This is a genomic window from Tropicimonas sp. S265A (assembly GCF_049800835.1).
GTDB lineage: Bacteria > Pseudomonadota > Alphaproteobacteria > Rhodobacterales > Rhodobacteraceae > Dinoroseobacter.
Window position 1 is genome coordinate 1,291,352 of record NZ_JBNAFU010000001.1, and the last position, 56,065, is coordinate 1,347,416.

The 56,065-nt window shown below is 62.7% G+C and carries 56 protein-coding genes (2 of these 56 cut by a window edge); 21 read left to right on the forward strand and 35 right to left on the reverse strand.

The window, feature by feature from the left end; all coding sequences use genetic code 11:
* The 4 genes from odhB to lpdA form a co-directional block, all read left to right on the forward strand.
* On the forward strand, positions 1-292 hold the end of the coding sequence (gene odhB, locus ACP15N_RS06430) for a 2-oxoglutarate dehydrogenase complex dihydrolipoyllysine-residue succinyltransferase (RefSeq protein ID WP_425091394.1). The gene continues 1,208 nt to the left of window position 1, outside the view; 292 of the gene's 1,500 nt are visible here — the last part of the coding sequence; its start codon lies off the left edge, out of view; its stop codon occupies positions 290-292.
* Between the two features lie 43 nt (positions 293-335).
* The gene (locus ACP15N_RS06435; protein WP_425091395.1) at positions 336-731 is read left to right on the forward strand and encodes an MAPEG family protein; all 396 of its coding nucleotides are present in this window, start codon (positions 336-338) and stop codon (positions 729-731) included.
* On the forward strand, positions 728-1,117 hold the full coding sequence (locus ACP15N_RS06440) for an MAPEG family protein (RefSeq protein ID WP_425091396.1): 390 nt from the start codon (positions 728-730) through the stop codon (positions 1,115-1,117). The genes ACP15N_RS06435 and ACP15N_RS06440 overlap by 4 nt, the downstream gene beginning before the upstream one ends.
* Positions 1,118-1,207: 90 nt before the next feature.
* Entirely contained in the window at positions 1,208-2,602 is a 1,395-nt protein-coding gene (gene lpdA, locus ACP15N_RS06445) for a dihydrolipoyl dehydrogenase (protein WP_425091397.1), read from the forward strand.
* Between the two features lie 255 nt (positions 2,603-2,857).
* Here lpdA and ACP15N_RS06450 read toward each other — a convergent pair whose 3' ends face one another.
* The 3 genes from ACP15N_RS06450 to ACP15N_RS06460 form a co-directional block, all read right to left on the reverse strand.
* Entirely contained in the window at positions 2,858-4,261 is a 1,404-nt protein-coding gene (locus ACP15N_RS06450; RefSeq protein WP_425091398.1) for a mechanosensitive ion channel family protein, read from the reverse strand.
* A 330-nt stretch (positions 4,262-4,591) separates the two neighbouring features.
* A complete protein-coding gene (locus ACP15N_RS06455; RefSeq protein WP_425091399.1) occupies positions 4,592-4,834 on the reverse strand; it encodes a hypothetical protein in 243 nt (80 codons plus the stop codon).
* A 202-nt stretch (positions 4,835-5,036) separates the two neighbouring features.
* Entirely contained in the window at positions 5,037-6,311 is a 1,275-nt protein-coding gene (locus ACP15N_RS06460) for a DUF1214 domain-containing protein (protein WP_425091400.1), read from the reverse strand.
* 238 nt (positions 6,312-6,549) lie between these two features.
* Between ACP15N_RS06460 and ACP15N_RS06465 the strand changes: the two genes are divergently transcribed.
* From ACP15N_RS06465 to ACP15N_RS06495, 7 genes are all read left to right on the forward strand, one after another.
* The gene (locus ACP15N_RS06465) at positions 6,550-7,572 is read left to right on the forward strand and encodes an AraC family transcriptional regulator ligand-binding domain-containing protein (protein ID WP_425091401.1); all 1,023 of its coding nucleotides are present in this window, start codon (positions 6,550-6,552) and stop codon (positions 7,570-7,572) included.
* 297 nt (positions 7,573-7,869) lie between these two features.
* The gene (locus ACP15N_RS06470) at positions 7,870-8,799 is read left to right on the forward strand and encodes a jacalin-like lectin (protein WP_425091402.1); all 930 of its coding nucleotides are present in this window, start codon (positions 7,870-7,872) and stop codon (positions 8,797-8,799) included.
* Positions 8,800-9,036: 237 nt separating this feature from the next.
* A complete protein-coding gene (locus ACP15N_RS06475) occupies positions 9,037-9,537 on the forward strand; it encodes an aspartate/glutamate racemase family protein (RefSeq protein ID WP_425091403.1) in 501 nt (166 codons plus the stop codon).
* Positions 9,538-9,714, forward strand: coding sequence for a hypothetical protein (locus tag ACP15N_RS06480; protein ID WP_425091404.1), 177 nt, complete (start codon positions 9,538-9,540; stop codon positions 9,712-9,714).
* An 80-nt stretch (positions 9,715-9,794) separates the two neighbouring features.
* Complete coding sequence (locus tag ACP15N_RS06485) at positions 9,795-10,523, forward strand: glucose 1-dehydrogenase (RefSeq protein ID WP_425091405.1); 729 nt, start codon at positions 9,795-9,797, stop codon at positions 10,521-10,523.
* Positions 10,520-10,834, forward strand: a complete 315-nt coding sequence (locus ACP15N_RS06490) for a hypothetical protein (RefSeq protein ID WP_425091406.1) — start codon at positions 10,520-10,522, stop codon at positions 10,832-10,834. Before ACP15N_RS06485 ends, ACP15N_RS06490 begins: the two co-directional genes overlap by 4 nt.
* Positions 10,831-11,802, forward strand: a complete 972-nt coding sequence (locus ACP15N_RS06495; protein ID WP_425091407.1) for a P1 family peptidase — start codon at positions 10,831-10,833, stop codon at positions 11,800-11,802. Before ACP15N_RS06490 ends, ACP15N_RS06495 begins: the two co-directional genes overlap by 4 nt.
* On the opposite strand, the gene ACP15N_RS06500 is transcribed toward ACP15N_RS06495, so the two are convergent.
* On the reverse strand, positions 11,799-12,572 hold the full coding sequence (locus tag ACP15N_RS06500) for an alpha/beta hydrolase (protein WP_425091408.1): 774 nt from the start codon (positions 12,570-12,572) through the stop codon (positions 11,799-11,801). The two genes, ACP15N_RS06495 and ACP15N_RS06500, sit on opposite strands and share 4 nt — an antisense overlap.
* A gap of 79 nt (positions 12,573-12,651) precedes the next feature.
* Here ACP15N_RS06500 and ACP15N_RS06505 point away from each other — a divergent pair, with 79 nt between their 5' ends.
* Positions 12,652-14,130, forward strand: a complete 1,479-nt coding sequence (locus ACP15N_RS06505; protein WP_425091409.1) for an NAD-dependent succinate-semialdehyde dehydrogenase — start codon at positions 12,652-12,654, stop codon at positions 14,128-14,130.
* Positions 14,127-14,828 carry a lipoyl protein ligase domain-containing protein gene (locus tag ACP15N_RS06510; RefSeq protein ID WP_425091410.1) on the forward strand — a complete coding sequence of 234 codons (702 nt, stop codon included), beginning with the start codon at positions 14,127-14,129 and terminating at the stop codon, positions 14,826-14,828. Before ACP15N_RS06505 ends, ACP15N_RS06510 begins: the two co-directional genes overlap by 4 nt.
* Before the next feature lie 56 nt (positions 14,829-14,884).
* On the opposite strand, the gene ACP15N_RS06515 is transcribed toward ACP15N_RS06510, so the two are convergent.
* From ACP15N_RS06515 to ACP15N_RS06545, 7 genes are all read right to left on the reverse strand, one after another.
* The gene (locus ACP15N_RS06515; protein WP_425091411.1) at positions 14,885-15,349 is read right to left on the reverse strand and encodes an Hsp20 family protein; all 465 of its coding nucleotides are present in this window, start codon (positions 15,347-15,349) and stop codon (positions 14,885-14,887) included.
* A 164-nt stretch (positions 15,350-15,513) separates the two neighbouring features.
* Positions 15,514-16,347: a trypsin-like serine peptidase gene (locus ACP15N_RS06520; RefSeq protein WP_425091412.1), complete on the reverse strand. Its 834-nt coding sequence runs from the start codon at positions 16,345-16,347 to the stop codon at positions 15,514-15,516.
* Between the two features lie 67 nt (positions 16,348-16,414).
* Positions 16,415-17,719, reverse strand: coding sequence for a glycolate oxidase subunit GlcF (glcF, locus tag ACP15N_RS06525; protein WP_425091413.1), 1,305 nt, complete (start codon positions 17,717-17,719; stop codon positions 16,415-16,417).
* A 23-nt stretch (positions 17,720-17,742) separates the two neighbouring features.
* Positions 17,743-18,864, reverse strand: a complete 1,122-nt coding sequence (locus ACP15N_RS06530) for an FAD-binding protein (RefSeq protein ID WP_425091608.1) — start codon at positions 18,862-18,864, stop codon at positions 17,743-17,745.
* A gap of 76 nt (positions 18,865-18,940) precedes the next feature.
* Entirely contained in the window at positions 18,941-20,389 is a 1,449-nt protein-coding gene (locus ACP15N_RS06535) for an FAD-linked oxidase C-terminal domain-containing protein (RefSeq protein WP_425091414.1), read from the reverse strand.
* Positions 20,390-20,540: 151 nt separating this feature from the next.
* On the reverse strand, positions 20,541-21,008 hold the full coding sequence (locus ACP15N_RS06540) for a DUF302 domain-containing protein (RefSeq protein ID WP_425091415.1): 468 nt from the start codon (positions 21,006-21,008) through the stop codon (positions 20,541-20,543).
* Between the two features lie 147 nt (positions 21,009-21,155).
* Positions 21,156-23,321, reverse strand: a complete 2,166-nt coding sequence (locus tag ACP15N_RS06545; RefSeq protein WP_425091416.1) for an esterase-like activity of phytase family protein — start codon at positions 23,319-23,321, stop codon at positions 21,156-21,158.
* Positions 23,322-23,456: 135 nt separating this feature from the next.
* On the opposite strand from ACP15N_RS06545, the gene ACP15N_RS06550 reads away from it, so the two are divergent.
* Positions 23,457-23,816 (forward strand): hypothetical protein, encoded by a 360-nt coding sequence (locus ACP15N_RS06550; RefSeq protein ID WP_425091417.1) that lies wholly within the window; start codon positions 23,457-23,459, stop codon positions 23,814-23,816.
* 107 nt (positions 23,817-23,923) lie between these two features.
* On the opposite strand, the gene ACP15N_RS06555 is transcribed toward ACP15N_RS06550, so the two are convergent.
* The 4 genes from ACP15N_RS06555 to ACP15N_RS06570 are packed head-to-tail and all read right to left on the reverse strand — an operon-like array spanning position 23,924 to position 30,694.
* Complete coding sequence (locus tag ACP15N_RS06555; RefSeq protein ID WP_425091418.1) at positions 23,924-26,005, reverse strand: hypothetical protein; 2,082 nt, start codon at positions 26,003-26,005, stop codon at positions 23,924-23,926.
* The gene (locus tag ACP15N_RS06560; protein WP_425091419.1) at positions 26,002-28,791 is read right to left on the reverse strand and encodes a DUF4159 domain-containing protein; all 2,790 of its coding nucleotides are present in this window, start codon (positions 28,789-28,791) and stop codon (positions 26,002-26,004) included. Before ACP15N_RS06560 ends, ACP15N_RS06555 begins: the two co-directional genes overlap by 4 nt.
* Positions 28,791-29,693: a DUF58 domain-containing protein gene (locus ACP15N_RS06565; RefSeq protein ID WP_425091420.1), complete on the reverse strand. Its 903-nt coding sequence runs from the start codon at positions 29,691-29,693 to the stop codon at positions 28,791-28,793. The genes ACP15N_RS06560 and ACP15N_RS06565 overlap by 1 nt, the downstream gene beginning before the upstream one ends.
* Entirely contained in the window at positions 29,690-30,694 is a 1,005-nt protein-coding gene (locus ACP15N_RS06570; protein WP_425091421.1) for an AAA family ATPase, read from the reverse strand. Before ACP15N_RS06570 ends, ACP15N_RS06565 begins: the two co-directional genes overlap by 4 nt.
* 85 nt (positions 30,695-30,779) lie before the next feature.
* Between ACP15N_RS06570 and ACP15N_RS06575 the strand changes: the two genes are divergently transcribed.
* Together ACP15N_RS06575 and ACP15N_RS06580 are read left to right on the forward strand one after the other, a co-directional pair.
* Positions 30,780-31,355 carry a DUF1285 domain-containing protein gene (locus ACP15N_RS06575; protein ID WP_425091609.1) on the forward strand — a complete coding sequence of 192 codons (576 nt, stop codon included), beginning with the start codon at positions 30,780-30,782 and terminating at the stop codon, positions 31,353-31,355.
* 116 nt (positions 31,356-31,471) lie between these two features.
* The gene (locus tag ACP15N_RS06580) at positions 31,472-31,708 is read left to right on the forward strand and encodes a DUF2798 domain-containing protein (RefSeq protein WP_425091422.1); all 237 of its coding nucleotides are present in this window, start codon (positions 31,472-31,474) and stop codon (positions 31,706-31,708) included.
* Here ACP15N_RS06580 and ACP15N_RS06585 read toward each other — a convergent pair.
* From ACP15N_RS06585 to ACP15N_RS06600, 4 genes are all read right to left on the reverse strand, one after another.
* Complete coding sequence (locus ACP15N_RS06585; RefSeq protein WP_425091423.1) at positions 31,705-32,253, reverse strand: pseudouridine synthase; 549 nt, start codon at positions 32,251-32,253, stop codon at positions 31,705-31,707. The genes ACP15N_RS06580 and ACP15N_RS06585 overlap by 4 nt on opposite strands.
* A gap of 4 nt (positions 32,254-32,257) precedes the next feature.
* Positions 32,258-35,056 carry a DNA polymerase I gene (gene polA / locus ACP15N_RS06590; RefSeq protein ID WP_425091424.1) on the reverse strand — a complete coding sequence of 933 codons (2,799 nt, stop codon included), beginning with the start codon at positions 35,054-35,056 and terminating at the stop codon, positions 32,258-32,260.
* 66 nt (positions 35,057-35,122) lie between these two features.
* Positions 35,123-35,728, reverse strand: a complete 606-nt coding sequence (trhA, locus tag ACP15N_RS06595) for a PAQR family membrane homeostasis protein TrhA (protein WP_425091425.1) — start codon at positions 35,726-35,728, stop codon at positions 35,123-35,125.
* Positions 35,729-35,859: 131 nt separating this feature from the next.
* On the reverse strand, positions 35,860-36,048 hold the full coding sequence (locus tag ACP15N_RS06600; RefSeq protein WP_425091426.1) for a zinc-finger domain-containing protein: 189 nt from the start codon (positions 36,046-36,048) through the stop codon (positions 35,860-35,862).
* Positions 36,049-36,148: 100 nt separating this feature from the next.
* Here ACP15N_RS06600 and ACP15N_RS06605 point away from each other — a divergent pair, with 100 nt between their 5' ends.
* Positions 36,149-37,090, forward strand: coding sequence for an ATP-binding cassette domain-containing protein (locus ACP15N_RS06605; RefSeq protein ID WP_425091427.1), 942 nt, complete (start codon positions 36,149-36,151; stop codon positions 37,088-37,090).
* A gap of 81 nt (positions 37,091-37,171) precedes the next feature.
* Here the strand turns inward: ACP15N_RS06605 and ACP15N_RS06610 are convergent, their stop codons facing one another.
* Positions 37,172-37,543 carry an HIT domain-containing protein gene (locus ACP15N_RS06610; protein ID WP_425091428.1) on the reverse strand — a complete coding sequence of 124 codons (372 nt, stop codon included), beginning with the start codon at positions 37,541-37,543 and terminating at the stop codon, positions 37,172-37,174.
* Between the two features lie 7 nt (positions 37,544-37,550).
* The gene (locus ACP15N_RS06615; RefSeq protein ID WP_425091429.1) at positions 37,551-39,125 is read right to left on the reverse strand and encodes a DUF5928 domain-containing protein; all 1,575 of its coding nucleotides are present in this window, start codon (positions 39,123-39,125) and stop codon (positions 37,551-37,553) included.
* Positions 39,126-39,247: 122 nt separating this feature from the next.
* Here ACP15N_RS06615 and ACP15N_RS06620 point away from each other — a divergent pair, with 122 nt between their 5' ends.
* Positions 39,248-40,063 (forward strand): sulfotransferase family protein, encoded by an 816-nt coding sequence (locus ACP15N_RS06620; RefSeq protein ID WP_425091430.1) that lies wholly within the window; start codon positions 39,248-39,250, stop codon positions 40,061-40,063.
* Between the two features lie 15 nt (positions 40,064-40,078).
* On the opposite strand, the gene ggt is transcribed toward ACP15N_RS06620, so the two are convergent.
* Together ggt and hemF are read right to left on the reverse strand one after the other, a co-directional pair.
* The gene (ggt, locus tag ACP15N_RS06625; protein ID WP_425091431.1) at positions 40,079-41,878 is read right to left on the reverse strand and encodes a gamma-glutamyltransferase; all 1,800 of its coding nucleotides are present in this window, start codon (positions 41,876-41,878) and stop codon (positions 40,079-40,081) included.
* A gap of 165 nt (positions 41,879-42,043) precedes the next feature.
* Positions 42,044-42,937, reverse strand: a complete 894-nt coding sequence (gene hemF / locus ACP15N_RS06630) for an oxygen-dependent coproporphyrinogen oxidase (RefSeq protein ID WP_425091432.1) — start codon at positions 42,935-42,937, stop codon at positions 42,044-42,046.
* Positions 42,938-42,990: 53 nt separating this feature from the next.
* Here hemF and ACP15N_RS06635 point away from each other — a divergent pair, with 53 nt between their 5' ends.
* Entirely contained in the window at positions 42,991-43,374 is a 384-nt protein-coding gene (locus ACP15N_RS06635; RefSeq protein WP_425091433.1) for a hypothetical protein, read from the forward strand.
* On the opposite strand, the gene ACP15N_RS06640 is transcribed toward ACP15N_RS06635, so the two are convergent.
* The 3 genes from ACP15N_RS06640 to clpS form a co-directional block, all read right to left on the reverse strand.
* Positions 43,355-44,164 carry an SDR family NAD(P)-dependent oxidoreductase gene (locus tag ACP15N_RS06640; protein ID WP_425091434.1) on the reverse strand — a complete coding sequence of 270 codons (810 nt, stop codon included), beginning with the start codon at positions 44,162-44,164 and terminating at the stop codon, positions 43,355-43,357. The genes ACP15N_RS06635 and ACP15N_RS06640 overlap by 20 nt on opposite strands.
* 19 nt (positions 44,165-44,183) lie before the next feature.
* Positions 44,184-44,891 (reverse strand): class I SAM-dependent methyltransferase, encoded by a 708-nt coding sequence (locus ACP15N_RS06645; RefSeq protein WP_425091435.1) that lies wholly within the window; start codon positions 44,889-44,891, stop codon positions 44,184-44,186.
* Positions 44,892-45,203: 312 nt separating this feature from the next.
* Positions 45,204-45,524, reverse strand: coding sequence for an ATP-dependent Clp protease adapter ClpS (gene clpS / locus ACP15N_RS06650; protein ID WP_425091436.1), 321 nt, complete (start codon positions 45,522-45,524; stop codon positions 45,204-45,206).
* Between the two features lie 153 nt (positions 45,525-45,677).
* On the opposite strand from clpS, the gene ACP15N_RS06655 reads away from it, so the two are divergent.
* Together ACP15N_RS06655 and ACP15N_RS06660 are read left to right on the forward strand one after the other, a co-directional pair.
* On the forward strand, positions 45,678-46,382 hold the full coding sequence (locus ACP15N_RS06655; RefSeq protein WP_425091437.1) for an HAD family hydrolase: 705 nt from the start codon (positions 45,678-45,680) through the stop codon (positions 46,380-46,382).
* Between the two features lie 282 nt (positions 46,383-46,664).
* Positions 46,665-48,203, forward strand: a complete 1,539-nt coding sequence (locus ACP15N_RS06660; protein ID WP_425091610.1) for a serine hydrolase — start codon at positions 46,665-46,667, stop codon at positions 48,201-48,203.
* A gap of 16 nt (positions 48,204-48,219) precedes the next feature.
* On the opposite strand, the gene ccoS is transcribed toward ACP15N_RS06660, so the two are convergent.
* The 9 genes from ccoS to ccoN all read right to left on the reverse strand — a co-directional run.
* Positions 48,220-48,378 (reverse strand): cbb3-type cytochrome oxidase assembly protein CcoS, encoded by a 159-nt coding sequence (gene ccoS, locus ACP15N_RS06665; protein ID WP_425091438.1) that lies wholly within the window; start codon positions 48,376-48,378, stop codon positions 48,220-48,222.
* A 7-nt stretch (positions 48,379-48,385) separates the two neighbouring features.
* Positions 48,386-50,557 carry a heavy metal translocating P-type ATPase gene (locus ACP15N_RS06670; RefSeq protein ID WP_425091439.1) on the reverse strand — a complete coding sequence of 724 codons (2,172 nt, stop codon included), beginning with the start codon at positions 50,555-50,557 and terminating at the stop codon, positions 48,386-48,388.
* A gap of 1 nt (position 50,558) precedes the next feature.
* Positions 50,559-51,026, reverse strand: coding sequence for a FixH family protein (locus tag ACP15N_RS06675; protein WP_425091440.1), 468 nt, complete (start codon positions 51,024-51,026; stop codon positions 50,559-50,561).
* The gene (ccoG, locus tag ACP15N_RS06680) at positions 51,023-52,369 is read right to left on the reverse strand and encodes a cytochrome c oxidase accessory protein CcoG (protein ID WP_425091441.1); all 1,347 of its coding nucleotides are present in this window, start codon (positions 52,367-52,369) and stop codon (positions 51,023-51,025) included. The genes ACP15N_RS06675 and ccoG overlap by 4 nt, the downstream gene beginning before the upstream one ends.
* A 264-nt stretch (positions 52,370-52,633) precedes the next feature.
* Complete coding sequence (locus tag ACP15N_RS06685) at positions 52,634-53,371, reverse strand: hypothetical protein (protein WP_425091442.1); 738 nt, start codon at positions 53,369-53,371, stop codon at positions 52,634-52,636.
* 209 nt (positions 53,372-53,580) lie between these two features.
* Positions 53,581-54,447, reverse strand: a complete 867-nt coding sequence (gene ccoP / locus ACP15N_RS06690) for a cytochrome-c oxidase, cbb3-type subunit III (protein WP_425091443.1) — start codon at positions 54,445-54,447, stop codon at positions 53,581-53,583.
* A complete protein-coding gene (locus tag ACP15N_RS06695; RefSeq protein ID WP_425091444.1) occupies positions 54,444-54,674 on the reverse strand; it encodes a cbb3-type cytochrome c oxidase subunit 3 in 231 nt (76 codons plus the stop codon). Before ACP15N_RS06695 ends, ccoP begins: the two co-directional genes overlap by 4 nt.
* A gap of 12 nt (positions 54,675-54,686) precedes the next feature.
* A complete protein-coding gene (gene ccoO / locus ACP15N_RS06700; protein ID WP_425091445.1) occupies positions 54,687-55,412 on the reverse strand; it encodes a cytochrome-c oxidase, cbb3-type subunit II in 726 nt (241 codons plus the stop codon).
* A gap of 14 nt (positions 55,413-55,426) precedes the next feature.
* Positions 55,427-56,065: the 3' end of a cytochrome-c oxidase, cbb3-type subunit I gene (gene ccoN / locus ACP15N_RS06705; protein WP_425091446.1), read on the reverse strand. It continues 963 nt past the right edge of the window; 639 of the gene's 1,602 nt are visible here — the last part of the coding sequence; its start codon lies off the right edge, out of view; the stop codon is at positions 55,427-55,429.

A 56,065-nucleotide genomic window follows, 5' to 3' on the forward strand; every position in this document is an offset into this window, starting at 1 on the left:
CAAGCTTTCGATGGCCGAGATGCAGGGCGGCACCTTCACCATCTCCAACGGGGGTGTCTACGGCTCGCTCATGTCCTCCCCGATCCTGAACCCGCCGCAATCGGGCATCCTAGGCATGCACAAGATCCAGGACCGCCCGATGGTCATCAACGGCGAGATCAAGATCCGCCCGATGATGTATCTGGCGCTGTCCTATGACCACCGGATCGTCGACGGCAAAGGCGCCGTGACCTTCCTCGTGCGCGTCAAGGAAGCGCTGGAAGATCCGCGCCGTCTGCTTATGGACCTCTGAAGGAGTTGGGCCGGGTGCACGCTCGGCCCTGCCGTCCAGACTGATGACACCTGAACTCACAGCTCTCGCCACTTTGGTTGCTTTCCAGATCGTTCTTGGCATCGCCACGACCGCGGTCGTGAGCACGCGAACCGGAACGCAATACCTATATAGCTCGCGTGAAGCCACTGACGTGGACCTGACCACCGGTCTTGTCGGGCGGATGCACCGGGCGCGCATCAATACTTTCGAGGCCCTGATCTATTTCACGCCAACCGTCGCCATCATTGCCTTGGCCGACGCCAGCAGCGCAACCACAGTGGCGGCAGCTTGGACGTTTGTTGCCGCCCGCGCGCTCTACGTTTTTTGCTATGCGTTCGATCTGGTGCCGTGGCGAACATATATCTGGACTGTTGGCATATTGGCCGTGGCCGTAATGCTGGGGAGCGCTGTGCTATGACCCCCGAACTCACCGTCCTCGCCCTCGCGGCCCTGCTGCAAGTCGTGCAGTTCGTGCTCTACTCGATCACGGCGAACCTGCAGGTCGGGCCGAAGCGGGCGATGTCGCCGCGGGATGAGCCGATCCACCTGACCGGGGCTGCAGGCCGCCTGCAACGCGCGCTGAACAACCATTTCGAGGGGCTGATCCTCTTCACCATCGCCGTGGTGCTGGTAACCCTGTCAGACCAGTCGAGCCCGGTCACGCAGCTTTGCGCCCATGCCTATCTGATCGCCCGCATCCTCTATGTCCCGGCTTACGTGCAGGGGCTCGCCCCGTGGCGGTCCGTGATCTGGATGGTCGGCTTCCTCGCCACCGTGATCATGATCCTGGCGACGCTCCTATGACTTCTTCTTTGCAAAAATACTCCGGGGGGCGGTGCGCAGCACCGCGGGGGCAGCGCCCCCTCCCCGCCCCAACGAAAGGAACAACGACCCATGGCAAGCTATGACGTCATCATCATCGGCTCCGGCCCCGGTGGCTATGTCTGCGCAATCCGCTGCGCGCAACTGGGGCTGAAAACGGCCTGCGTCGAGGGGCGCGAAACACTTGGGGGCACCTGCCTGAACGTCGGCTGCATCCCCTCCAAGGCGCTGCTGCATGCCTCCCACCAGGTGCATGAGGCCGAGCACAACTTCGCCAAGATGGGCGTCAAGGTGCCCGCGCCCAAGATCGACTGGAAACAGATGCTCGCCTACAAGGACGACGTGATCGGCCAGAACACCAAGGGCATCGAGTTCCTGTTCAAGAAGAACAAGGTCGACTGGATCAAGGGCTGGGGCTCCATTCCCGAGGCGGGCAAGGTCAAGGTCGGCGACGAGGTGCATGAGGCCAAGCACATCATCATCGCGTCCGGATCCGAGGCGTCCTCCATCCCCGGGGCCGAGGTCACGATTGACGAGAAGGTCGTCGTCACCTCCACCGGCGCGCTGGAACTGGGCAAGATCCCCAAGAAGATGGTCGTTGTCGGCGGCGGTGTGATCGGGCTGGAACTGGGTTCGGTTTACGCGCGCCTCGGCACCGAAGTCAGCGTCATCGAATTCATGGACGGGATCACCCCCGGCCAGGACGTGGAGGTTGCCCGCCAGTTCCAGAAGATCCTCAAGAAACAGGGCCTCGACTTCATCCTCGGCGCCGCCGTGCAGAAGGTCGAGGCGACCAAGACCAAGGCCAAGGTCACCTACAAGCTGCGCAAGGATGACAGCGAACACACTGTGGATGCAGATGTCGTTCTGGTCTCCACCGGGCGCAAACCCTTCACCGACGGGCTGGGGCTCGACGCGCTCGGTGTGAAGATGACCGAGCGCGGCCAGATCGCCACCGATGGCAGCTACCGCACGAATGTCGCCGGGGTCTATGCGATCGGTGACGCGATCGAGGGGCCGATGCTCGCCCACAAGGCCGAGGATGAGGGCATGGCCGTGGCGGAGATGATCGCCGGTCAGCACCCGCATGTGAACTACGACGTGATCCCGGGCGTGATCTACACCCACCCCGAGGTCGCGAGCGTCGGCAAGACCGAAGAACAGCTCAAGGCCGACGGTGTGGCCTACAAGGCGGGCAAGTTCTCGTTCATGGGCAATGGCCGCGCGAAGGCCAACTTCTCCGCCGACGGGTTCGTCAAGATCCTGGCCGACGCGAAGACCGACCGCATCCTCGGCGCACACGTCATCGGCCCGATGGCCGGCGACCTGATCCACGAGGTCTGCGTGGCGATGGAATTCGGCGCGGCCGCCGAAGACCTCGCCCGCACCTGCCACGCCCACCCGACCTATTCGGAGGCCATGCGCGAGGCTGCTCTTGCCTGCGGTGACGGTGCGATCCACGCCTGACGCAAACGTGCCTCGATCCATTCTCGACAAAAGGCCCTGCGCGTTGCGGGGCCTTTTTTGTTGGGGCTACTCCTTGGGTCCGATCGACGATGCCGCAAAACCGAACACTGCCCGACGACAAGGCCTTCGGATCTGTCGCAGCGCGAGGGCTGCGCTTTTCCCAGGTCAGACCTCTGCCGTATCAATTCGCCTGCTTGCCTGCCGTGCTGACAGAAGGAGCCTCAAGCTCGCTGAGCTTCCGGACAAGGCAGGTCTCTACCCTTGGATTCTTGCGAGGCTCCCATCCCAAGGCTGTTGCGGGATCTTGGGCTCGGGTGGGTCGGCTTCGTACGACGGTGTCATGATCTGAACGCCGTTCTCGTTGAACACGTCCACGATGTTTCGATGCAGGTCCGACAGAATGCGCGGCAAACTCGACCCGCGCGTCGTGAAGGCATTGACCTGATAATTGATCGCGTAGTCGGCCAGTTGCGCCCAGAGGACGAAAGGTTCCGGTGACTTCTTGAGATCTCTGGTGCGCCGCGCCGCTTCAATCAGCATGGCTTCGACCTTGTCTTGCGGTTCCTCGTATCCAATGCCGACGGTTGTGTGGACGAGCAGTCCGCGCCCATCGATCTTGCGCGAGTAGTTGACCACCTCTGAGTTCAACAACTGTGCGTTCGGAATGCTCACCATTTCATTCTTCACGGACTTGATGAGCGTTTCCATCATCTTGATTTCCACCACATCGCCGACTTGCTCTCCGACCTTGATACGGTCGCCGATATTGGTGCTGCGGCGATAGATAACGAATAGTCCCGCCATCATGTTGCTGACGACGGCGTTTGACCCAAGCGAGACCATGATACCGGCGAGGATCGTCAGGCCCTGAAATGCCCGACTGTCAGATCCCGGAATAAGTGGATAGATGAACACAATGGCAATGGCGATGATGATTGCCCGGGCGATGTTGAACGTAGGCCTTACCCAATGCGGCTCGAAATCCTTCCATTCAAAGGTTCCCGCCTCCACGTTCTCCATAAACAGGCGCAGGCCTTTTATGGAGTATCGTGTAATGAGCAGGATAATCCCCATTGTTATGAGGTTCGGCAAGAAACCGGCGATACCCCAGGTCACGTCTATCAAGGGCTGCGAAACATAGGTCAGCAAAAGCTGCGCGAACGGCCTCGTTTGCGCAAAAGACAACAAGACGAACGTCACGTAGTAATACAGAACGAACAGGTAAAAGACCCACAAAACGATGTTTGCGGCAAAGCCGAGCAATTTGGCGACTGCTTTACCCTTCACCAGGGCGTTGGTAACTTCTTCCACCCGTGTGAAACGTCGTATCGTCAAGCGTTCCAGAAACCCGATCACGCGCTTTCGGAGCTTCAGGAAGAGGAAGGTCAAAACGAAAAAAGCCACCGTCCACGCCATGGCAACCTGCGCGCTCTGTATCAGCGCCTCGTCGCTTCGACCTGATCTGTATCGCTCGATCGCGCCCTTTATCGCCGTCAGGTGAGTTTCGGCAAGTACCTCGAGGTCAACCTGTTCGAACTCCGCGTCCGCAGGCGTTGCCACGGACAAAAACCGCCCATTGGCCACAATAGCCAAGCCAAACTCGTTTTGCTCAACGTCGAACTCCAGCTCAATGAGTTCAGGCAATTCGGCAAGGTCCACGAGCCGGCGTTCGACATTCGACGCGCGCTCGGATGCCGGAAAAGCAGAAAGCCCCCGAAGCAGAAACAGGGTTTCACCGTCGAAAACGACCGGTGCCGTAAAAACGCCCTCCTGAGCCTGGGGTGCAGACGGCGGTTGCTCCGCAGGTGGTGTGCCTTCTTGCGCGACGGCGATCGGTGAAAGGAACAGTGCTGTGACAAGAGCAAGAAGTTTCAACGATTTCATGTCGATGTCCTGTGTCGTGATGTCTGAATTCGCGTCGCAATTTCAGGATCAATGGTCATGTCGTCCACCTTCGGGCATACCCTAAGATATTAGATGCGCATCGCATTACGGAAATGGGATCGAAATGCCCAATTCATCGAAACGCGCTTTCGCCTGTCCTCTAAGATTGCAGCAAACCACCCAATAATCTTGCGACATACACCAAAGGCGACAAAGGCTGTTCATCGGGCTTGCGCCTGGTTGACCGACGAACACCTGCGGTTCCGGCGTTTTGATGCCAGTCGGGTGCGCTGCGACGAGGTCTTTCTGGACGGAAATTGCCTCGTCCGCGCTGTCTGCGTAAGCCATGCCACAGATGCAACCGACGCGCCGCACAGGGGGAATTGCGCATCTGTCTCCTGTACGGCCTCCATGGAGTCCTCATACAGCAGAACAGCCTCAACTCGACGGTTCAGCGCGCGCTCTTCGCCGGGTGGGTTGAACACGACAGGAGTAGTTGATCCGGCCCCCAACGCGGCCTCGATATGGGCCGCGACTTGAAGGGGTTCGATCAGTTGACCTTCACCACGTCCGGCAATTGCCAACCGCTTTCAATCCACCCATCGGCAGGACCGTAAAGACGGAACAGCAAGAAGAAGTCTTCGCCCGTCGGGATCCAGTTGCTTTCCAGTCCTTCGGGGGCTGTTGGCGCGAAATACACGTTCGCAGACCCGTCTTCATTGACCTGCATATCGGGCAGATTCGGCGTGGCGAGCCCGACACGTTCATTGCCTTCGACAAACCCCTTGGTCTTCATGCTGTAGACGATGACAGACCAGAAATCGTCGGCAGGTGTGTCAGCCGGAACAGTCAACTTGTACGTATCCTCGCCGTTCAGCATCTCCCCAACATTGTCCGTCAGTCCGGTCAGGTAGAATGTGCCTCCGCCGAGCTTCTTGGGAAGGTATGTGATCCACGCATAGGAACCACCCGCGCGGTCATCGATCAGCACCATGTCTTCGGTCACGTAGGGGAAACCGGCTTGCGGTTGTCCGTCTGCAAAGGCCCAGACACCCCATTGCCTGTCTTCCCAAAGCGGAACGACAGAACGCGTGATGAAATGCTCCTGCATGGTATCATAGGCGCATTGCAGGCCCTCCAGCAGAGCGGCTTGCGTCTCTTCGTCAGGGTCGAAGGGGTCCCCTCGCACCATTCCCAGCGACGCCAGCATCGCCATCATGACCTTGTCCTGCTCCAGCACGGGTTCACGCTGAATGACCGTGTTCAGATCCGTAAAGAAGGTCATATCGTAGACAGGCAACGTGTTGATCGGGTTCTCTTTCACGTCGACAAACCGGGTCGCCGGAGGGTTTTCCGCGTCCTTCAGCGCGTAAACCTTCAGCGTTTGTGCGTAGGCGGCCTGATCCGCGCTTGTCCCCCCGTCTTTGGCGATGGGGCGAAACGCGAAGTGGACACCGTAGGTATTGGATTGAAAAACGAAGTAGCCGTCGCTCGGCACCTCGCCTTCGTATCCGGGGGGCAGGATCAGGTACTTTCCACCCTCTCCCGCGTCTTCACCGGTCGTCCCGACATCTGCCAGCGGAACCTGCCAGGCGTTCACAATCGTGCCAAAGAAAGCCGCCTTATCACCGGCCGGAGGCACATCGATGACGACCGGTTCGTCGGCCGTCATGCCACCGCCAAAAACATAAGGCGTCACATCGTTGGCGGTCAGAAAGCCATGCCGGCTGTCCATCGGTTCCGTCATGTAGGCGATTACGCCCGGCTCTGCGCCTGCATCGCGCTGGATCGCGAGCTCTATGTCATACACGCCGACAGCCGGCATGCCCCAGATCGCGGCCTCGCAAGCTCGGCGTTCGATGAGATCCCTTTGTACTTTCGATAACTCCGCTGTTGCCTGGAACGGAGCGACCGCGCAAACCGCTAACAAAGAAGCAGCACAAGCGCGCAGAAAATGTTTGCCCTTGGACATACGTGTAGTCTCCCGTGAGTGTGCAACTTGATTGCACACATCACAAACGAATGCGTATCATTTCACGACAGGTGTGTTTCCGGAGAATGATATGGCGCACCCGCCAATGATCACCGCGAAGGCACTCGGCGCGATGCCGCAGTTCGTTCGCGATGTCGCCGGAGAAAGACGTCTGGCAAAGGCCATGGCGGTTGCGGAGCTTCCGCAACACCTCATCGAAGAGCAAGCGGGATACATTTCCGAACATTCACTCGCAACATTCGTCGAGCAAGCGGCCCGGTCAACTGGCCAGCAGAACATCGGGATGCTTTGGTCGCCATACCTGAGCGTCACGGACTACGGGGCTTGGGGCGCGTACATTCTGTCCGCGCAGAAGCTTGGCAATGCGCTGCGCCGCGCAACTTCGGTCATGCGGTACCATTCGACAACCGACCGTGCGTGGCTCCAAGCCGCTGGCCTCCGGTCACAGTATTGCTACGAATTCGCAATTCCCGGGCACCCTGCCTACGCCGACGTGGCATTTTCCGCGATCGGCGTGATCCTCAGTATTTTCCGGGCCTATCTTGGACAGGCATGGAAGCCGACAGCAGTCCTCCTCGACTTTGAAAAAGTACCAAACTCGAAAGAGGTTGAGGATACTTTTGGCTGCCCCGTGGTCTGGAGCGCACCAAGGTTGGCTGTGGAATTCAAAAGCGCTTTGCTCTTGGCCGAGAGGAAATGCGGGGATGTGGCCGACGGTCTCGTGACAATTGAGGATATTGCGCGGGAACGCCTCGGCGGCCCGCCGGAAACAACAGTCGGGCAGGTCGTCGCGATTGCCCGGCATCAACTCCATCACAAAGTGATCTCGATCGACGCAACCGCCCGCGCCCTTGGGATTGGGTGTCGTACCCTTCAAAGGAAACTTGAGGATGAAGGCGCGCAATTCCGCCGCATCATTACTGATGTCAAGGTAAGCCGGGCGAAGGAGTTGCTTTCGTCACAGTCCATTCCAATCGCTGAAATCGCCTCTGCATTGGGATACGAGACGGCCAACAACTTCAGCCGGGCATTCAAGAACGCAACTGGTGTCTCGCCATCCGAGCATCGCGGATCGCGACACAAGAGGCTCTGAACTGCCGTAACGCCCTGCATTTCACCCACTGCGACAACTCGCGTTTCTGGCATGGGGGCCGGATAACGCGCGGCGCAGGGAACCGACGACCTTGTTTCGCCACGCACGCGGCAGACGCCTTTGTTGTTGGCCTTGCGCCTGCGGGCCTCGGGCCGCGGCTCGCAGACCCGTGATCCCCCAGAACGAGAAATTTCCACCTGAGCGCGAATAAACTCCGCCGCTATCGCGTAACGCCACCACAAGGCCGGACACGGACGTCATGGCCAAGCCAAACACATAGCGAAATGGAGTTGAAAGATGTCTATTGTTACCAAACCAATTGGTGGAGATGGTGGAAAATCCTTTGAGATTCAGGCTGTTCGGACCATCGGATTCCGCTCGGGCAACCGGGTCGATGCGCTTATCCTGAACGGGCAGCGTCACGGTGGCGGCGGCGGCCGCGAAAGCAATGTCCTGGAGCTTCAGGGCGATGAATACATCGAGCACATGGAAATCTGGGCCAACAAGCACAAGAACAAATCCCGCCGCATTCACAAGGTCTTCTTGCGGACAAGCCGTGGCCGGACGCTGTCGGTGGGCAAGGCCTCCGGCACCAAGACAACCCTGTCGGGGGTGCGCATCCTTGGGCTGGGTGGCAAAAGCGGCTCGGAACTCGACAAGCTGCGCGTGCGCTACATCAAGGAGTATACGCCGTCGGACGTGATCGAACAGGGCGCCTTGGCCGTGATCGGTGTGATCCCCCAAGGGCAGACCACGGAAACATTCGTGTCCAGCCGCGTGTCCAAGCTGTCTGCCACCAGCCTCTTTCTTGAGATCGTCTCGACCGTTGAGACCACGTCAGAGACCGGCGGCGCGGTCGGTGAGTTCACCGCCAAGGCCAGCACGACCTTCGGCCTGTCGGTCACAACCTCAACCGAGTTCCGCGAAGAGATCGAGACCGAAACCTTCGAGAGCGAGCGGATTACCTATGCGCCGCCCGCAGGCCATGTCGGGCTGGAGGTCATCCAGATCGACGTCTTCAAGGCAAGTGATGGCACTATCTGGCAGTTCCCTGTGTCGGAACCGTCGATCGTCTCCACGCCGGTGGCCAGCTCCCCGGCGCTGTTTGCCAATGTCTATGACATGACCGGAACGCTCAGCCTGAATTTCCCGGCGCTGGCCCAGGACCGCGTCGAGAAGAACGGCCAGGACTATTACGCGCTCCGGACCGTGAAGGCGGCAGCCTGAGCCTTGGCACCGTGGCTGAGGGGTCAAAGCGCCCCTCAGCCAGTGACAATGGGGCAGCGTTTGCCGAAAAATCCGCGCAGCCCGGGCGCGGTCGGCGGACGCCAGCTCCGAAACCCCGGTTTAGCCATGCCAAGCCTGATCCCGCATTGGCACAGCCCCACCGCTTCCCTTTTTTTGCATCGAACGGGAATTTCCTGTTCAAAGACGGGGCAAGGCACGGGCAAAGGCAGATCGTTCATGCATATCGGGTTAATCGGCGGCATCGGACCTGCCGCCACGGTCGCGTACTATTCAGCGTTGGTCACGGCATTCAGAGACGCCGACACGCCGCTGTCGCTGACAATATCCCATGCGGACATCTCGGTTCTTTCGCAGAATGCAGCACAGGACAGGCGTGACGCGCAGGCAGAGGTTTTCGCGGATCATCTGACACGCCTTGCCGCTGCCGGCTGCGAAATCGGCGTGATCACGGCTCTGACCGGGCATTTTTGCCTTGAGGAAACACGCGCACGCGCGCCGATACCCGTGCTGGACGGCACCGACGTGATCGACCGCCACTGCCAGGAAACCGGCGTAAAGGTGCTCGGCCTTCTCGGCAGCCCGACTGTTCTGAAGTCGCGGCTCTTCGGTCGGTTGACCGGGTGCAGGGTCGTGGTCCCGCAAACAGACCTCGATACCTTGGGCGCGGCCTACATGGAGGTTGCTCGCACCGGAACCTGTCTGCCGCCGCAACGCTAGATGTTCTTTCAGGCCGGGGCTTCGATGGTCGAAAACCAGAACGCCGATGCCATTTTGCTGGCAGGCACGGACCTTGGCCTCGCGTTTGACGGGCATGACCCGGGGTACCGGGTGATTGACGCGCTCGCATTGCATGTTGCGGCGCTGACCGATCTGGCCACATCCGGTCGGGGCTGACCCGCGGCTGTGCGCAGTGTAGGCCGGGCTTGCCCTCAGGCGCGACGCGCGGCACCATCTGCCCAACGGGGAGGGATACCATGCGATTAGAGGGCAAGACCGCCATCGTCACCGGCGGCGGATCGGGGTTCGGCGCGGGCATCGTGCGCAAGTTCGCGACCGAGGGCGCGCAGGTCTGGGTGGCCGATATCAATCTGGACGCTGCCGAAGCCGTCGCCGCCGAATTTGGCGGAACGCCGGTTGCCGTCGATGTGGGTGACGGCACGAGCGTTTCGGACATGGCGGCGCAGACCGGCATTCCCGATATCCTCGTGAACAACGCAGGAATCACCCATCTGCCCAAACCGATGGAGGACGTCACCGAGGAGGAGTTCGACCGCGTCCTGACCGTCAACGCCAAGTCGGTCTACCTGAGCGCGCGCGCCTTTGTCCCGGGTATGAAGGCGCGCGGGTCCGGGGCGATCCTGAACGTCGCCTCCACCGCCGGGCTCAGCCCGCGCCCCCGGCTCAACTGGTACAATGCCTCCAAGGGCTGGATGATCACCGCGACCAAGGCGATGGCGGTCGAACTCGCCCCTGCGGGCGTTCGGGTCAACGCGCTGGCCCCTGTGGCGGGCGACACGCCGCTGCTCGGGTCGTTCCTCGGCGAGGACACGCCCGAGATGCGCGCGAAGTTCCTCTCCACCATCCCGCTCGGGCGCTTCTCCACCCCCGAGGATATGGGCAACGCCGCCTGTTACCTCTGTTCGGACGAGGCCAGCATGATCACCGGCGTGGTGATGGAGGTGGACGGGGGCCGCTGCATATGACCGCCACCCGGCAGCCAGCACGGATTGCCGTGTTCGCAGGCCAGTTCGCCTCCCAACCGCTTGTCTACGCGCATTTGCTGGATGAGGCCCCCGCGCTGGAGCTTGAGCATGTGGAGGTTTGTCAGGGCACCGGCCTGCGCGCGCGGCTTGGGGCGTATTTCACGGCCGACCAAGTCACCGACATACTGGTCGGCCTGGGGGAGGTGGACACCTGCGTGCTGATCCTGCCCGGCGCTGGCACGTTCGAGGGCAGCGCGAAACTCACTGCCCTCGGCATCCACGACGGCACCCTGCTCAGGGCCGCGCCATGACCCCCGGCCCCAACAATCTGATCACGGATGTCGCCGGTCTGAAGGTCGGCAATGCGCAGGACGAACGCCTGAAATCCGGCGTCACGGTCCTGACCGCCGGTGCACCCTTCACCGCCGGCGTGCATGTGATGGGGGGCGCGCCCGGCACGCGGGAAACCGACCTGCTCGCGCCTGACAAGCTCGTGCAACAGGTCGATGCGCTGGTGCTGTCGGGCGGGTCTGCGCTCGGCCTGTCGGCAGCCTCCGGTGTGGCCGATGCGCTGCGCGCCGCCAGGCGCGGGTTCGATGTGGGCGGGCAGCGCGTGCCGATCGTGCCTGCCGCGATCCTCTTTGATCTGCTCAACGGTGGCGGCAAGGACTGGGCGGACAACCCTTATCCCGCGCTTGGGGCTGAGGCGCTCGCGGCAGCGAGCGACGTGTTTGATCTGGGCACCGCGGGCGCAGGCGCAGGCGCGACCACCGCGGATCTGAAAGGCGGGCTCGGCTCCGCCTCCACAATTCTGCCGGACGGGACCACTGTCGGCGCACTGGTCGCGGTCAACGCGGTCGGGTCCGTCTGCGTGCAAGCCAGCCGGTGTTTCTGGGCCGCCCCGTTCGAACAGGACGGCGAGTTTGGCGACCTTGGCCACACCACCCCCGACCCGCACGCGATCCCGCCCCTGAAAACCCATCAGCCGGGGCAGGCGACAACCCTCGCCATCGTCGCCACCGACGCCAAGCTCGACAAAGCCGGATGCACCCGGCTGGCCACGACCGCCCATGACGGGCTCGCCCGCGCGATTGTGCCCGCGCACACGCCCTTTGACGGGGATCTGGTTTTCGGCGTCTCGTCCGGGGACCGCAACCCTGACCCGGTGCTCCTCAGCCATGCCGCCGCGACCTGCCTCAGCCGCGCGGTTGCCCGGGGCGTCTACCACGCGACACCAGCACCCAACGACACGCACCCCTGCTGGAGCGCGCGCGCCTAACCCAGCAGCGCGTTGGTCAGTGGGCTGTCAGGATCCCGCAGACCGTCGATCACATCAAAATGGTGCCGCCCGGGAGCAACCCGGTGCCCAGCCTCCCACGCCTCCGCCAGCCAGCGCGCCTGATCGAGGAAGACCGGGCGCTCCTCCGCCCCGACCCAGATCGTGACGGGAAGATCGGGGCGCGGATGCAGTACGGGGCTTTCGGCGGCACAGACCGCGTCATCCAGATGCAGCGTCTCGCGCATGGCCGTCTGCATCAGCGGGCGCAGGTCCGACACCGGCGAGATCGGTACGACCCTCGCCAGCCGTGCGCACAGATCGGGCGGCAGAACCGACGCCATGCGCGCCACCAGATGCCCGCCTGCCGAATGGCCCGCCAACCGGAGCGGCCCTGCAACCCGCGTTGCCGCCGCCTCCACCGCGCGCGTCACGGACGCCGTGATCTGCGGCAGACCAACTTCCGGACAGAGCGGATAAGACGGCAGCGCAACCGCCCAGCCCCGCAGCAACGGCCCTTTGGCGAAATGCGACCAGAACGACCGATCAAACCGCAGCCAGTAGCCCCCATGTACGAATACCACGAGCCCTTGCGCCGCCCCCTCCGGCAGGAACAGGTCAAACGCCTCGCGCGGGTGATCGCCATAAGCGACGTTCAACTCGGCCCTTGGCCACGCCGCGCGAAAGGCCTCCGCCTCGCGGGTCCAGCGCGCGATATAGTCCTGCGCGCCGGGGATGAAGTCGGCGTTGTTATAGGCGGCGTCCCAGTCCATCGCGTTCGGCTCCTGCTTGTCCCGCCCGGACGGGCGCTATACTCAGGCACTTAAGACAAGACCAAGGGGAGGGTCCAGAATGCTCGATACCGATACCGATTTGCGTGGCCAACTGGCCGACCCGGATCTGTTGGCGACCAAGGCGTATGTCGCGGGCGAATGGGTCGACGCCGACAGCGGCAAGACCTTTGCCGTGCGCAACCCGGCCCGCGGCGACGTGATCGCCCATGTCCCTGATCTGGGGCGTGCGGACGTGGCCCGCGCCATCGCCGCCGCCGAGCCCGCGCAGAAGGAATGGGCCGCGCGCACTGCCAAGGACCGCGCAGGCGTGCTGCGCCGCTGGTTCGAACTGATGATGGAAAACCAGGACGATCTGGCCACGATCCTGACCGCCGAAATGGGCAAGCCGCTGGCCGAAGCCAAGGGCGAGATCGCCTATGGTGCGTCCTTCGTCGAGTGGTTCGCGGAAGAGGCCAAGCGCATCTATGGCGAGACGATCCCCGGCCACATGCCCGACAAGCGCATACAGGTGATCCGCCAGCCCATCGGCGTGGTGGGCGCAATCACCCCGTGGAACTTTCCCAACGCGATGATCACCCGCAAGGCCGCGCCCGCCTTTGCCGCAGGCTGCGCATTCCTGTCAAAACCGGCTGAGGACACCCCGCTCAGCGCGCTGGCACTTGGCGTTCTGGCCGACCGTGCGGGCCTACCCAAAGGGCTATTCTCCGTCCTGCCCGCCTCGGACGGGGCCGAGATCGGCAAGGAGCTGTGCGAAAACCCCATCGTGCGCAAGATCACCTTCACCGGCAGCACCGAGGTCGGGCGCATCCTGCTGCGACAGGCCGCCGATCAGGTCAAGAAATGCTCGATGGAACTGGGCGGCAACGCGCCCTTCATCGTCTTCGACGACGCCGATCTCGATGCGGCGGTCGAGGGCGCGATGGCCTGCAAGTTCCGCAACGCGGGCCAGACCTGCGTCTGCGCGAACCGCATCTACGTCCAGTCCGGCGTCTATGACACCTTCGCCGAGAAGCTCGCGAAAGCCGTCGAGGACCTGCGCGTCGGCGATGGGTTCGAGGAGGGCATCACCATCGGCCCCCTCATCAATGACCAGGCGGTCGCCAAAGTGCAGGACCATCTTGGCGACATCACCGCCAAGGGCGGCCAAATCCTGACCGGTGGTACAGAGCATCCGCTTGGCGGGACGTTCTTCACCCCGACGGTTGCCACAGGCATCACGCAAGACATGAAGGTCGCCACCGAAGAAACCTTCGGACCCGTCGCGCCGCTTTTCAAGTTCGAGACAGAGGAAGAGGCAATCGCCCACGCCAATGACACGATCTTCGGGCTGGCTGGCTATTTCTACGCCCGCGATCTGGGCCGCGTCACGCGCGTCTCCGAGGCGTTGGAATACGGCATCGTCGGCGTGAACACCGGCATCATCTCGACCGAGGTCGCCCCCTTCGGCGGGGTGAAGCAATCGGGCCTTGGGCGCGAGGGCTCCCGCCACGGGATCGAGGAATACCTCGAAATGAAATACATCTGCCTGTCGGTGTGAGCGCGCCTGCCGTTACCAAGCTGGAGGCTGAGGCGGCGCTTGCGCGCGAGTTGGAACTGCTAAACCACGTCCGCCTGTCGCCGGAGGATCGGTTCCTCTGGCTCTGGCAAAGCCCGCAAAGCCTTGTGGCGCCGCGCAAACTGTCAAAACTCCCGGGCTATGAGGCGGTGTGCGCTGATCTGGCCCGCGCGGGTTGGCCCGTGTCGCTGCGCGCAACGGGGGGTGACGTGACCCCGCAAGGCCCCGGCATCATCAATGTCAGCCATGTCTACGCGACCCGGCCCGGACAGGGCTTTGGCATTGAAGAGGGCTACAATGCGCTCTGCACGCCTATCGAGGCGGCGCTGGGGGCCGGGGCCAGCCGGGGCTGGCAACCCGGGGCATTCTGCGATGGTGCGCACAATGTGCAGTGGAATGGGCTGAAGTTCGCAGGCACCGCCATGCGCTTCAAACGCTGCGCGGTGGACAAGGGCCGTCAGGCGATCCTCGCCCATGCGCTCATGCTGATCGCGCCGCCGCCGCCAGAGGCCATTGAGGCGCTCAACCGCTTTCTCAGCACTTTGAGCGAGCCGCGCGTGATAAACCTTGCGGCCCATACCGGCCTGCCACCAAACCTAGACCAAGGCACGTTCCTGACCCGTCTGGTTGCGGCGTTCGAGGACCTTCCCGATCCGACACCGGTACAGGTTCTGGGCTAGGCGCATGAAAAAGGCGCGCCGAAACGACGCGCCTGTCGGGTCCCTCGGGGGCAGGGTCAGGCCGCTTTGGAGCCTTCGACGACCGGGGTGCCGGTCGGCCCGGCAATCTCGATCCGGCGTGGCTTCAGGGCCTCGGGCACCTCGCGCACGAGGTCGATATCGAGCATGCCGTTCACAAGGCTCGCGCCCGTCACACGCACATGGTCGGCCAGATGGAACCGGCGCTCGAACGCGCGGGTGGCGATGCCACGGTGCAGATAGGTCCGCTCCGTCTCATCCTCAGGCTTGGTTGCGGTCACGATCAGCGCGTTCTCACGCACCTCGATATTCAGGTCCTCTTCGCGGAACCCGGCTGCCGCAATAGAGATACGATAAGCATCATCCGCGGTCTTTTCGATGTTGAACGGGGGGTAGCTGGGCTGGTTTCCGGCTTCGGCGCGCAGAACCGTGTCGACAAGGTCTGCGAAGCGGTCAAAACCAACGGTTGCACGGTAGAGCGGTGCAAGATCAAAGTTTCGCATGAGTCATCCTCCAAGAAGCGATAACGATATGGAATGACCTGATTTTCAGCCCCCTATCGGGCGACCGATATCTGGTCAGCCGGACCCGTACTGGCATCCGGCACAGCTTAGGTATGAAGGCGTTTTTGGCTTTTCAAGAGGGGCGGAGCCCGTGAAATCATGGCTCAGGGGCGGACGAATTTCGCTCCGGCACCGCCCGTCATGACGCGGCCTTCGCCGAGCGTCCGGATGCGCGGGGCCCCCAGCGGGCGCGCGCCCGTGTCATCCTCAAGCCGGGGGCGCAACGCCTCCACCGCGCTTTCGACCTTGACCGCCAGCGCCACCTTTTCATCCCGCCACAGCGACTTGGCCGAGATCACCGAGACCACGCGCGGTTGCCCCGCCACCATCGAGATGACCGGGGCGCCGGAGGCCCCGAAATCCACGTCACAGGACAGAACCTGCACCACATCCTCACGGTCCAGAACCCGGCACCGCGATTGCAGCGACGGGCTTTCTTCGCGATCGCGGGCGTAGGACACAAGGGCCACCTCCTGCAGCCAGCGCGGCTGCGGATCGACACGCAACGGAGTGATGTCGGATTGCACGATGGGGCGCGCCAATTCCAGCAGCGCGATGTCCGTCGCAACCCGGCTGATCGTGTCAGGATCGCCGTACGTGTAGTCGGCGTGCACCGCTGACCGGCGCACCGACCGGAACGCTGCCGCGCGCCCGTTGCGCAGACCGGGCTTGAAGGTGATGTCCGAGGTGCGCACCCGTTCCCCGGTGCGCTTGTTGTAGAGGCAATGCGCCGCCGTCAGCACCAGATCGGAGGTGATCAGCGTCCCGGTGCAGAAGCCACGCCCGCCGATATCGATCCGGCCGACCGCCTGCCACCCGCGCACCGCATCCAGCGTATCAAGCTCCTGCAACGGCTGGTCCTGCGCCTCCACCCGGTCGTTGACCGAGGCAACCGACAGCGCAATCGTTGCAACGAAGATAGCCAGAAAAAGGCGCATACCTTGTACTCCATACCCAGTGCGCTTTTCCGTTTATACACGGGAAAAGGCTGCATTAGGGCACAAATCAGGCGGCTTTTATCTTCTGTAGCGCGCGCGGCACAGGTCCGCCCGTGGCCCAGTCGATCAACTCCACCGTGTGGACGATGGGCACGCCGGTGCCGGAGCCGATCTGCATCATGCACCCGATGTTCCCCGCCGCGATCAGATCGGGCTTGGTGGCCTCCAGCGTCTCGACCTTGCGGGCCTTGAGTTCCTTGGAAATATCAGGCTGCATCAGGTTGTAGGTGCCCGCCGACCCGCAACACAGATGCGCGTCCTGCGGCTCCACGACCTTGAACCCGACCTGTCGCAGCAGGTCCTTGGGAAAGGTCTTGATCTGCTGGCCATGCTGCAATGAACAGGCCGCGTGATAGGCCACGGTCAACCCCTGGCTGAATTTCTCGTGTTCCGGAACATCGAGCTCGATCAGCACCTCCGAGATATCCTTGGCAATGGCGGAAACAGCGGCAGCCTCCTCGGCCAGCGCCTCATTGCGGAACATGTGCCCGTAGTCTTTCACGGTGGTCCCGCAGCCCGAGGTGTTGATGACGATGGCATCCAGCCCCTCGCCCTGCATCTCGCCCCACCACGCACGGATGTTCTTGGCCGCCGTGCCGTGGGATTCCTGCGTCTTGCCCATGTGATGGGTCAGCGCCCCGCAACAGCCCTGCCCGTCCGCGATCACCACCTCGCAGCCCAGTCGCCGGAGCACCCGGATCGTCGCATCGTTGATATCAGTGTTCAGCGCGCGCTGCGCACAGCCCGTCATCAGGGCGACGCGCTTCCTGCGCTCCCCGATGGCCGGAAAAACCTGCGGGTCGTCATTGCGGCTGACGGGTGGGATGGTCTTGGGTGCCATCTCCAGCATCGCGCGCAAACGCTTGTCGGGCATGAGGCCCGCAAACGGCTTGGCAATCTTCGCGCCCAGCATCGCCACCCGAAACCGCATCGGATAGGGCAGGATCCGCGCCAGCGTCCAGCGCAGCACCCGCTCGAACAACGGGCGTTTGTAAGTGTTCTCGATATACTCGCGCGCGTGGTCGACCAGATGCATGTAGTGCACCCCCGACGGGCAGGTGGTCATGCAGGCCAGACAGGACAGGCAACGGTCGATATGCTTGACGGTCTTCTCGTCCGCCTGGCGCTCATTCTCCAGCATGTCCTTGATCAGGTAAATCCGGCCCCGCGGGCTGTCGAGCTCATCGCCCAGCACCTGATACGTCGGGCAGGTGGCGGTGCAGAACCCGCAATGGACGCAACTGCGCAGGATCTCATTGGACCGCGCGATGCCCGGATCGGTCAGCTGCTCGGGGGTGAAGGTCGTTTGCATATGTGTCGCTCCGTCGCGTCGCGTCAGGCCATGAGGCCGGGGTTCAGGATGCCCCTGGGGTCGAACCGGGCGCGCAGGCCCGCGCTGATCGCCGCCAGGGGGGCCGGTTCGGGATGAAACACCGCCTGGGCGGCGCGCGTGTCCTCGCTGGCGCGCACGAGGGTCGCGTGCCCGCCGAACGCGCCCAGCCGCGCACGCATGTCGGTGCCCTCGGGCACCAGCGCCCAGATCAGGCCCCCGCCCCAGTCCAGCATCACCTGCCCGCCCGTGCGCGCCGCGGTCCCGGGCCCGTCCGAGGGTTTGACCGAAATCCGCCAGACATCTCCCGGCACCCCGGCGAACGGGGCCACATCGCGGATCTGCATCCATGTCCTCGCGACCTGTGCTGGATCGGTCTCGACACTGATCGGCCCGTAGGAACGCAGCAGATCGGTCAGTTTTCCGGTCCGATAGCTCACCTGCGCCTCCAGCCCCTCGACCCGCACAAGGGTGCGCGCTTCACCGTCCGTCGCCGGCAGATGCGCAGCCCCCGACACCTCGAAGGGCGAGCCCAGCGACGCGGACAGCGCCCGGACCGCCTGCGCGGTGTCCAGCCCGGCAATCGTCAGCGTGGCCGCCGCGTCCGGAGCGGGCAGCACCTTGAAGCTGACCTCGCTGAGCACGCCCAGCGTGCCGTAGCTGCCCGCCATCAACTTGACCAGATCGTAGCCGGTGACGTTCTTCATCACCCGGCCCCCGTTCTTGACGATCTCGCCCTCGCCGGTGACGAACCGCACCCCGATCAGGCTGTCGCGGCAGGCCCCGGCCTGGATGCGCCGCGGGCCGGAGGCATTGGCCGCCACCACGCCGCCAATCGTCGGCGCCCCGTCCGATCCCAGCAGACCCCGATGGTCCATCGGCTCAAACGGCAAGCGCTGGCCCTCTGCGGCCAATGCCTGCTCGACCTCCGCCAGCGGCGTTCCGGCCTTGACCACAATCGTCAACGCACCGGGCTCATACAGGTCGATGCCCGACAGCCCAGCCACCGACAACGCCTCGCCTGTCACCGGTTTGCCAACCGGCCGCGTGCCACCGCCGCGCACCCGCAGCGGCCCCTTGGTCCCGCGAATGACTTCCGCCAAATCGCTCTCACTCCCAGGCTGCAGCATGACGCGCGCCCCCTCTTCTTCTTTGAAAAAATACTCTGGGGTCCGGGGCAACGCCCCGGCTCTCTGGCTGACTTCAGGCGGCGCGCGTGTGGCCTTCGCGGCGCGGCGCAGTCACGTGCAGCGGGAACACCTTGGCAGGGTTCAAGAGCCACGCCGGGTCAAACACGTCCTTGACCCGCAACTGCATTTCCATATCAGCATCGGTGAACTGCTCCGTCATCAGATCCCGCTTTTCGATGCCGACCCCGTGCTCTCCGGTCAGGCAGCCGCCCGCATCGACACAGAGTTTCAGCACTTCCGCACCCATCTCCTCGCACAGTTCCAGATCGCCGGGTTTATTCGCATCAAACAGGATCAGCGGGTGCATGTTCCCGTCACCTGCATGGAACACGTTGGCCACGTCCAGACCGTATCTCTCCGACAACTCGGCAATGCCCCGCAACACGCGCGGCAGTTCCGAGACCGGGATGGTGCCGTCCAGACACATGTAATCGTTGATCTGCCCCATCGCGCCAAAGGCCGACTTGCGGCCCTTCCAGATCGCGGCACTCTCGGCGGCGGAGGCACTCTCGCGCAACTCCACCGGGTTGTGGCGTCTGGCGATCTGCTTGATCAGACCCAGCTGCGCATCGATCTCAGCGTCGCTGCCCTCCACCTCCACGATCAAAAGCGCCTCGCACATCGGGTAGCCCGCTTTGGCGAAGTTCTCACACGCCTCGATGCAGGGGCGGTCCATGAACTCGATCGCCACTGGCAGGACACCCGCCTTGATGATGTCGGACACGCATTCGCCCGCGACCTCGTTGCTGTCGAACCCCATCAGCACGGGCCGCGCGCCCTCGGGCTTGCGCAGGATGCGCAGCGTCGCCTCGGTCACAACACCCAACTGCCCTTCGGAGCCGCAGATCACCCCGAGCAGGTCCAGTCCCCCGGCATCCAGATGCGCACCGCCTATCTCGACGACCTCGCCCTCCATCGTCACCATGGTGACGCCCAGCAGGTTGTTGGTGGTCACCCCGTATTTCAGGCAATGCGCCCCACCCGAGTTCATCGCGATGTTCCCGGCAATGGCGCAGGCCAGCTGGCTCGACGGGTCCGGCGCGTAAAAGAAATCCTCCGCCTCGACCGCGCCGGTAACACTCAGGTTCGTCCGCCCGGTCTGCACCCGGATGAAGCGGTTGTCATAATCGGTCTCCAGCACCTGGTTGAGCTTTGCGACGCCGAGGATCACGCTATCGGCGGTCGGCAATGCCCCACCGGCCAGAGACGTGCCCGACCCGCGCGGTACCACCGGCACGCCCTCGGCATGGCAGATCTTCAGTACGGCGGCCACTTCCTCGGTCGAGGCCGGCAGTACCGCCGCCAACGGCGGACACTTATAGGCTGTCAGCGCATCGCACTCGTAAGCGCGGGTTTCCTCAGGCTCGTGAATCACCGCGTCCTCAGGCAGAACCTCCTGCAACAGCGCGACAAGTCGGCTTTTCTTGGCCAGAATACCCGCGTCCGGTGTCGGCATTTCCATGGCACATCCTCCCAAAGTCGCGCATGATGCAACAATTGGTCAGAATTTATAACCAATTTTGATAATATGGCAAGCCCTTTCGCGCCACGTCCCAAAAAACAGGGGCCGCTGCCCCTCGGCAACGTCCCCTGCACGCATCTCTCAAGGGGTGTCAGGGCGCAATCACCGCCTCCGCCAGAGCCGACAACATCCCGGTCATCCCCGCCTGCGCCTCGGGCGGCATGTTCAAACCATGGCGCGCCATCACAGCCTCGCCCAGCCACTCCCCCGGATTGTAGGCGACAAAGACCGCGCCCTCGGCATCCTCATAGACCAGCACGCGGAGCGGCAGATCGATCGCCAGCGTCGGAACTTTCCGGAACATGGGCGTCCCTGCCTTGGGCATCCCGAAAAACACCACCGTCGCGGCGGGCATCTCAAGGTCCACATCCGCGGCAGCGGCCTGATGGTCGATCTTGGCCAGCAGTGTCAGGTTGCGCGCGGCAATCTCCGCCTCGACCCGCGCGAGCGTGTCCGCCGCCGAATGCGGGCTCGGCACGCTCACCGGGGGCATGTCGCTGGCCAGCGCGGGCCCCGCCAGCCACGTGACACAAACAAAAATCAGGGCTCGAAATGTCATCACCAATGTCTCCTCTGTCAGGTCCCTGTACTATGCCCCAGTCCGCGCGCGCTGGCTGCACACCTTCTCGTGCGTCGGCGTGAGCACGCCCAATGAAAAAGGGGCCCACGATGCCGCGAGCCCCCGTTACTTGAAAAGTGCTTTGGTTTAATTCGCAGCCCCGGGCGACCCGATGGAGAAGAACATCGTCTCGCCCGAATGATCATCGACCCCGTCATTGTCGGTGGAGACGAAAATCTCTCCCTGTTCGGTGATCGCCAGACCCTCGACCTTGTCCAGAACGTACCCGCCGGTGGAGGTCAGATCCGGGATCAGATCGCGCACGAGGTCCTTGCTGACCACCGGCGCCTCCTCACCCAGCGCGACCGGCATCATCTCGGCAGCGGGGATGCGGTAGACCTTCTTGGTCTCGGCTTCCAGCCCGTGCTGGTTGTCGCGCTCGACCACGTAGACCCAGTCGCCATGCGCGGTGATCTCAGACAGGCCGACCCAGCCCTTCTCGGGCGCGGCCTTCTGATAGCGGACGTAGCCCCACTCTTCCGTCTCGATGTTGTAGGAAACCAGCTTCACGTGGTTTTCCGGATCGTCCTTCCACTCGCGCTGGACAGGCATCCACAACGTATCACCGACGCGCGTAATCCCTTCGAAACCAAAGCGCCGCTCGACCGCCATCAACTCCGGCGGCAACCCGATTTCCGCCTCGATCGATCCGTCGGCGGCGATGTGATAGAGCGCGTGCGGCACAACCCGGTCCGTCCGCCCCTCCGAGGCGACCCAGAACCCGCCTTCGCCATCCAGCGTGATCCCTTCCATATCGATCTTCTGCGCCGGGCGTCCCGCACGGGTGACTGGCGTGGCATCGACAATGCGGGCCGGGGTGGTTGACGCATCGATGGTGAAGATCGTCGGCTGGTAGCCATAGAAGCTGTCATTGACCGCGTAGATGGTGGAGCCCGTGCCCGCGACCATGCCCGAGATCGCCCCCCAACCCGTCAGCTCTGCCATCCCTTCGGAGGTCAGATGCGGATAGGATGCGGGAGCCTCGGAATACTGGTAAAGCATCACATGCGCGCGTGCGGCACCATCCTCCAGGCCGTCGTACTCGTTGGCCGTGGCCAGAAGCCCGCGTGACGGGATCGCAACCGCACCTTCGGGCGAGATACCCGACGGCAAAAGCTGGGCCAACACGGGGTTGGCCGGCTCGGTCACGTCATAGACGCCAACGACCGAGGCCCGCTCGGCCATCACGAACACATACGGTGTACCGTTGAAGGTGCCGAACTCCATGCCTTCGGGCTCCACGCCCTTCGCGTCGGAGCGTTTGTCCGGATAGTGCCCGATCTGCACGATGGCATGCTCGAACGCCGGGCCGGTCTCGTGGATCAGTGTACCGTCCTTGGCAAAGATCGTCATGCCGCGCGACCCGCCATCCATGTCGCCCTCGTTGGCGATGGCAAAATGCGTGTCGTCGATCCACTGGATTCCATCCGGCTCACGCACCCGGCCCGGCTGGCTTTCGGTAAAGATCATCGCCGCGCGCTCGTCGGTGGCGTCAATCCCCTCCAGGTCCACCGCACCGGCCGAGAAATGCGACACGATCGATCCGTCGCGCGCCACAACCGCGATATGGTTGTTCTCCTGCAAGGTGACGACCGTCTCGCCAAGGCTGTTGATATCGACGAACTCGGGCTCCGGATCCTCGCCCGCGACCTCGGCCAGCCCGGTCAGGCTCGCACGGATCAGGCTGTCGCAGTTCAGCGACCCGTCCACGACATCGATCATCACCAGATCGCCCGCGGGCATCTGCGGGACCCGGCCCTCGCCCAGATCCTCGTCGCGCTCGTTCTCGATAGCGATTGCAATGAACGACCCGTCCGGCGCCTTGGCGGTGCTGTCGGGCTGACCGCCCAGATCGCAGCGCGCAAGTTCCGTCATCGTGGTCACGTCGATCGCTTTCACCATGCCCGACGGCGCCGTGTAGCTTTCAGAGGTGTTGATGCCCACAAACGCGGTCGTCCCGATGATCGACACCGCGGTCGGCTCCCCATCCATCGCCATCGTGCCCAGCGGTTGCGGGTTGGCCGGGTCCGTGATGTCAATCGCGCCGATCACACCTGCTGGGCTATCGGTATAGACCAGCGTCATGCCATCATCGGTCGCGTCGATGATCTCGGCGGACGTTTCCTCGGGCACCTCGCCCGAGAAGTTCGTCGTCACCGGAAACGACGCGATGCGGTTGAAATTCATCTCGGCCAGTGCAGGCACGGCAAGGGCAGCAAGCGCAACGCTGCCCCACAAGAGCGATTTTGTCATGGAGACCCCCTGAGTATTCTCGTCCGGAGGTCTGCCCAAGCGCCGTAACAGGAACGTATCACCGAGATGTCAGTTTTGTGAAACACCGCGCCGGCGCAACTTGCGCTATCCTCGCGGCGACAAAGGAGCCTCGACATGATCCACACACCCTTGCGCGCGCTGCTGGCGTGCGGTCTCGCCCTCCCCGCCCTTGCCGATCCGGCAGAGATCGTCGCGACCGACCTGACCCGCACCGGCGAAACGTGGCGCGCGGAGGTGACGATCCGCCACGCGGACACCGGATGGGATGACTACGCCGATGGCTGGCGCGTTGAGGACGCGAGCGGAAGTATCCTCGGCACCCGCACGCTCTTGCACCCGCATGTGGAGGAACAGCCCTTCACGCGCGCGCTCGGCAACATCGCGATTCCGGACGGGCTGACGCAGGTGCAGATCCGGGCCAGTACCAACACCACCGGCTGGGCGGACACCACGGTCACGGTCCCGCTCCCCTGATTTCTTTTGTGCTCAAGTACCTCGGGGGCGGTGGCCCGCAGGGGCCACCGGGGGCAGAGCCCCCAGTCCGACCCGCTCACAAAGGGCAGACCGCCGAAAAACGCGCTCTAGCCGGGCACGCTCCGCCGTCCCTCGCGCAACCATGCGGCAATCGTCAGGGCAGCGACCAGCGCCAGGAACAACCAGGCCGCAATCAACGGCGAGATGCGCAAATCGGTCGTCAGCGCCGCCTCGCGCGGGGTCAGGCCGATCCAGCCGCGGCCGGCGGCGTTGCGCCCCTCGCCCACATCGCGCAGGCGTGGGGACCCGGCCTCCAGCGGCACAACACCCCCGCGTGTCCCGTCGATCAGCGGCGCCAGCTTGTCGCCGCTTGCAATGGTTTCCTCGAACTCGCGCGGGGCCGCGGGCCCAAGCGCCACGACCGTCTCCAACAGGCCATCGGTCAGGCGATACAGCCCCGGTTCGGGCGCCTCGAACTCCGCCCGCCAGCGCCCGGGCGTGACCTCTTCCAGCGGCAGGACGATCTCGGTGCCATCGGGGCCGACGACCGTGACCTCACGCCCCTCGGCCTCTTCCAGCGCGCGGCGGGTGATGGTCATGGTCTGCCCCTCGGCGGTGGCGACAAGCGCCTCCTCCTCCAGTTCGGGCTCCTTCATCATCCAATGCGCCAGACGGCGCAGCAGTTCGAGTTGCGGCCCACCGCCCTCATAGCCGCGTGACCACAGCCAGGCGTGGTCCGAGGCCAGCAGCGCGACGCGCCCCTCGCCGACCCGGTCGAGGATCAGCAAGGGCCGATCCCCCGGTCCGGTCATCACCACGTCGCCCGCCACTGGCTCAACCTCGATCAGACGGAACCAGCGGCCCCAGGGCGTCTCGTCCTCCTGCAGATCGGGGGGGGCGAGCCCCTCGGTCACCGGGTGGCGTTCGCCCAGATCGGAAATGGCCGGCGTGAAACCTTCCTCCAGCACCTGCGCCGTGGGCGCACCGGGCAGGATATCGGCCAGCGGCGAGCGATAGATGGAGTTGGCGGACGCAAAATCCGGACCCGCCGCGACTAGCACCGCGCCGCCCGAGTCGACGTAGCGCGAGATGTTGTCGAGGTAGATCTGCGGCAGGATGCCCCGCCGCCGGTAGCGGTCGAAGATGATCAGATCGAAGTCTTCGATCTTCTCCAGGAACAGTTCCCGCGTCGGGAACGCGATCAGCGACAATTCCGAGACCGGCACGCCATCCTGTTTCTCGGGCGGGCGCAGGATGGTGAAATGCACCAGATCAACCGCCGAGTCCGATTTAAGAAGGTTGCGCCACGTGCGCTCCCCGGCATGGGGCTCGCCCGAGACCAGCAACACCCGCAGCCGGTCACGCACCCCGTTGATCTGAACCACCGCGGCGTTGTTGCGATCTGTCAACTCGCCCTCGGCCTCCGGCACGGACAGTTGCACCACGTTCGTGCCGCCATGTTCCAGCTCCAGCGGGATGGTAATCTCGCGGCCCGTGGGCACCTGCACCTGCACCGCCGTCCCGCCATCGATGGCGATGGACAGCGGCACCGGGCCGCGCGCGCCGGCAGGCACGTCGCCCGCGTCCTCGATCCGCAGGGTCAGTTGCAATTCCTCGCCCAGAATGCCGAAGGCGGGGGCGGTCACAAGCTCCAAGCGGCGGTCCCAGTCGCTCTCCCGTCCGGTCAGGAGCAGGTGCACGGGCGCGGGCAACGCGGGGGCGGGCCCAAGGTCATGGATCTGACCGTCGCTGATTACCACCACCCCGGCCAATCGCGCTTGCGGGATCTCCGCCAGCGCCTCCGTCATGCGCCCCAGAACCAGCGAGCCTGCATTATCGTCGCCATCCGACACCCGCACGACCCGCAACTCGGTGTTGCCGCGCGCCTCGACCTCCGCAGTCAGGTCGGCCAACGCCGTCTCGGTCTGTTCGGCCCGGTCGGAAATGCGCTGGCTCGCGGTGTCATCGACGACGACAAGCACGATGTCCGACAACGGGCTCAGGTCTTCCTCCTGCAGGGACGGGTTCGCCAGGGCCAGCAACAATGCGGCCGTGGCCAGCGCGCGCACCCATGCCCCGAGTAGCCCGCGCGCCCCGGCAAAGGCCAGCAACACCGCCATGATCAGCGCCAGCGCGGCCAGCGCCGCCCAGGGCAGATAGGGGTCGAAGATTACGGTGCCTTGCGTCATTGGCCCAGCCTTTCGAGCAACGCAGGCACGTGGACCTGATCGGATTTGTAGTTGCCGGTCAGCACGTGCATGATCAGGTTCACGCCGAACCGATACGCCAGCTCGCGCTGCTGACGGCCCGAGAACCCCCGTCCGATCGGGGTCATCGCGCGCCCATCCTCGGACACGGCCCAGGCCGCCGCCCAGTCATTGCCGCCGATGACCACCGGCGTCACCCCGTCATTCAGGTTGCGAAACGGCATCCCCTCCACCTGTTCGGCATCAGGCGGCGCGGCCTCCACCCACAACGTCCGCGACGTGAAGCGGCCCGGGAAATCCTGCAAGAGGTAGAAGGTCCGCGTCAGAACATGGTCCGCCGGCAGCGGCTCCAGCGGCGGCACGTCCAGCGGCGCGGCCAGCCGGCGCAAGGTGCGCATGCCCGGCGTGTCCGAGTTGAACTGCCCCACATCCGCATCACGCGTATCGAACAGGATCATCCCGCCCCCACGCAAGTAACGGTTCAGCTTGGCGTACGCCTCTGCGGTGGGCAATTGCTGCCGGTCCGTCACCGGCCAGTAGAGAAACGGGAAAAATGCCAGCTCGTCCGTCTCGATATTGACCGAGATCGGGTCCGACGGCTCGATCGAGGTGCGGTTCATCAAGACCTGGCTCAGGCCGCGCAGGCCCGCAAAGGCAAGCTCGTCCACCCGCGTGTCGCCGGTGATGACATGGGCCAGCACGACATCCGTCGTGGCCAGCAGCGCCAGTGCGTCATCCTCGCCCGGCGTCTCCTGCGCCATGCCCGGGGTGGCGGTCGCGCTGCCCAGCGCAACCCCGATCACCAGCGCTGCCGCCGCGGCCCCCTTGGCAGCGCCCGACCGCAAGCGCCCCGACAACCACAGGGCGGCCAGAATATCGACAGCCAGCAACAGCAAGGCGGCCGTCAGAAGCCAGCCGGCAAGCGGTTGATCCCGCGTCGCCTCAAGCCCCTCCACCTCGATCCGCGCGGGCCAGCTTGAGGCCGCAAGCTCCGTCTCGGCGGTCATGACGTTGCGTGCAATCACCCTGTCGCTCCCTGAATAAAGGCCCGGCGGCACGTCCGCGCCCAGCGGCGCTTCGGCCAGCACCTCGCCCGCAATGCCCGCCAGCTGGCCCGCATCTTCGAGCGTGCCGAACGGCCCAAGCCGCTGCTCGGGAATCCATGTCGTGCCCGCCAGGGCCTCGGCCGTCAACGCCGCCGGGCGCGAGGACACCGCCATCCGCTCCAGCATCTGCACGAACAGCCCCGACAACGGCAGCGTCGACCACTCGGCATTGGCGGTCACATGCATCAACACGACCTGCCCCTGCCCCAGCGCCTTGCGCGTGACCAGTGGCGTGCCATCGGTCAGCGAGGCGATGACCCGCTGCGGCAGGTCCGGATCTGGCTGCGCCATCACCTGCGCCGACACCACCACGTCAGACGGGATCGGCAGGCCATAAAACGGCGAGGTTTCAGCAAAAGCGCGCAGCGTCTTGGGCTCGCCCCAGCTCATCGCGCCACCGACGGACCGCCCGCCCGCGCGCAGGCGCACCGGCAAAAGCGGGTCTTCCTCAGCCCGCGACACTTCCGATGCGGCCAGTCTCGGCCCGGCAAACCGCAGCAGCAATCCGCCCTGCTCCACCCAGTCTGTCAGACCGCGTGCCTCGGCTTCGGCCAGTTGCGCGACATCCGCAAGGATCACCACATCCGGGTTGGCCAGCAGGGCATCCGCAAACGGCACCTCCAGCAGGTCAGCGGTCGGGGCCAAGGCCCGGCGCAAGTAGTGCAACGGCGTCAGCAGCTCCAGCCCCTCGCGGTCATCGCGACCGGTAAACAGCGCGATCTCGCGGCGCCGCAACCCGTCATCAGCCAAGGCCACGGCCCCTGCGGTCGGCTGGCCCGGAATTTCAAACTGCGTGATCCGATTGCGCAACTCCGGCGGCAGGTCGAACACCGCCGCCACCTCGCCAGCACCCTCGTCGAACGCCACCTCGGCGCGGCCCAGTTCGCGGCTTATTCCGTTCGGCCCCGGACCGCGTGCTATTACCGTTATCTCCGCGCTTGTGCTGCCGGTGTTGCGCAGCACATCGACGGTCACGCCTTCGGTCTCGATCACCGGCGGTCGCAACGCATAGGCAACACGCGGGCTTTCGAACACCCGGACCGTGCCGCGCGCTTCGAACGCTGCCAACAGGGAGTCCCGCCCTGCATAAGCCAGCCCGTCCGACATCCAGAAGGTGTCGAAGCTCCCTTCCACCTGCTCCAGCCAGTCGGAGACCTCCTCGGCGTTGACCGGCCAGGGCCGCGGGTCCACACCCGCGAGACGCGCGCGTAACTCCTCGGGCGCGCCAAAGGCGATCTCGGGCGCGGGCAGATCGGTCAGTTGCACCAGGGCCACGGGCCGTCCATCCCGCGCGGCCTCCGACAGGATCGCATCGATCCGCTCGCGGCGCGCGCCCCAATCCCGGGCCGAGGCCCAGCTGGCATCCGCGACCACCAGCAGCGGCCCTGATCCGGGCGTGCGCTCATCCGGGTTCAGGATCGGCCCGGCAAACCCGATGATCATCGCCGCCACGGCCAACGCCCGCAGCAGAAGCAGCCACCAGGGCGTCTTGTCGGTTTCGCTTTCGGGATCTTCCAGCCCTAACAACAACGCCACCCCGGGGAACCGGCGCGTGATCGGCGCGGGCGGGACCGCACGCAGGATCAGCCACAGGATCGGCAAAGCCACCAGCAGGGCCAGAAGCCACGGCGTGGCAAAGGCGATGGGCCCGATTGCAAACATCAGCGCACCCTCTCCAGCGCATGGTACAGCCAGAGGAGCGCCTCTTCGGGCGCATGGTCGGTATGGTGAATGTCCAGCCGCCAGCCCGTGCGGCGGCACAAGGTTTCAAGCGCATCCTTCCGCGCGGCCAGCCGTTCGATATACGCCTCGCGCAGCCCCTTGGCCTTCAGCGTCTCGAACCGGATCGCGCCGGACATCGACTCGAACACCGTCCGCCCATCGTAGGGGAACGCCTCTTCATCCGGATCGAGGATCATCACCAGCGCGCCCTTCACGCCGCGATCCGCAGCCGTGGTCAGCGCTTTTTCCACACCCGCCGTATCGCCCAGAAAATCCGACAGGAACACCGCGCGCGCGCCCGATGGCATTTCCGAGAAAACCGGGCTGCCGTAGTCATCAGGCTCCGCCGGGTCCATCAGGGCCTGCGACAGACGCAAAAGCTGCACATTGCCAGCCTTGGGCGGCTCAAACAACGTGGTCAGCCCCACGCGCTCCCCCGACCGTATCGCCAGGATCGCCAGCGCCATTGACAGGGTCTGCGCGCGGCGCAGCTTCGACGGACGGTCGCGCCCGCCGGTAAACGCCATCGAGGCGGAATCGTCGACCCACAGCATCAGCGACTGTGCCGCCTGCCATTCCTTCTCGCGCACGAACGGCGTGTCGGCCCGCGCCGACCGGCGCCAGTCAATCGCCCGTACGCCGTCACCGACCTCTGCCGGGCGGTACTGCCAGAACTCGTCACCCATCCCTGACCGCCTGCGCCCGTGATGGCCCAGCATGATCGTCGCGGCCAGATGCTCGGCCTCCAGCATCAGCGGAGGCAGCGTGCCCGAAACCGTCTCGGACCTGTGGCGCAGGCTGTCAGGGGTGTGAAGCGCCTCGGAGACTCTTGTCCGGCTCACGCGGCCTGCTCGATCCGGGTCACGGACCGGGTCACCGCGTCGATGACCTCCTCCAGGACGACACCCTCGGCGCGTGCCGCGAAACTCAACGCCATCCGGTGCGACAGGATCGGACGCGCCAGGGCGGCGACATCCTCGGCTGACGGGGCCAGGCGCCCGTCCAGAAGGGCGCGCGCCCGTGCGCACAGCATGAGCGACTGCGCCGCGCGCGGCCCGGGGCCCCACGCCACGGATTTCGACACCACGTCCAGCGCCTCGGACTCGTTCGGGCGGCAGGAGCGGACCAGGTCCAGGATCATCTCGACCACCGTGTCGCCAACAGGCATCCGGCGCACGACGTCCTGCGCGCGGATCAGTTCTTCGCCGGTGAACACCGCATGGGCCTTGCCCGCCTCGATCCCCGTGGTGGCCATCAGGATGCCCTTCTCGGTCTCGCGGTCGGGGTATTCCACATCGATCCGCAGCAGGAACCGGTCCAGCTGTGCCTCGGGCAGCGGATAGGTGCCCTCCTGTTCGATCGGGTTCTGCGTGGCCAGCACATGGAAGGGCGCAGGCAGCGGGCGGTGGTCGCCCGCGACGGTCACTTCCTTTTCCTGCATCGCCTGCAGCAAGGCCGATTGCGTCCGGGGCGAGGCGCGGTTGATCTCGTCGGCCATCAGAAGCTGGCAGAAAATCGGGCCCTCCAGAAACCGGAACGACCGGGCACCGTCGGCGGCGGTTTCCAGCACCTCTGATCCCAGAATATCCGCCGGCATCAGGTCCGGCGTGAACTGCACGCGATTCGCGCTCAGGCCCATGACCGTGCTCAGCGTGTCGACGAGCAGGGTCTTGCCCAGCCCCGGCAACCCCATCAACAGGGCATGTCCACCCGAGAGCATCGCGTTGAGCGAAAGGTCCACAACCGTCGGTTGCCCAATGATTTGTGTCCCGATGGAGGCCTTGGCATCCGCCAGCTTGGCGCCCAGGGTTTCGATCTCCGCGACCAGATTCTCGTCAGACATTCAGCCCTCCTTGTGACGCCATTGGTGACTTCCATCTAAAAGACATATTATCCGGGTGACAAATGACAAAAATAATAGGGATGAAATACGCGTGACCCCAACCGCCGATGGCTTGGCCAATGCCGCCCGTGCCGCCTCGAAAAAAGGCCCTCCGCCCGTGCACCTCTGGAACCCGCCATTTTGTGGCGATCTGGACATGCGGATCGCGCGTGACGGAACCTGGTTTTACAACGGCACGCCAATCGGGCGCGCGCCTCTGGTGCGGCTGTTTTCTTCGATCCTGAAACTGGAGGACGGCAAGTATTTCCTCGTCACCCCGGTCGAAAAGGTTGGCATCACGGTCGAGGACGCGCCGTTCGTTGCGCTGGATTTCGAGGTCGACACGCCCGGCCCCGATCAGGTGATCCGCTTCACCACCCATGTCGGAGACGAAACCGCCGCCGGGCCGGACAACCCGATCCGTGTCAGCCGCGACCCCGAGACCGGCGAGCCGTCTCCTTACGTTCATGTGCGCCGCGGGTTGGAGGCGCTGATCGACCGGAAGAGCTTCTACCGGCTTGTCGAAATTGGAACGGTCCAAATGCACGAAGGGGCCAATTGGTTCGGCGTGCGCTCTGCCGGCGTGTTTTTCCCGATCCAGCTGGCGGCGGAGCTCGCCTGATCGAGGGTTTGACCCGTGACTTTGTCACCGACAGGTATGCTACAAAATGTAAAAAGCAGGTTCCGAGAGTGCTGCAAAATGTACAAACCCGCCTGCGCATTACCAAAAGGTTTCCGATGATCCCCGCTCGCTTTGCCCCGTCTCTTTTCGCCCTGATCCTGTCCGGCGTGATGTCCTGCGTTGTCTCGGGCGTCGTCAGCCTCAAGGCGCTCGGCCCCGTCGACGGCTTTCTCGGCATCTGGATTGAGGCATGGCTTTTCGCCTGGGCGGTGGCGTTTCCGTCCGCGTTGCTCGTCGCCCCCGTGGCCCGAAAGCTGGTCGCGCGGCTGACCATCAGCCCCGAAAAACCCTAGTTTTTCCGATTATTTTCAGGCATTTGACGCCACTCTCCAGGCGCAAGTCCTTCAAGGCTCCAGCTGCCGATCCGCCACCGCACGAGACGCAAGCACGGACATCCAACAGTCGCACACATGCGTCGGACCTGTCGGTTCTTGCCCTCGGTGATGGTCAACTCAATCCAACTATCGGGCACCGTCTTTCGCACACGTACCGGAGGGGTTCGCGGCCACAGATCGGGCGCGGGCACCGCGCGCACCTTGGCCGGGCGGGTTCGCCCGTCCTTCAGCATAACCCCTTGTTTTAAAGCAGATAACGCAGCCTCATCCGGGGCACCTTCAACCTGTACCAGATAGGTTTTCGGCAGCTTGGCCTTGGGTGAGGCGATCCGCGCCTGCAGCTTGCCATTGTCGGTCAACAGCAGCAGCCCCTCACTGTCCCGGTCCAGCCGACCCGCTGCATAAACCTTTGGAATATCAATGTAATCCGCCAAGCCCGGCCACCCCCCTTCGGACGTGAACTGGCTCAACACGTTCATCGGCTTGTTGAACGCAATCAGCATCCCATCAGTGCGCTTCGGCCCAGCTTGCCCCCTGCCCCGCATCGACAATCAGCGGCACGTCAAGCTTCACCGCAGGCTCTGCCGCGCCCTCCATCACCTCGCGCACACGGCTAACCACTTGATCTACAGCGTTTTCTTCGACCTCAAAGATCAGTTCATCGTGCACCTGCAACAACATCTTGCACGGCATCCCGTCGATCGCATCCGGCATTCGGATCATGGCGCGTCGGATGATATCCGCCGCCGTCCCCTGAATCGGCGCATTGATTGCCGCGCGTTTGGCAAACCCGGCGCCGGGCCCCTTGGCATTGATCTCGGGCGTATGGATCTTGCGCCCGAACAGAGTCTCTACGTATTTGTTTTCCTTGGCAAAAGTGGTCGTGTCATCCATGTATTGCCGAATGCCGGGGAAGCGTTCGAAATAGGTGTCGATAAAGGTCTTTGCCTGATCGCGTGGGATGCGCAGGTTCCGCGCCAGACCGAAGGCAGAGATGCCATAGATCACGCCGAAATTGATGGCTTTCGCCTTTCGGCGGACATCGGACGTCATCTCCTCCAGCGGGACGTCGAACATTTCGGACGCCGTCATCGCGTGAATATCCAGCCCCTCGCGAAACGCGGTTTTCAGCGCATCAATCCCCGCGATATGCGCAAGGATCCGCAATTCGATCTGCGAATAGTCCAGCGAAATCAGCACATTGCCTGGCTCCGCAACGAATGCCTCGCGAATGCGGCGGCCTTCCTCGGTGCGGATCGGAATGTTTTGCAGGTTCGGATCGGTGGAAGCCAAACGCCCTGTGTTCGCCCCAGCAATCGAGTAGGACGTGTGCACGCGCCCGGTCTCGGGGTTGATGTGATCCTGCAGCGCATCGGTGTAGGTCGATTTCAGCTTGGAAAGCTGCCGCCAGTCCAGAACCCGGCCGGGTAGATCATGCTCGGTCGCCAGATCCTCCAGCACATCCGCAGGCGTTGACCATTTGCCGGATTTGCCCTTCTTGCCCCCTTCGAAGCCCATCTTTTCAAACAGAATTTCGCCAAGCTGGGCCGGGCTGCCCACGTTGAAGCTTTGCCCGGCAAGCTCATGAATTTCCGCCTCAAGCCCCGCCATTTTCTGGGCGAAGGCGTTCGACATGCGGCTCAGCGTGTCGCGGTCCACCTTGATCCCCGACATTTCCATGCCCGCCAGAACCGGCACCATGGGCCGCTCCAGCCGCTCGTAGACACGGGTCACCTGCGCGCTGTGCAGCCGGGGTTTCAGCAGTTGCCACAGCCGCAAGGTGATATCGGCATCCTCCGCTGCATAGGGCGCGGCCTTGTCGATCGGGACGCGATCAAAGGTGATCGCGGATTTTCCAGTGCCTAGCAAGTCCTTGATCGGAATGGGAATATGATCGAGATATCGCTCACTCAGCGCATCCATCCCGTGCCCGTGCAGTCCCGCATTCAGTGCGTAGGAGATCAACATCGTGTCATCGGTCGGCGCAACCGTGATGCCGTTGCGCGCGAAGATCTTGAAGTCGTATTTCATGTTCTGACCGATCTTCAGAACACTTGGATCCTCCAGCATCGGCTTCAGCAGGTTCAGCGCTTCGTCAAAATCCATCTGTTCCTCGGCCAGCGCATCCCCACCGAACAACCCTTCGCCCGCCTCAGCCGTGTGGGTCAGGGGCAGATAGGCCGCCTCCCCCGGTTCGACACACAGGCAAACCCCCACAAGATCGGCGCGCATTTCGTTCAAGGCGGTCGTCTCGGTGTCCACCGCCACGTACCCGCGCGCGAACGCCTTTGCGATCCACTGCTGCAAGGTGCCTGCGTCACGGATGATGGAGTAGCCGGCTGGATCAATGGGGGGCATCTCGGGAGCAACGGGGGTGTCCGGGGCATTTGGCGCGACCTCAGGGATGGCGGGTGCTTCCACCTCCAGCGCCGCAGCAATCCGTTTGGACAGCGTGCGAAACTCCATTTCCGCAAGGAATTCCAAAAGCTTGTCCGGATCGGGCTCGCGCACCTCCAGATCATCCAGCGTGAAGTCGAGGGTCATCTCGCAATCCAGTTGCACGAGGCGCTTGGAGAGCTCAATCTGCGCGCGGTGGTCGATCAGGGTCTGTTTGCGCTTGGGCTGCTTGATCTCATCCGCGCGGTCCAGAAGCTCCTCCAGCGAGCCGAATTCGTTGATCAATAGCGCTGCCGTTTTTACCCCAATCCCCGGCGCACCCGGCACGTTGTCCACACTGTCACCCGCCAGCGCCTGAACATCGACAACCCGCTCCGGCCCAACGCCGAATTTCTCAAACACCCCATCGCGGTCGATGCGCCGGTTCTTCATCGCGTCGAGCATTTCAACCCCGTCGCCAACCAACTGCATCAGGTCCTTGTCCGAACTGATGATCGTGACCTGCCCGCCCGCATCACGCGCCTGACAGGCGAGGGTGGCGATGATGTCATCGGCCTCAAAACCCTCCATCTCCTGGCAGGCGATGTTGAAGGCATGGGTGGCCGTACGGGTCAGTGGGATCTGGGGGCGCAGGTCTTCGGGCATGGCCTCGCGATTGGCCTTGTACTGGTCGTACATCTCGTTGCGGAACGTGTGGCTGCCCTTGTCGAAAATCACTGCCACATGGGTCGGCGCGTCGGGCCCGGTGTTCCCCTCCACATAGCGCTGGAGCATGTTGCAAAACCCCGAAACCGCGCCGATCGGCAGTCCGTCAGACTTCCGCGTCAGCGGTGGCAATGCATGATAGGCCCTGAAAATAAAGGCCGACCCATCGATCAGATGCAGATGATGCCCTTTGCCGAATGCCATGCCAGCCCCCTTGCTTCGCCGCGCCTCTCGCAGGGATATAAGCTTCGTACCGGATTGGCGAGGGGGTCAGAGCGGGCGGGGCGCGGCTTGCGCGAGATGGATGAAGATCGCAACGAAGAACACGAGGCTCGCGACCATCACGAACGCGTGCCAGATGGTGTTGTGATATCGCATCCGGCATGCCAGCAGAAACGGGACGCCCGCTGAATAGAGGACACCGCCAAGCACCATAAGGACAACAACCGGCGTGGAAAGATCGGCGATAAGGTCACGTCCGCCGAACACGACGGCCCAGCCCATGCCCAGACACAACACGACCCCAGGCAGGATGGAGTCGTGCTTTTTCAGAAGCATGATGCCGATGCCAAGGGCGGCGCCTGCCCAGATCGTCGCCAACATCGACAACCCGGATCCCGATAGCAGTGCAAAGGGCGTGTAGGTTGCTGCGATCTTGACGTAGATCGCCCCATGATCGAGCGCGCGCAGTGTCGGCGTCCAGTCAGGCACCCGCAGGTGATTGTAGAGAAACGAACAGGAGATCATCGCAATCAGGCTGCTGCCATAGAGCGCGATCCCGGCCTGTGCTGCGTCTCCTGCGCCCCAGACCGCGGCCATCGTCATGAGTACGGGAACCGCAGCAAGGGCAGCCACGAGGGCAACGAGGTGGACCAAGGCATCGCTGCGCCGTTCACCAACCGAGCACAACAAACAAACACGAGGGGCACACGCCATACTCAACCGTACGGGCGGGCGCAACGCGGGCAAACTCAGGGAAGTGACGCAGCGCTGATCTGCCGCGCGTATCAGCTGTCCGCGACTTTGTCCTCGTGGCCCTTCAGAATGAACCGTTTGTCGCAATAGCCGCATTCAACGTAGCCGATCTCAGGCGCAATGCTGAGCCAGACACGCGGATGCCCAAGCGCCCCCTCTCCGCCATCGCAAGCGACGCGTTTGGTCTCGACAATCTCGGTTTCGGGAACGGGGATGCTCATCGGTGGCGCCTATCTGCTTGCCGCGGGGTCGCCCCCGCCATAGATCGGGGGCAACCTGACAAAAACGGGCCGCCCCGGCAAGGGCTTGTGGAAGGACGCCATGTCACAGGACGCAATACGGATCGAAGGGTTGCGCAAGACCTATCGGGGAAGCGGCACTCAACCCCCGAAAGAGGCCCTCAAGGGTATTGACCTGAAAATCCGGGCCGGGTCGATCTTTGGGTTGCTGGGCCCCAACGGCGCCGGAAAATCAACCCTGATCAACATCCTCGCTGGCCTCGTGACGAAATCCTCCGGGCGGGTCGAAATCTGGGGCTTTGATCAGGATGTGAACCCGCGCCAGAGCCGCGCCGCCATCGGCGTGATGCCCCAGGAATTGAACCTCGACCCGTTTTTCACCCCGCGCGGCGCGCTCGACGTGCAGGCGGGACTGTACGGCGTACCAAGGTCGGAGCGACGCACGGATGACATCCTCGAACTGATCGGGCTGACCGACAAGGCCGATGCCTATGCACGGTCGCTGTCAGGGGGGATGCGACGACGGCTTTTGCTGGGCAAGGCCCTCGTTCACTCCCCACATGTGCTGGTGCTGGACGAGCCGACCGCCGGCGTGGACATCGAGTTGAGGCAAATGCTGTGGCGGAATGTGCGCAAGCTCAATGAACAGGGCATGACGATCATTCTGACCACGCATTACCTCGAAGAGGCGGAGGAGATGTGCGATGAGATCGCGATCATAAATCACGGAGACAAGATCGCGCAGGACGCGACCTCGCACCTGCTGTCCCGGCTCGATGCCAAAACGCTTGTCATAACCCCGGAGGAACACACCGCGGTTGCCGTACCGGCGATCGCGGGGGTGGAGATGAAACAACGGGCGGACGGGGCGCTTCTGTTTTCCTACCGGCGCGGACAGGTTTCCGTGAACACGATCCTTGATGCCGTACGCGATGCGGGCATTCGGATACGCGAACTGGCGAGCGAAGAGCCCGATCTGGAGGACGTATTCGTTGCCCTCACGTCCGGCGCCCATGCGCTCTGACGCTGCGCCGTTCGGCACCCGTCCGCGGCAGCGCGCGGGGCTGAGCGACTGCCGCAGGCGGTCCGAAGCCCCGCGCCGCCCCTAGCCGGCAGGTTGCAGCATCCTTCCAAGTGGGCGGCCGGCCAGAATGTGAACATGCAGGTGCGGCACTTCCTGAATAGCGGCTTCGCCCGCGTTCGAGATCAGCCTGAAGCCCCCATCGGCCACGTCCATCATCTCGCAGACCTGCGCGATGGTCCGTGTGTAGTCGAGGATCTCGGCGTCCGAGGCCTCGGCGGCGAAATGATCATAGGTGACATACGGTCCCTTGGGGATGACCAGAACATGCGTCGGCGCTTGTGGATAGAGGTCGTGAAACGCCAGCGAATGATCCGTCTCCAGCACGGTTTTGTTCGGTATCTCGCCGCGCAGTATCTTGGCGAATACATTCTCGGGATCGTAGGAATAGGGCATCGGGTCCTCAGTCAGAAAACAGGGTATTGGTATCAGCAATAGTGGCAAGGCGCGCTTCAGGCACGCCAAAAAACGCCGCCAGCGCGCGCGTGTTTTCCTCCGGTCCTGCCGTCTCTGAGACCCGAAACGCAGAACCCGGCACAGCTGTCGCAAGGCGCTCGTGCTCCGTAGACAGTTCGCTGCGCAGCGCGGGCAGCAATCTGAAAATCGTCTCAGGCTTCGTCTGATCGCTGATCAGGCCCAAGCGACGCGCGTGGCCCGTCAGATAGGCATCACTATAGAGGCACTCCATCTCGAGAAGCCGCACCCGCATCGCTGACGCGGCAAGGTCATCCACCATCGAACTGGCTGACAGATCAAGGCACAGCACCATGCGGTCTGTCTGAAGCGCCGAAAACAACAGACCTGTCAGGGCACGTCGATGGCGGTTGCGTTTCTTCAGCTGCGTCTCCAATCCACCCAGGTCGGGCAGGTCGCAGCTTTCCTCGTGGAAGACAAAAGCCACCCCGGGTATGCCAAGCGTTTCCCGGGCCCGTCCGAGCAGACGCTTTGCCAGATGCCATTTCTTGGTGGAAATCAAGAGCAATTCCCGGGCGCGATCAGGCTTGCTCTCCTGCCAGAACCGCGGCGCATACCGGCGTCCTTCGCGTCCGCGCCCGGTCAGAAACCGGTGTAGGCGTACGGCTTCATCCGAGACGACGAATGCCGCCTCTGTGTCCTCCCAGACAGCATTCAGCCTTGCCCGCAAGTCGTGTGCTTGTGTTGAGATCTTGCGTGCAAAGAACGCGTCTTGCTGGATAAGAAAATCGTAGTGATCGTTGTAGAAGGTCACCGGCATCCCATAGTCGGTGAACATCAGGCAGGTCGGCGCGCGCCCCGACAACTCCGAGGACGGAACAAGGTGGCGCACGATCGTCTGGAAGAACGTCTCGTCCGGGATCCAAGTCGTCGAAAAAAACTTGGGGATGTCCGGCCGGCTGGCCAGAAACGCAAGAACCTTCTCGATAGTCTCGCGCCGCAGGCACCACCACTGCGACCCGATCATGATCCGCAGGCCTTCGGGCGTCTCGCGTGACAGCTTGAGGCGCCGCTGTGCTTCGAGGCTGGCGTAGAACAACTTCTTTTGACGGCGTTCGTTGAACACATGGCGAAAACGCAGCCGGTCTTCTTTCATTCCGGTGCGGATCCAACCGGAGGTAAAGAAATCCACAGCCTCGATATAATCCCGGTCGGCCGGATCCAAGCGCATCTTTACGAAGGCCGCCGATTTTATCGGCTGGCAATCGCCGGAGATCAGGTAGAAATGGGTCGCATCGCCGAATGTTGCCAGAGCTGTTTGCAGCGTCTCGAGCGTTGCCTTTACGAGGGACCACTCCCCCCATCCACACTTGATACGACGCGGCGCAAAACAGACGTTCGGATGGCCAGCCAACCTGTCTTGCAGGCGCACGAAGTCCGAGTTCGCTCCACGCCCGTCGAAATGGATCGCCACACAATCGCCTTGAGAAACGAGGCGCAACGCCTGGTCAACAATCCGTTCAGGATCCTTGTGGCATAACAGAATGAAGGCAACTTTTGCCACGCAGAGGTCCAGTTCCTGCCGTTTCTGGCGTGTAGAGGTCAGGTGTATACAGATGCAAAGAATTTGATAAATCAATGCATCTTTGGTTAATCAGGCGCGTAGCATGACGGAGAAGAGCAGGTATGGGGTTTCCGGGCACATGGATGACGACAAGCGGCAGCATGATCTACCGCGTGGTGCCCAAATGCGCATGCTCGACCATCGGCCAGATCATGTTCTACAGCGACAATGGCAGCTTTTTCGATGGCGATATCCATGACGCACAGCACGGCCTGCACAAATGGGGCATGGAGGAAAGCCGCCCCGCGATTGAACATGCCGTCAAAGGTGGCGAGACCTTCACCTTCACCTGTGTCCGCAACCCCTACACCCGCATCCTGTCGGCCTTTTTCGACAAGATCTGCGGCATTCAACGCAACGGAAACAGGTATCGCGGAAATCTCGTGCCGATGCTCACCCAGCAATACGGCATCCAGGTCGATGGCGAATTCGATCAGATCGCGAGTTTTCGACGGTTTCTGCTTTTTGCGCGCGACACCATCGCATTTCGCAAACCCATGGACCCGGACATTCACTGGTCTTCGGTTGCAGGCCACGTCAGCACCCTGATCGCGGGCGGCGGACGCTACGACCATGTCTTCTTTACCGAAAAATTCAACGAAGGGATGCAAGCGGTTCTGGATAGCTGCCCGCCGGCGCATGCGGTCGATCCTGCAAACATCCCCAGGTTCAACGAAAGCGAAGGCCACGGTCCGAAGCGTGCGCACCCTGTCGCTGACTACTTCGATGACCTGTCGATGCATCTGATGTACGAGATGTACAAACAGGATTTCGACCTCTTCCAGTACGACTTCGAAGACCCGGGCAACAAGATGCCGAAAGGGCCGGTCGACCTCGAAGAGGTGCACTACAAGCTGGGACCGCGCGCGGCCGCCTGACCCGGGTAAGGGCGCTTACTCGCCAAGGGCGATGCCCTCGCGGCGCGGATCGGCCCCCCCCTGTAGCTGTTCCCCCAGCGCGATCGCGTGCAGGCCGGACGTAAGGGCACGTATGTTGACCTCATACCCCAGATCGACAAGCGGCTCTTCGAGGGCGGCAGCCGCAGTGCCTACTTCGAGATCATAGGTGCCGAACCTGTTGACGAGATGCGGCAGCGCAACGGCCGCCTGCGGGTCCAGCCCCCAGTCAAGATGCGCGACGATTGTCTTTGCCACATACGGGATGATCCGGCTGCCCCCCGGACTGCCGACAACAAGAACCGGCGCACCGTCCCGCAGAACAATCGTCGGCGCCATCGAAGAGCGCGGCCGTTTTCCCGGCGCTACGCGGTTTGCAATGGGCGCGCCGTCCGCATGGGTTCTGAAGGAAAAGTCCGTCAACTCATTGTTCAGAAGAAACCCGCGCACCATCAGTCGCGACCCAAAAGCATTCTCGATCGTCGTCGTCATGGACAGAGCGTTGCCATAGGTATCCACAATCGAAACATGAGAGGTCGAGGGGAGCTCAAGGCTCTCGTCATCCGCCCAGTTCAACGCGTGGTCAAACTCCGGCGCGCCCGGAGTGACCGCCTCAAGAGCCGTGTTGCTGTCCAGCAAGGCGCTGCGGGCCTGCAGGTAGGCAGGCGCCACCAAACCCTGCGTCGGAACGGGTACGAAGTCGCTGTCGGCGATAAAGCGCCCGCGGTCGGCAAAGGCCAGGCGTGAGGCATCGCCGAACAGACGCCACGCCTCTGGCGCATCGGGTCCGAGACCGGCAAGGTCATACGGTTCAAGCATGCCCAGGATCTGCCCGACACTCAAAGCCCCGGACGACGGCGGGCCCATGCCACACACATCCGCACCGCGGTAGGGCACGCAAACAGGCGCGCGCTCCTTCACCTCGTAGATGGCCAGATCGATCAGATCGAGAACCCCCGGATTCCCCGCCGCCGTTCGAACCGCGGAGACGATGTCATGCGCGATCTCGCCAGTATAAAAGGTCGCCGGACCGTGGGCGGCCAGGCTGCGCAACGTCTGTCCGTAAGCGGGATTCCTCAGCAGATCGCCAGCTTCGAGCGGCACACCACCGGGCAGGAAGTACGCAGCTGTGGGCCCGAAACGGGACAGCCGCTCGGCATCCCCGGCGACAAGAGACGCCAGTCGCGGGGAAACCGTGAACCCCTCTTCCGCAAGCGCGATTGCGTCACCGAACAAAAGCGGCCAATCGGCCCGTCCCCATCTCGCGTGTGCCTCGGCCATCAAGGCCGGGGTACCCGGGGTCCCAACCGATAAACCGCCGACCACCGCGTCAAAGAATTGCAGCGGCGCGCCATCCTTGTCCTGAAACAGCGTCGGGCGTGCCGCGAGCGGAGCCGTTTCGCGACCGTCCAGCGTCGTGACCTCCTTTGTCGCGGCATCATACCATACAAGGAACGCGCCGCCGCCCAGACCGGAGCTTTGCGGCTCGACCAGTCCCAGCACGGCCTGGACAGCGACCATCGCATCCGCCGCCGTGCCGCCCGCACGCAGCACGTCAGCGCCTGCTTCGGCGGCCAGAGGATTGGCGGCCGCAACCATCCAGTTCTCAGAAAAAACAGGATCGCCCGCCGCCTTCGAGGCCAACGCGGCATCGGCGGCCGGACTCAGCGATCCGAAGACAACCCCGGCACCGGCAGCTTCAGGGGCTTGGGCGTCAGCGACGTCCTGCGCACCGACGGGAAAGGCGGTTGCTGCGGCACAAAGCACCGCGACTACAAACCGAAATCCATGTGCCATGGGGCCTCCGCTTCGTTGATACATATCACTGTATCACGCTTCGCGCGCTGCCCCACGCAGAACCGAGCGACGTTAACCAAAAATCAGCGTTCCCGGCCTACGGTTCCTTCAACGCGGTATAAGCGAGCAGTGCATGAGGCAGGTTTCATCGGCAGGGGAAGGCGCTCAGGGCCACTTGGCCTCCGGTGGCAGGCTCATGAGGACGGCCGTGGCGTCATGACCCGTTTCCAACCCGAACTTCGTACCCCGGTCATAGACAAGATTGTATTCGGCATAGAGGCCGCGGTGAACGAGCTGAGCTTCCTTGTCGTCCCGTGTCCACGAAAGGTCTCGGTTGCGCTCGGTCACGGGAACGAACGCCGGCAGGAACGCACGTCCGACATCTTGTGTGAAGGCAAAGTCTGCCTCCCAGTCGCCGGTATTGTGGTCGTCATAGAAGATCCCACCAACCCCACGCGCGCGTCCGCGATGGGGCACGAAGAAATACTCATCCGCCCATTCCTTGTAGCGCGGATAGTAAGCTGCATCATGCTTGTCGCAGTACTGCTTGAGCACATCATGAAAAAACCCGGTATCCTCGGTCTTTTCAAGACAGGGATTGAGGTCGGAGCCACCGCCAAACCACCACGCATGCGGGGTCCAGAACATTCGTGTGTTCATGTGCACTGCGGGTGTATGCGGGTTTTGCATATGGGCAACCAGGCTGATGCCGGACGCCCAGAAGCGTGGATCTTCGGCCATGCCGGGAATGCCCTTGCGCGCCGCCATGGCAGCCTGCGCCCGGTCGCCAAGTTCCCCGTACACGGTCGAGATGTTGACGCCGACCTTCTCAAAAACGCGCCCGCCGCGCATGACACTCATCAATCCGCCGCCGGCATCCCCGCCATCGGGCGCATCGCGGCGCGTTTGCGTGACCTCGAACCGACCCGCCGGACGCTCCGCAAAAGGACCCGTGGATTGCGCATCCTCAAGCGCCTCGAAAGACGCGACAATGTCATCACGCAACTGTCGAAACCAGGCGGAGGCACGGGCCTTCTTGTCGGAAAATTCGTCGGTCATCTTCGTCTCCTTCACTTGCGCCCAGAGCTAGCATCTTCCATCGGGGGTGTCAGGTGAAAATGACACATCGGATTGCCCTGACCGCGCTCCTCGGACTGGTTGCATGCTCGGAGCCGGAAGATGTTTGCTTTGAACAATCCACACGCGAATACGTCGCGGCGAAACAGCTGATTGCCGAGGCGCGGTCAGCGGCGGAAACGGGATTTACCGTCACCCCCGAACGGGTCGATTTTCTGGACGTCTCGGAATGCGGCCCGACCCTCGAAGATCGCGAGATTTGCACCACACAGTCGTCGAAGACACTGCCGGGTTTTGCACTCGCCGACACAGAAACAGCAGCGAAACTCGCTGAAACCCTGACGGAACAGCTTCCGGAACTGGAGGCGCGCGCGCGGCGCGCGTATCAGGTTTGCCTGCTCAATGGGCCGGTAGGGTGACCGGGTCGAGCAACGTACGCCCGCCATCGATCGTGATGATCTGCCCTGTCACGAAGCCGGCCCCAGGGGAGGCAAGGTATTGAACAGCGTCCGCGACTTCGGTGGATTTTGCGATCCGGGACATCGGCGTGCAGTCGAGGATCTGGCCCCGCAACTCACGGTTGTCTTTCAAAACGTCCTTCAGACTCGCGCTCATCACGCTGCCAAACGCCACCGAGTTGACCCTTATGCGATGCGGCGCCAAGGCGACCGCCATTGATCGCGTGAGCTGATCGAGTGCGGCAGAGGCGATAGAGTAGCCCAACAGCTTGGGATGGGTTTGCCGTGGTGCGATCGACGAGAGATTGACGATCGAACCGGTTTCCTCCTCGTCGTTGCCCTCGGTCTCTGCTTGCTTGATCATCCGTTTGGCAACCAGTTGCGTCATGCGCAAGGACGTCAGCATGTTTTGCTGCATCATCGCTTCGACCTGATCCGCATCCGGCTCAAGCGGGTCTGACACTTCGATCTGGCGGCTGGCGTTGACCAGGATATCAACGCGATCGAACGCGTCGATCGTTGCGGACAGCAGATTTGCCTGCGTCAGGCGTTCACGCAAATCGCCGGCGAAGTAGCGGGCTGTGCCTGCATCTTCTTCGGCTTTGCCGACCTCGCTCTTGAGGTGCTCTTCATCGCGGTCGGCATACATGACGTTCGCGCCGTGATCCACGAACTGCTTGGCGATCGCAAGGCCGACGCCGTTTGCGGCACCAGTTACAATCGCCGTTTTTCCGGTGATCGAAAAGGACATCGTCGTACTCCTTTAAGCGTCACTGCAGTGAGGGCGCAGGACGCGGCTTGCGCGCATGGAGGATCTTGAAACCATCTCTGGTGGCGCGCGTCGACAATTCGGCAAAGCAGTCCGAAAGCACCGCCTCGTACGGCAAATGCTGGTTGGCGACAAGGGTCAGGCTTGCGTCGCGCTTCAGCCGACGGGCGGCCGCACGTACGAACGCTTGACCGAGTCCGGGATCGGCCTTGCGAGAGGGATGAAAGGGCGGGTTCATGAGAATGGCGTCGTAGTCGCCACCCTCGAAGTTCAAAGCATCGGCCCAAAAAAAATGCGCACGCGGATCGGTGACATTGGCGCGCGCGGCGTCCAGTGCGGCCCATTCGGCCTCGATCAGGTCGATCCGGTCGATGGCGGGCATGCGCTGCAGAGCCTCTGCCGAAAGGTACCCCCACCCGGCACCCAGGTCTGCAACGCGACCGGACAAGGGGGGCAGCGTATTGATCAAAAGGGCCGATCCGCGATCGACTGCATCAGCAGAGAAAACACCGGGAGCGGTATGCCATCCCGTGGGGCCTGTGGCGGGCGTCATCCACGCGGCGGCGGCGTCGGGGATGATGGCCGGGCGTGTGAACCAGAACAGCTTTCCATGTGCCTTGGACAGGGTGTCCAATGGGCTGAAAATCTTCTTGCAATCCTTCAGGAGGCTTTCGACCCCGTCAGTCTTGGCCCCATCCACGACGATCATGCCTCCGGGGTCGACCAATGCGACAGCGCGCGCGACGAGAAGCCTTGCGTGATCCCGACTTCGCGGGACACGGACGTACGAAGCCGCATATCTGCCGCTGGCTTCGGCTGAGACTTCAGCAGCGCGAGAAATCCATGCGTCGTGCGCCGGACGAAACCCATGCGCCACGGTCGTGCGCTCCAGCGGCAACCCTGTCACCCTAGGATCGGGTCGCATGGCAAGCACGGGGCCGGGAGGCCAACACAAGGCCCCCTGATCGAGGGCCATTTCAAGTCTGGGAGAGGTCATTGCAGAGCAGTCGAAGACGGACTGCTATTCCTTTTCCATGGTACACTGCAGCGGGTGCTGATGGCGGCGCGCGAAGTCCATGACCTGCGCCACTTTCGTTTCAGCGATCTCGTAGGAGAACACACCGACCACCGCCACGCCCTTCTTGTGCACTGTCAGCATCAATTCCACCGCCTGACCGTGGGTCATGCCGAAGAAACGCTCCAGAACGTGCACGACAAACTCCATCGGCGTGTAGTCATCATTCAGGATCAACACCTTGTAAAGCGGCGGCTTTTCGGTCTTGGTCTGGGTCTTGGTGATGACGGAGGTGTCGTCACCCGGCGTCTCGGGGGTGTCTGCCATGCGTATCGGGGCTTTTTCGATCATGCGCATCCACTCTGGTCCTGCGGTTCAGCTTGGCAATATAAGGCCATACAGAGGGGAGAAAAGAGGGTCGCCCGGAACTCTGCCATCAAATCCCTCGCCAAACACGAAAAGAACTGTCGAAACGCCCCAATGCCCAATTCGTTAACGACAATCGCCTTCGACGCAGACGATACCCTGTGGCAAAACGAGCAGTTTTTCCGCCTCACCCAAGCCCGATTCGCAGAATTGCTGCGCAACTACACCGAGGAAGACCATTTGATGGATCGCCTGCTGGAGGCAGAACATCGCAACCTCGGGCACTACGGTTTCGGCATCAAGGGTTTCGTCCTGTCGATGATCGAAACTGCATTGGAAGTCACTGATCACAAGGTTTCGGGCGAGGTGATCGCCGAGCTTCTGGCAGCCGGGCAAGACATGCTTCGCCATCCAATCCACCTGCTGCCGCACGTGGAAGAGACCGTGGGCACCCTCGCCGAAAACTACCGCATAGTGTTGATCACCAAAGGCGACTTGCTGGATCAGGAACGCAAGCTCGCGCAATCGGGGCTGGGCGACAGGTTCGACGCCGTCGAAATCGTTTCGCACAAGACGCGGGCCACGTACGATCAGGTGTTCGCTGCAGACCCGCTTGGACCAAGCGGCGCGATGATGGTGGGAAACTCTCTCAAGTCCGATGTCATTCCGGCACTGGAGGCCGGGGCATGGGCCGTTTACGTGCCCCATGACCTGACGTGGGAACTTGAGCACGCACCCAAGCCCGCAGGCTCCGCACGGTTCCGAGAGATTCCGGACCTCGGCCACTTGCCGGCCTTGATCGACCAAATCAGCACCTGACCAAAGAGGGCCGCTTGTGTCGGCTCTCATCGCAGGCTCAAGATATGCCCTGTACCACCTGAAAATACAGCGCTTTTTAATAAAAGCAGGCGTTCCCCGTGCAGTCGTTTCGTGCTACGGTGGTGGCAATAAAAAGCGTCCAACGAGGCGCAGAGGCAGTTACAGGATCGAGCGCACATGTCAGCCCATCGCACAGGTGGGGTCTGCAGGCTCCTTGGAGTCGCGACCACAATCGCAATTCTTTTTCTTTCAGGCGCGGTGAGCGCAGCCCCATATGCGGCCATGGTCATGGATGCGCGATCGGGCAAGGTACTGCACGCGGAAAATGCAGACACGCGGCTCCACCCGGCCTCTCTGACGAAGATGATGACCCTTTACATCGCCTTCGAAGCAGTGCGGCTGGGGGAAATTACACTTGATACCAAGGTGCGCGTGTCCAAGAAAGCGGCGGCCGAAGTTCCATCGAAACTGGGCTTGAAACCCGGCCAGCGTATCGCGCTGAGATACCTTATCCGCGCATCGGCAGTGAAATCCGCGAATGATGCAGCCACAGCAATCGGCGAGGCGATCTCGGGGTCGGAGGCGGCCTTCGCTCGCCGCATGAACCGCACGGCCAAGGCACTCGGGATGACCCGCACGACCTTCAAGAATGCCCATGGATTGACCGAGGCTGGCCACCTGTCCACGGCGCGCGACATGACCGTTCTGGGGCGCCGGCTGTTTTATGATTATCCGCAGTACTACAACCTCTTCTCTCGCCAGGCGACGAACACCACGATGGGAACGGTGCGCAACACCAACCGACGGCTGCTGAATGCCTATCGCGGCGCGGACGGGATCAAGACCGGGTACACGCGTGCGGCTGGCTTCAACCTGGTCGCCTCGGCGGAACGCGGGCAGGAGCGGATCATCGCAACCGTGTTCGGCGGTCGCTCCACCGCGACGCGCAACGCCCGGGTGGCGGAATTGCTGAACCTCGGCTTCCGCAAGGCCCCGACGCGGGTCGCGGTACGCAAACCCGCATTGCCGAACTATGCCAATGTACCGGCTGCACGTACCGTGCGCACGCAACTTGCAGTGACCCGGAGCCCGCGCCCGGTGCCGCGTCCGGGAGGGCAGCAACCCGCTGCAACTCTGCTGGCGTCGATCGCACCATCGGTCGAAACCGCAATCGCGCAAACCGCAGCGGAGCTTCAGTTGGCTCAACAGGAAGCTGCCAAGTATGATATCGCAAACGTCCTCGTGCGCGAGGCAGAGGAGTCACCCGGGCGCCCGGCCCCGAGACCGAACCGCACTGTGGAACCGGTGGCAGAGCCTGATACGGTGGAAGTGGCCCAAGCCGATACGACCGAACAAACCGAGCTTCCGAACATCGTGAACAGCGACGTTGCCGCCGATTCAAGCGGGACACTGCAACGCGGACCAGCCCCGGACGCGCAAACCGAAGACCGCCGCAATGCCGCGGCAGTTGCGACGGGGGCGGTGGCGTCCCCTCGCCCGGCTGACGCACCGGCGCCACGTCGGTTTGCGACCGTCACCGACGCCGTCACCGAGATAGTCTCACGCGCGTCAACATCCGGCGGTCGCCACTGGGGGATCAACGTTGGCGCGTACCCAACGCAGTATCAGGCCGAGCGCGCCTTGCTAAAGATTGCCCTCAAGGAAATCGGAACGCTGGACGAGGCCTTGCGCAAGGTCTCAAGAAGCGGAGGACAGTTTCAAGCCAATTTCGTCGGCCTGAACCAGGACACTGCGACGTTGGCCTGCCGCCGACTGACCGCGCAAAACATCCCCTGCGAGCCGCTTAGCCCGCCGTCGTAATCGACCAGACCTGCGGTTACTGCTTGGGCTTGTCGTCGAATTCGTCTGACAGGATACGCTGGCTATCACCTTCGGGGTCGTCGAACTGGCGCGTCTTGACCATCCAGAAGAACCCCGCAAGCCCGACTGTGCCAAGAAACAGCGAGATTGGGATCAGATAGGACAGGACTTCCATCAGCGCCTCACTTCAAACGCAGCGAATTCAGCGTCACTGTAATGGAAGAGAGCGACATCGCCAACGCAGCCATCAGAGGCGTGGCAAGACCGGCAATTGCCAACGGCACCGCAACGATGTTGTAGATCGTCGAAATGGTGAAATTCTCATGGATGCGTTTGGTGGACTGTCGGGCGGTTTCGAGGACGTGTGCAATCGGGGACATATCCTGGCCGAGCAGGACCATATCTGACGCAACACGTGCTGCATCAAGTGCCGTCGCAGGAGAAATAGACACGTGCGCCGCAGCCAGCGCCGCGGTGTCGTTCAGACCATCCCCGACCATCAGGACCCGAGCGCCTTCGGCGGTGCGGGCTTCGATATGCGCAACCTTGTCCTCGGGCAGACATTCGGCCTGCCATGTCGAAATGCCAAGAGCATCCGCAACCCGCGAGACGGCTTGGGGTGTGTCGCCGGACAAAAGGGTGACCTTCGTCCCCTGAGCGCGCAGGGCCGCCACGGCCTCCGCGGCACCTTCGCGCAAGGCGTCGCTGAAGCGGAACGCCAGCGGCGACTGGGTGCCGATCTGCAGCCATGTCGCTGTGTCCCCGCCTGTCGGCGCGCCGACCCAGTCCGCCCGACCCAGGCGAACCCTTTGACCTTGCCACATCGCCTGCACACCGTGGCCGGGAACCTCGCGCAGGTCTTCAACGGTCGCCACGTCACCGTCTGCATCGCGCAACAAGGCTTCCGCCAGAGGATGCGTCGAGCCTTGGGCCAGGGCCCGCGCCACGGACAGTGCCACCGTGTCGGCGTCATGACCCAGCAACTGCGGTGTCCCCTTGGTCAGCGTGCCTGTCTTGTCGAAAACGACTTCGTCCACTTCAGCCAGACGCTCCAACGCGGTTCCGTCCTTGATCAGCAAGCCCCGCTTGAAAAGCTTGCCGGATGCGGCAGTTGTCACCGCAGGAACGGCGAGGCCTAGGGCGCACGGACAGGTGATGATCAAGACCGCCGACGCGATGTTCAGCGAAAGCCGAAGATCACCGGAATAGAGGTACCACCCTACCCCTGTCAGCACCGCCAGAATGTGGACCCCAGGCGCATAAAGCGCCGCAGCGCGATCCGCAAGCGACGTGTATCTGGACCGCGCGCTTTCGGCGACCGCAACAAGGTCCGCAATGCGGTGCAGCGAGCTGTCTTCACCGGCGGCCGTGACCCTGATTGTCAAGACACCGGTCAGGTTCATCTCCCCAGCGGCCACCTGATCGCCCGGCTGCGCGCGCACAGGCAGACTCTCTCCGGTGAGCAAGCCGCGGTCTCGCTCTGACATGCCGGCCTCGACAACACCGTCTACGGGAATGCGCCCGCCGGGTTTGACGATCACGACATCCCCGACGGCGAGTTCTGCGATCGGGGTCAGCACCTCTGTTCCGCCAACAAGTTTGGTCGCACGCGGCACCTCAAGTGCCGCAAGTTCCTGTGCGGCGGACCGCGCGGATGCGCGCATTCGGAAATCGAGGTATCTGCCTGCGAGCAGGAAAAACGTCAACGAAACGGCTGCGTCGAAATAGGCATGTTTGCCGGACTGTGACGTTTCATAGAGCGACATTCCGACCGCCAACAGAATCGCGAGCGAAATCGGTACATCCATGTTCAGGCGACCGTTTTTCAACGCGGCCCATGCATTCCGGAAGAAGGGCTGCGCGCAGAACCCGACGGTCGGAATGGCAATTGCCGCAGAAATCCAGTGGAACATGTCGCGGGTCGCGTCTTCGGCACCGGACCAGACCGCAACCGACAAAAGCATGATATTCATCATTGCAAAGCCGGACACGGCAAGGCGCATAAGCAACTCCCGCGCAGGTCGATCCGCCTCGGCATTGCCGAGCTGCGCGGGATCGAGTTCGTAGGCTTCAAACCCCTTGCCGGTCAGCATCTCCGCCAGATCATGCGCGCTCACACCATCTTCGGCATCCACAAGAGCGCGCTTCAGTGTCAGGTTCACGCGCGCAGCAGACACGCCGGGGACCGCATGCAGCAATCGCTCCACCCCGGAGATACAGGCAGCGCAATGAATCTTGGGCAGTGACAGCACAAGCCGCCCCTCGGGCTTGCGGCCCCGGGCAACACTTTCCGCCATCGCACCGGCCGCGCAAGCGGGGCAGGCCGAGGGCGTTTGGGCTGTCACATCGCTCATATCAATCGCGCACGTGCAGGATCATACGCTGCTGAAACACGGTACCATCTGGTGCCTTTGCCTGAAGGCGCAGGTTCCAGTTCCCGCCGTCCAGGTCAACGGGCGCGGCAAAATCCATGCCTGTCCAGAACAGAGCCGGGGAAAAGTCATCCCGCACGTGGGTCGCGCGCCCTAGCGTTGCCGAGACGAGTTCAGCCTCTACCGGCTGTCCTGCCTCATCAAGGATGATCAGGTGAAGCATCCCCTCCTCCACCTTTGCCGATACGTCCCAGCCGAGCGCCAGTTGCGCATCGCGGTTTTCATCGAACTTCTGGCTCGCGACGTAAGAATTCTTGACCTCGAGCCCGGGAAAGGTGGACACCGCGTTGTAAGCCATCGTCAGGTTCACCGCGATGATCGTCCCGAAAGCGCCCACCATGATCATCAACATATGCCGACCGGTGAACTCGCGCTCTTTCACATTGCTCATCTGCTGCCCTTTCCATTGAAAACAGTGTCTTTGAACGCCCGCTCCTGCGAGGTTGCATCTTCAACCCAGATCCTGACGTCCGTCCGGTCGCCCTCTGCCGCTGCACTTCCCGCATCCCCGATAATGTAGACACGTTGGAGGAAGGTGCTGTCAGCAGGCACATTGACCCATGTCGTGTCGGTGCCTTCGAGGTCGAGACGCAGGGGCGCGCTGCTGACGACCGACAGGTCGAACCGGCGCTCCTCTCCGTGCTTGTTGAGTAGGCGCACTTCGTAGGTATTCCGAATGGCGCCGTCCGAGAGTGTCACGAAAATCGGATTGCGCACCGGCGCGACCGTCATTTCGATTTCGGAGCGCAGGAATAAAGCCACGGTCAGGCCTATCCCGACGCCCGCCCACAGCGTGGTGTACAAGATCGTCCGCGGGCGGAGGATATGCTGCCACGGTCGGCGACCCGCCTTTCCCTGCCGCTCCAGCGTTTCATCCGAAAGCGCCATATAGTCCACAAGTCCGCGGGGTTTGCCCATCTTGGCCATGATGTCATCGCAGGCATCGATACACAGCGCACAAGTGATACATTCGAGCTGCTGACCATTTCGGATATCGATACCCACCGGGCACACATTCACGCAGGCCATGCAATCGATACAATCACCCATCGGTTCCCCGGCTTTCACAGCGTCGGAATGCTTGCGCGGCTCCCCGCGCCATTCGCGATAGCCAACGGTCAGGGTATCCTCATCCATCATCGCAGCCTGAATACGTGGCCACGGGCAGGCATAGATACAGATCTGCTCGCGCGCGAAGCCGCCAAACAGAAAGGTCGTCGCGGTCAGTACGGCGATCGTGGTGTAGGCAATCGGATGTGCGTCGAAGGTCAGAAGATCGCGCAGCAAGGTCGGGGCGTCGGTAAAATAAAACACCCAAGCCCCCCCGGTCGCGACGGCGATCAGCAGCCAGATCGCCCATTTCGTGGCGCGCAGTCGCACTTTCTTTGCGCTGAGCGGCGCGCGATGCAAGCGCAGGCGGTTGTTGCGATCCCCTTCGACCCAGCGCTCGACAAGGATAAACAGGTCGGTCCAAACGGTCTGAGGGCACGCGTACCCACACCACACCCGCCCCATGGCCGATGTGAACAGGAACAAGCCGAGGCCCGCCATAATCAGGAGACCCGCAACGAAATAGAATTCGTGGGGCCAGATCTCGATCATGAAGAAGTAAAACCGCCGGTTCGCCAGATCGACCAGAACCGCCTGATCCGGCAAGTTGGGCCCTCTGTCCCAACGGATCCATGGCGTCAGATAGTAGATCCCCAGCGTTACCGCCATGATCCACCATTTCATTGTTCGAAAGCTGCCCGAAACACGTTTCGGAAAAATGGGTTCCCGCGCTGCGTAAAGGCTTTGCGGTTCTTCAGCTGATGACACGTCGCGACTCCAAGTCCTAAAGCTTAGTATGTCATTTGGCTTTTTTGATGCGACTCCACATTGACCTGAGTCAAAAAACGACTGCGGCGGCCTGTCTCGACCTGGTTTTTTTTGACAGGCCAGACAGCAAGAAACCCGCAATCGAGATTGCGGGTTTCGATGGCGTTCTGTGGGCAAAGGTCAACTCGGACGGCGATGCCTGACCCAGAGCAGCAAGCCAGCGCCGCCAAGCAACAAGGGTAGCCCACCTGGCAAGGGCGTTACCGCAAGCGGCGTCGCAGCGGCGGAAGGCAAAGGTGGCAGTGGTGCATCATCAAGATTGAAGAAACTGGCGCCGTTCGAGCGGGTAAATACGCCGACACGCCCCGCCACGCCGGAGAAATCACCACCAACCGAAAACCCGGTAAGAGAAGCCCCCGCCTCGCGTAGTTCGAAGCTGATCCGGTCAGTGGCCACGCTAAGAGAAAAGTCGTATTCGACCCGCGCCGACCACAAAAGCGACTCGTCGCGCCAAAGGACGTCTGTGACGCCTTCATCCTCGGAAACAAGCATCAAACCACCGAAGCGACGTCCGGCTTCCCAATCGTGATCCTCACCCCCGGTCCAGGTTATGCGATAGTTGTTGAAGCCGTTTTCATAGCCAAACACCAGACCTAGAATATCGTCATCCTCGGGTGCGTATATGGTCCCCGAAAAATCAAACGGCGACGAGACGATCTCGTTTGTAACGACCGCCAGATCGCCATTGCCGTAGATATTCACGAAACCATCACCGGTCGCGCTTGTCCCGGATTGGTTTTCCTTGATCGGATCATCTGCGTTGATCCAATCCGTAGCGTCAAGGGTGACCGCAGACGCGCCGCCAGCCGTGCACAGCATGAGGACAGCGGCAGCGATGTTTTTCACGAGGGGTGACATGCCCGTTTACCTTCAAGTCAAAATCGTTCGATTGTTGGTTAATGAGGCAATAGGGCGTGATTACGGCCAATAGTGGGGAAGGGTTTGGCATTTCGACCGCAGCGAGGTCGCGCCGGAAAAACATGGCACCGACCCCCAGGAAATGCGCGAACAGGAAGGGGATCGGTGCCGAAACCGGGCAGGCGCCCGATGTCTTGGGTGGGGAGGGCTTACTCGCCCCCTCCAAGCTGATGAACATAGGTGGCGACGGCCGCGATTTGAGCCTCGGTCAGACGCTCACTCCACGGTGGCATCACCCCATAGCGGGAGTAGGTCACGGTCTCACGAAGCGTGTCCGCATCACCACCATAGAGCCAGATGGCATCGGACAGGTTCGGTGCACCCTGATAGATGTCCCCGCTGCCGTCATCCATATGGCAGGCGGCACAGTTGTCGAGATAGACGGTTTCACCCGCTGCCACGAGGCTTGCGTCTTCAGGCTCACCTGACAGGCTCATCACATAGTTGACCACTTGCTCGATCTCTTCTTCGGCGAGGATGTCGCCAAAGGCCGGCATCTCGGAATAGCGCGCGTCGAGGTCATCCTCGTTGCGGATTCCGTGTGCAATGGTCAACTGGATGTCTTCGATCGTGCCACCCCAGAGCCAGTCATTGTCGAGCAGGTTGGGATACCCGCCCGCCTGGACACCGGCAGCGCCGGAACCGTGGCATTGCGCACACCAGGTGCGGAAGACTGCCGCACCGCCCGAAACCGCATAGCGATAAAGCTCTTCGTTTTCAGAAAGCGTGGTCAGGTCTGCCGCCGCCAGTTGCGTATCCAGACCGGAGTTCTTCTCCTGGAATTCGGCAATGTCCTTGGCCACTTCGGCGCGGGTCGAGAAGCCGAGCACCCCAGGGGTCGCACCATTGATCAGAGGCCAGGCCGGATAGGCAATCGTGTAGAGCAGACCCCACGCGATACAGGCGTAGAAGGTCCACAGCCACCAGCGCGGGAGGGGATTGTTATACTCTTCGATCCCATCCCAAGAGTGGCCGGTGGTTTCGACCTCTTTTTTGTCGTCAGGCTTCTTACTCATAGCCGCGCCTCCTTGAACTGGGCGATACGCTCGTTGACGTCCGGAATACCGGCACCTCGCGCAGCGGCGGGTTTATCTTCGTGGCGAAACGGGATGCCCGCGACGTCCTTGTGCGTGTCCTTCGTCCCCGGACGGAGGGCCCAAAGGCACACTCCGACAAAGAAGACGAACAGGAACAGAAGCATCCAGCTGTCCGCGAATTCCCGCATGAGAGAATAGGTGTCCATGTCCTGTCCTCCTTACCGGCTTGCGTCGGGGGTAAAGGTCTCGAAGTCGACCAGTGTCCCGAGCATCTGAAGATAAGCGATGATTGCGTCCATCTCGGTCAGTTGTGGCTGACCATCGAAGTTCCGCGTTTGCGCCTTGGGGTACCGAGCGACGACCGCATCCCAATCCCCATCGGGGTCGGCCTGCGCCAGGAAGTCGGATCGCGCGTTCTCGATCTGCTCATCGGTGTAAGGCACGCCAACGAAGCGGTGTGTGCTCATCAGGTCCCCGATGCGCTCGCCATCCAGTTCGCGATCCATCAGGAAAGCGTATTTCGGCATCACGGATTCGGGCACCACAGACTGCGGGTCCATCATGTGATCGACATGCCAGTCATCCGAGTAGCGTCCACCGACACGGGCCAGATCAGGTCCGGTCCGCTTGGAGCCCCACTGGAACGGATGGTCGTACATCGACTCCGCAGCCAGCGAGTAGTGGCCGTAACGCTCCACCTCGTCGCGCATCGGGCGGATCATCTGGGAGTGGCAGACATAGCACCCCTCCCGGATGTAGATCTCCCGCCCCTGCAGCTCCAGCGGGGAGTAGGGGCGCATGCCCTCCACTTCCTCGATGGTGTTCTCCAGGTAGAAGAGCGGTGCGATCTGCACGATACCGCCGATGGTGACGACCAGGAAGCTGAACACCAGCAACAGGGTCGCGTTCTTTTCGAGGACCTTGTGTTTATCAAGAATAGCCATTCTCTGGTCCCTCCTTATTCAGCCGGTGCTGCAATCGGAGCAGAAGACTTCTTCTCTTCGCCGCGGGTCACAGTCCATAGCAGGTTAAGACACATGATGATTGCGCCAGCGAGGTAGAGCACACCGCCCAGACCGCGCACCACGTACATCGGGAACTTGGCGGACACCGTGTCGGCGAAGGAGTTCACGAGGAAGCCCTGCGCATCCACTTCACGCCACATCAGACCCTCCATGATGCCCGTGACCCACATGGCCGAGGCGTAGAGGACGATACCGATGGTGGCGAGCCAGAAATGCCAGCTGACCATCGACAGGCTGTAGAGCTTTTCACGGTTCCACAGGCGCGGCACCAGGAAGTACAGCGCACCGAACGTGATCATGCCATTCCAGCCAAGCGCGCCGGAGTGCACATGTCCGATCGTCCAGTCCGTGTAGTGGCTCAACGAGTTCACGGCACGGATCGACATCATCGGACCTTCGAAGGTCGACATGCCGTAGAAGCCGATCGAGATCACCATCATCCGGATCACAGGGTCGGTCCGCAGCTTGTCCCATGCGCCCGAGAGCGTCATCAGACCGTTGATCATGCCACCCCAGCTCGGCATCCACAGGATGATCGAAAAGACCATACCGAGGGTCGATGCCCAGTCAGG

What these genes read in the sequence shown, in the direction of transcription:
- ACP15N_RS06600 (WP_425091426.1), bottom strand. Translation starts at nt 36,048, where the DNA reads ATGAGCATCCCCGTTCCCGAAACCGAGATTGTCGAGACCAAACGCGTC.
- ACP15N_RS06540 (WP_425091415.1), bottom strand. Translation starts at nt 21,008, where the DNA reads ATGACATTTCGAGCCCTGATTTTTGTTTGTGTCACGTGGCTGGCGGGG.
- ACP15N_RS06640 (WP_425091434.1), bottom strand. Translation starts at nt 44,164, where the DNA reads ATGTCCTTTTCGATCACCGGAAAAACGGCGATTGTAACTGGTGCCGCA.
- ACP15N_RS06490 (WP_425091406.1), top strand. Translation starts at nt 10,520, where the DNA reads ATGACCGCCACCCGGCAGCCAGCACGGATTGCCGTGTTCGCAGGCCAG.
- ACP15N_RS06655 (WP_425091437.1), top strand. Translation starts at nt 45,678, where the DNA reads ATGCCCAATTCGTTAACGACAATCGCCTTCGACGCAGACGATACCCTG.
- ccoS (WP_425091438.1), bottom strand. Translation starts at nt 48,378, where the DNA reads ATGGAAGTCCTGTCCTATCTGATCCCAATCTCGCTGTTTCTTGGCACA.
- ACP15N_RS06485 (WP_425091405.1), top strand. Translation starts at nt 9,795, where the DNA reads ATGCGATTAGAGGGCAAGACCGCCATCGTCACCGGCGGCGGATCGGGG.
- ACP15N_RS06560 (WP_425091419.1), bottom strand. Translation starts at nt 28,791, where the DNA reads ATGTTTGCAATCGGGCCCATCGCCTTTGCCACGCCGTGGCTTCTGGCC.
- ACP15N_RS06610 (WP_425091428.1), bottom strand. Translation starts at nt 37,543, where the DNA reads ATGCCCTATTCCTACGATCCCGAGAATGTATTCGCCAAGATACTGCGC.
- ACP15N_RS06685 (WP_425091442.1), bottom strand. Translation starts at nt 53,371, where the DNA reads ATGTCACCCCTCGTGAAAAACATCGCTGCCGCTGTCCTCATGCTGTGC.
- ACP15N_RS06555 (WP_425091418.1), bottom strand. Translation starts at nt 26,005, where the DNA reads ATGACGCAAGGCACCGTAATCTTCGACCCCTATCTGCCCTGGGCGGCG.
- ACP15N_RS06605 (WP_425091427.1), top strand. Translation starts at nt 36,149, where the DNA reads ATGTCACAGGACGCAATACGGATCGAAGGGTTGCGCAAGACCTATCGG.
- ACP15N_RS06660 (WP_425091610.1), top strand. Translation starts at nt 46,665, where the DNA reads ATGGTCATGGATGCGCGATCGGGCAAGGTACTGCACGCGGAAAATGCA.
- polA (WP_425091424.1), bottom strand. Translation starts at nt 35,056, where the DNA reads ATGGCATTCGGCAAAGGGCATCATCTGCATCTGATCGATGGGTCGGCC.
- ACP15N_RS06535 (WP_425091414.1), bottom strand. Translation starts at nt 20,389, where the DNA reads ATGGAAATGCCGACACCGGACGCGGGTATTCTGGCCAAGAAAAGCCGA.
- ccoO (WP_425091445.1), bottom strand. Translation starts at nt 55,412, where the DNA reads ATGGCTATTCTTGATAAACACAAGGTCCTCGAAAAGAACGCGACCCTG.
- ACP15N_RS06550 (WP_425091417.1), top strand. Translation starts at nt 23,457, where the DNA reads ATGATCCACACACCCTTGCGCGCGCTGCTGGCGTGCGGTCTCGCCCTC.
- clpS (WP_425091436.1), bottom strand. Translation starts at nt 45,524, where the DNA reads ATGGCAGACACCCCCGAGACGCCGGGTGACGACACCTCCGTCATCACC.
- ACP15N_RS06670 (WP_425091439.1), bottom strand. Translation starts at nt 50,557, where the DNA reads ATGAGCGATGTGACAGCCCAAACGCCCTCGGCCTGCCCCGCTTGCGCG.
- ACP15N_RS06475 (WP_425091403.1), top strand. Translation starts at nt 9,037, where the DNA reads ATGCATATCGGGTTAATCGGCGGCATCGGACCTGCCGCCACGGTCGCG.
- ACP15N_RS06645 (WP_425091435.1), bottom strand. Translation starts at nt 44,891, where the DNA reads ATGATCGTCGTGGATGGGGCCAAGACTGACGGGGTCGAAAGCCTCCTG.
- ACP15N_RS06495 (WP_425091407.1), top strand. Translation starts at nt 10,831, where the DNA reads ATGACCCCCGGCCCCAACAATCTGATCACGGATGTCGCCGGTCTGAAG.
- lpdA (WP_425091397.1), top strand. Translation starts at nt 1,208, where the DNA reads ATGGCAAGCTATGACGTCATCATCATCGGCTCCGGCCCCGGTGGCTAT.
- ACP15N_RS06505 (WP_425091409.1), top strand. Translation starts at nt 12,652, where the DNA reads ATGCTCGATACCGATACCGATTTGCGTGGCCAACTGGCCGACCCGGAT.
- glcF (WP_425091413.1), bottom strand. Translation starts at nt 17,719, where the DNA reads ATGCAAACGACCTTCACCCCCGAGCAGCTGACCGATCCGGGCATCGCG.
- hemF (WP_425091432.1), bottom strand. Translation starts at nt 42,937, where the DNA reads ATGACCGACGAATTTTCCGACAAGAAGGCCCGTGCCTCCGCCTGGTTT.
- ACP15N_RS06470 (WP_425091402.1), top strand. Translation starts at nt 7,870, where the DNA reads ATGTCTATTGTTACCAAACCAATTGGTGGAGATGGTGGAAAATCCTTT.
- ACP15N_RS06570 (WP_425091421.1), bottom strand. Translation starts at nt 30,694, where the DNA reads ATGTCTGACGAGAATCTGGTCGCGGAGATCGAAACCCTGGGCGCCAAG.
- ACP15N_RS06460 (WP_425091400.1), bottom strand. Translation starts at nt 6,311, where the DNA reads ATGCCGGCTGTCGGCGTGTATGACATAGAGCTCGCGATCCAGCGCGAT.
- ccoG (WP_425091441.1), bottom strand. Translation starts at nt 52,369, where the DNA reads ATGAAATGGTGGATCATGGCGGTAACGCTGGGGATCTACTATCTGACG.
- ccoP (WP_425091443.1), bottom strand. Translation starts at nt 54,447, where the DNA reads ATGAGTAAGAAGCCTGACGACAAAAAAGAGGTCGAAACCACCGGCCAC.
- ACP15N_RS06480 (WP_425091404.1), top strand. Translation starts at nt 9,538, where the DNA reads ATGTTCTTTCAGGCCGGGGCTTCGATGGTCGAAAACCAGAACGCCGAT.
- ACP15N_RS06435 (WP_425091395.1), top strand. Translation starts at nt 336, where the DNA reads ATGACACCTGAACTCACAGCTCTCGCCACTTTGGTTGCTTTCCAGATC.
- ACP15N_RS06520 (WP_425091412.1), bottom strand. Translation starts at nt 16,347, where the DNA reads ATGCGCCTTTTTCTGGCTATCTTCGTTGCAACGATTGCGCTGTCGGTT.
- ACP15N_RS06580 (WP_425091422.1), top strand. Translation starts at nt 31,472, where the DNA reads ATGATCCCCGCTCGCTTTGCCCCGTCTCTTTTCGCCCTGATCCTGTCC.
- ACP15N_RS06695 (WP_425091444.1), bottom strand. Translation starts at nt 54,674, where the DNA reads ATGGACACCTATTCTCTCATGCGGGAATTCGCGGACAGCTGGATGCTT.
- ACP15N_RS06675 (WP_425091440.1), bottom strand. Translation starts at nt 51,026, where the DNA reads ATGAGCAATGTGAAAGAGCGCGAGTTCACCGGTCGGCATATGTTGATG.
- ggt (WP_425091431.1), bottom strand. Translation starts at nt 41,878, where the DNA reads ATGGCACATGGATTTCGGTTTGTAGTCGCGGTGCTTTGTGCCGCAGCA.
- ACP15N_RS06585 (WP_425091423.1), bottom strand. Translation starts at nt 32,253, where the DNA reads ATGCTGATTGCGTTCAACAAGCCGATGAACGTGTTGAGCCAGTTCACG.
- ACP15N_RS06440 (WP_425091396.1), top strand. Translation starts at nt 728, where the DNA reads ATGACCCCCGAACTCACCGTCCTCGCCCTCGCGGCCCTGCTGCAAGTC.
- ACP15N_RS06545 (WP_425091416.1), bottom strand. Translation starts at nt 23,321, where the DNA reads ATGACAAAATCGCTCTTGTGGGGCAGCGTTGCGCTTGCTGCCCTTGCC.
- ACP15N_RS06455 (WP_425091399.1), bottom strand. Translation starts at nt 4,834, where the DNA reads ATGGCTTACGCAGACAGCGCGGACGAGGCAATTTCCGTCCAGAAAGAC.
- ACP15N_RS06500 (WP_425091408.1), bottom strand. Translation starts at nt 12,572, where the DNA reads ATGGACTGGGACGCCGCCTATAACAACGCCGACTTCATCCCCGGCGCG.
- ACP15N_RS06465 (WP_425091401.1), top strand. Translation starts at nt 6,550, where the DNA reads ATGGCGCACCCGCCAATGATCACCGCGAAGGCACTCGGCGCGATGCCG.
- ACP15N_RS06515 (WP_425091411.1), bottom strand. Translation starts at nt 15,349, where the DNA reads ATGCGAAACTTTGATCTTGCACCGCTCTACCGTGCAACCGTTGGTTTT.
- ACP15N_RS06620 (WP_425091430.1), top strand. Translation starts at nt 39,248, where the DNA reads ATGGGGTTTCCGGGCACATGGATGACGACAAGCGGCAGCATGATCTAC.